The sequence below is a fragment of the Rhizobium sp. 01L410 genome (genome assembly GCF_056400165.1).
In genome coordinates, this window is the sequence record NZ_JBFTST010000005.1 from 1 (window position 1) to 53,954 (window position 53,954).

Below are 53,954 nucleotides of genomic sequence, written 5' to 3' on the forward strand. Positions count from 1 at the left end.
AACGCCATCCGGCGGATGATGTTTAAAAGTCCCATGTGGATCACTCCGTTGCCCCCGCCGCTCGCCGCATTGGGGGAAGGTTCACATGGCTCAATTCTCAATGGAAATTATGCGCCTAACCGGCTCAGTTCTGCGTGGAAACCAACAGCTTCTTCGTAACGGCGGATGTCAGGGCGCCATTCAACTGCCTTTGACGATCGCGTAAATTATTTTACGGAAAACCAGCGACCCAACCGCTGGAGAAAAGCATGCGCTCGGGATCGCCATCGAGGCCCTCAGTGATATCGAAAGGAATTAAGCGCTCGACGACCCCATCGAAGTCATCTATCCGCAATGCGAAATGCAAGCTGTTGCGATCAATCGCCGGCCACTGGCGGGACGTTCCCTCGTGCTCTACCGGGTGCATCTGCAAATCGCGCACCCGAGACGTCCCTCACCGGGAAGTCAGGACGTGGAATATCCGCCGGCCCAAACAAGTCTCAGTAGGATGGTAGCGAAGTTTTGAGATCCGCCGTGATGATCGATGCGTGATGCAGAGCAAGAACGGGATTCTGTCTTCGAACCGCCAGCGCGCAATGCAAGGTCAGGGACCAGAACCATCTAGTGACCAGCACTTGCAGACTGTCGTTTCGGTTGTCCGATACGTTCGAAAACCCATCCGCTCGTAGTACGCCTGTGCAATGTCGTTGCCTATTCCAATAAAGGCCTCGATTTTCTCAAGCCCCCGCTTCGATGGCCGCCTGTCGGGTCGTCTCGAACAGCTCGCGCCCGACACCAGTCCTGGCTGCGTCTGGAGAGACATGCGTGCCGACGATGCCCCATCCAACTGGCGTGTCATAGGGATTATCATCAGTCGCTCGGATCAGCGATTGAAAGCCGAGTAGGTTTCCGTTGTCGTACTCAGCCAGCGAACAGCGGATGCCAGCTGGATTGTCGATATAGTGCTCGCGAACGAATTCGACGTCTGCTCTTGCCGTTCGCTTTCCGGCAGCAACCAGCCGCTTGAGCATTTCACTTACAGGAAGAGCGTCTTCAGGCCCTGCTGTCCGAATCTTCACTGTAACCTCGCTACAAAGCTGTGGTGACCGACCGCCGGCCGTCTCAATTTGGCGGCCGCACCGGGATTGTCGGTCGAGACAGCACGACTACGCTAGAGCTGACGGCCCTGCTCTTGAGCCTGTTGCAGCGCCAGAGCGTGCCGTTCTTGCTTCGCCTCGCGTCTACGCTGTTCCGCTGTCAGGAAAATTTGTGCCGTTTTCGCGAAGCCTTGACGCGGCTCGTGTTTCCGTAAGTTGGAGAAGTCGCTGGGCTGTGATGCCGAATTCTCGGTCATGGGTGTTTCCTCATTGCCGGGAGAGAACGCGCCAAGCAGTGAAAGGATACGGCGTCCGCCTGTTTTTTTCATGCGGATCGTCTTGTCGTCACGATCGGCCTTCCATCGCCTGGATCATCATCATCGTATAGTCATCCATTGCAGGCGGCGGCACGTTGTTTTTGACCGCCTGCTCCGGCAGGATTTTATGCGCGGGATGGCCACCATGCGCGAATTGACGCGCCGACTTCTTTGCTCGGCTTGCCTTCAGGTCGATGCCGTTGTCTTTGTTGCGTGACATCTTTGTCCTCCGTCTGCGACTTGATTCCGTCATGAACGGCAAGGAAGGAAATTCGTTCCGTGCGGAGTGGGCCGCGGAAAGGAAGAGAAATGCGTCTGTCACTCGGCCAAGCTGAATTTCAGGCATTGACCCTACATCCTGTCGATCTTCCCAAAATGAGCGGCTGAATCACTTTCGCCAAATGTCGTCGTAATACATCACAAGTGGCGGGGATCAAGCGGTAGAACCCGATCTTGAAGAAGGTCCGTTACAGACACGGCTTAGCGACGCTGGGCACTGCTACCCAGCTGTTCTGGCGCCGTACATCTGATTGTTGATCTGAATCAAAGCCGGCGAACTGATATCCCACTCGAGCCTACGTGTCACGCGGCTCAGATCTGGCGCGCTGGTAACGAAGCGCTCATCGTAACGGAGATAGAGTGTTTCGAAGAAACCGGTCGTCGCAAGCGGGCTGCTTTCAGGGGGGAAAGGTTCGAAAAGCTTGTTCTTGGTGGGGCCTTCCATTTCGACCAGGCCGAAACCGATTGCTTCATAGCGGCTGACATCGTCACGGATCCCACGGCGCCCGACGAGCTCGCGCAGCGCATTGTGGAAGCGGACGATCCCGGCGACCGGCTCGCCGCCGATTGCAATCGCAATGTCGTTGGCCGCCAGGGCCTTCGCGGGGGCAGTCTCATTGCTGACGTCGTCAACAGCTTCGGCAGCGATATCGAGCGCGCGTTCCGTCTGTCGGTTTGCCCGCAGCAGAACGAGATAGCCGAGGACGAGAGCCGGATAGGTGATATGCAGGTTGGTGCATTCGCCGATCGTCTCTTCCATGCGATTGGTCAGGTTACGGAACGCGCCGGTTACGCCCTTGCATGACACAGCCAGCACCGGGCCGATCCCTTCTCTGGTCACGACGACATCGACGTTCTTGGTTTTCAGGCCGCCAAGCACCGTCCGTTCGCCGCCGCCGGCGACGGATGGATCGTAGTGGAGAATAGGCGCGCGGCCAGATTTGCGCTCTACCCGAAATGGCGGCCGCGGCGTGATGTCGACTGGATCGAAGCCTCCCTCGATCACCAGCCGGCAGGCAACATACCAATGCAGAGGCTTGATGTGGCTAGCACTTTGCGTCTTGCCTGAGAATTCCGCGAATTCCCTGAGCGCGTCTGCTTCGGTCGTCCAACGGCAGACATTACCTTCGATTTCAGTCGGCATAGTGTCTCCAGCGCTGAAGCGTCTGGATGGAGTCCAAAATTGCCTCGGCGGACTTCTTGCCTATCAGGCGACCAGCCGCAAAGAGAATGTTGCCGGCTTCACGCGGCTCCAGCTTAAGCATTCCACCCCCAAGCGCGTGGCCTTCGATTTCGCAGCTCAACCGGACAAAGGGCGTCTCCCACGAGGGGAGGAGTTTCGCTGCGAGCTTACGGTCGCGCAGCCTGACAGCGTGGACACTGTTTGTGCAGGTAACACCTGCGTCGTTCTTGACAAGGCTCGCTGCGCGGCCCGACATGTACTGAAGGATGTAATCGGGCTCCTGGACATCGGGAACCGAATACCAGGGGTCCCTCACCCGGCATTTGTAGGCTTGCCGGGCTTCGCGACCAGGATTGCTATTGAGATAGCGCCTGACTGTGGCCGGCACTTCCTGTCCGCGGCTGATCTTAAGCAGCAGCATTGCCTGGTCATTGGCCTGCCAGTCCGTCACCGTAGACTGGGTGATAGCGTCTTTCGGGAGCGAGCGCGCGTTTCGCACCGAGGGCTTCAGAAACTGTGATGGGATCCCGAGTTTCTCAGCCAGGGACGGTTTCAGGTGGAAGAAATCGTTGTCGCCGCTGACATAGCCAATCCCAACGGCTGCGAATTCCGAAAACCGACGGCTGTCCGGGTCCGCCGCGGCTGCCTGATAAATCCCTCTTACCTCTTCCGAAATCAGGTACGGCCGCAATCTGCTATTCCAGATAGAACGCCACTCTCCGACGTCGACAAAGGTTGTCGCCGCGGGCGGTTGTGCGGCCGGTCTGTATTGATCTACGACTGACAGCTCGATGCGATCGGTCTTTTCGCCGAAGCCATCGGCATAGAGAAGCCAGCAATCTTCGGACAGTTGCGGGAACAGCTTCTGGCGAACGGCGACGATTTTCACCTGCCGGAACGAGGCGACGAGATACTCGATCAGCGGCGCAGCATAAGGAGCGTGGCCGATCTCGGCCGGCACGACAAAAGCCAGGCGGCCGCCGGCCTTCAAAAGCGTAGCTGTCGACACCAAGAACGGCGCCCATGATGATGTCAGGCCGCTGAAGCGTGCACCATGGGATGAGCAATGGGCGAGAGCGCGTTTGCGCATGTCGCCCTTGAAGGTCTGGTAGCGGATGAATGGCGGATTGCCGGCTGCACACTCGAAGCGTTCCGACGTCTCCGCCGCCCAGGTGAAGAAATCGCCCTCGTGCACGAGCGACCAGGGAGCGCGGTCCATGGCAGAGCGCGCTGATACGAAGTCCTGCTCGATGCCGACGGAATTGCGGTGGTGGACAAGGAAGTTGCCATCGCCGCAGGATGGATCAAGCAGCCGATCGTCGTCATGACGCAGCGCCCAACGCACGAGGGCGGCCGCAATATCATCCGGCGTGAAATACGCGCCCGATTGCTTCTGCGACGGTCGAATCGATTGTCCTGTGTCCATGGCGCCACCTTAGGGAAATGGGAGTGCTTTTCAAACATAGCCTGGCGGGAGTTTCAAGAACATAAATAGAACGAGCGTGGCTTAGCCTCGAAGCTTTTTTCGCTTGAAGGTGGCCGGTATGGAATGGGGACGAACTCGCGAATCGTCCTTTCGACAGATTTCATCGAGACTAAAGCGTCAGCCGTCAAAGACATATAGGAGCAATCCGGCACCCTTGGACAGGAAAGGTCGATCTATACTCAGGCAAATCGAAGAACGAGATTAACGGTGAGGCCGCCTTGCTCGAACCGATAAAGGTCAGGAAAGACCACCGATTGATCCAACCCAGCGCCACCGTCAAACAAGCAAACCGCGAGAGCTCTGTTCAATGATGCGTAGCCCCAGATCGGGTGATTGGACCGTCCATAGGCGTAGTTTCAGCGCCAGACCCTGGAGCTAACAAGACCCGATAACGAGGACTGGCTGCACCCGCGCGCAAGCGGCCCGCAAAGCCTCGACCAGCAATCCTGGATACGTTGCCGTCGCTGCTATGGCAATGCTTGTGCGGACAATTGAACAAGCTCTCATCTCGTCGAGGCATGTGCCATGATCACGCGTCACAGTAGCTCTGTCTCAACCTATCGAACGAACCTCGCGTGATAGCTGGCGTCCTCTATCATGAGCACGTCAAAATCGTTTCCTAACTCGGGCCACAGGCCATGGAAATCAATTCTCAGAGTTGGCGCTGTTTTGCGGCCAACTGAAGAGGATTCGCCGGCAGATGAACACTTGCAGCCTGCCAAGATGGCGCCTTGCAACGTTACACAGGAATGTCGTTTCTCTAGCCGCCGACACCCGGCGTCCAGCCCTCTCCGCCTGTCTTGGGGAAGAGCTCCGTCACATTGGAACCGTTGGCCGGAAGGGGGCCGGAAATTGGTTTAGCTCGCGATCGCCGTTCGCCGGCCGCCTGCACGACCGATGCCAACCCCTCGCGCTGCTGATAATAGTCAGGCTTCTCCGGAAGATGGAGTTCAAATTCGGCGCACATCCGCTCGATAAGGTCCATCGCCTTTGCGGCTAAAACCGCATATCCTTCCTGGCGACGTTCAAAGAAGCTGTCGAAACCGGGGCTCGAGAGATCGAGACTGTCCAGCGCATTCCCAAGGTTGGCGACGCGGTTAGAAAGCCACAGGGTCTCGTTGAAAAACTCTTCTCCGAGCAACATGATATCTTGAGCCGACGGCAGAACAAGAATGGGGTCGGGAGTGTGAAAGACGAATTCACCCTCGTTGACCGGGTTAAACTCCGGCTCGTCGTTGGCTGCGGCGTAAGCGGCGCCAACGAAATCGTCCAAAGCAAGGACGGTTAGCATCGCGGACCTGCGGGCGGCCGCCTTCTCGACGCGTCTGCGCCCTCCACTCGCCCATCGTAACGCGCTCGGCACGATCGAACCGGCCGCAAAACCGACCGCTCCGATGATTGCGCCGATCACCATGATGCCCTGCGTTGTCTCGAAAAACTGCGTCAACACCCACCTCGTAAAGTTCGAGAAGTGACTTGCATCGGTCGCACGCAGCACGGAATCACGACCGGCTTCTGCAGTGTGCCTCGCTTGGGAGCGATTGGAAATGCTTCTCTTAAAATGCGACCCGACCGGACAGCTTTCAAGGGCCGGGCCGCCATCAAATATGACAGAATGAGCGGGCCGCGAGGCCATTCATCCCACAGCGGTGCCGACCTGTCAGCGCGCAATTGCCGGCTGAGACGACAGAGAAGGCCGCTTTTCACGCACATCCGCCAATCGACCTTAGAATATCAAGCGAATTTCAGGTGTTGAACCGCGCAAGCCTTCCCCGAAGCTCTGCGTTTTCCGTAATCAGCCGCGCATGCAGCATCTGCCGCAGGCGATAGTTCTCTGCTTCGAGTTCGGAAAGTTCGTCCGCACGCAGGACGGCAACCTGTTTTGCTCGTCGCTGCCGGACCGGCGATCGCGAAACATGTTCTGGCTTGCCGGGCTGTCTAGCGGCAGCAACGGTATGGACAACCTCATCCAGGCCGGCACTATCGGTTTGAGCGGTGCCATGCACTAAAGCCTCACGCTGTGTCTCTCGTGCCTCTGCTTCAGCTGGTAAACTCAATGCTTGCTCTGCATTGCCTTCCGAAGACACGGACCTGTCGCGATGATCGGATGGAACCGCTTGGGGCAAGGTCTTGGCTGAAATAGCAGGCGCCTGCTCCTCGCCCCTGTCCGCTTCAGTTTCGCGCGTCAGCGCCTCAAGAGCAGTGCCGCTCCAGATGGAGGCTTTTGTGCCACGGGTTCGGCGGCGCGATTGCCTAACTTCGACAACGAAGGCTCGCTGTTGTCTTCTCATGTCATTCCTATGTCACGTGTTCGGGTCCATCAGCCGCGTGTAAAACGCGCATGCATCGCCTTAAGCTGTTCGTTCTGCGCGCGCAACTTGCCAGCCAACTGGCGCCTCAATTGCCTGATCTCGTCATCCAGCTCGGCAGCTTCGGAACTCAAAGCCGGTTCAGCTTTTAACGGTTCAACGCCAGACCGTAATTTGGACCGCTTCGCTGGCGGGGAAACCGGCGGCATGGTCGATTTGTCTGCAGGCGGCGCGCCCGTTTCGGCGGTATTGGCTTGCGGCTGTTGAGCCCTTCCGCCTGCCGCACGAGCCTTTTGCTTTGGCTGCCTGACCGGGGGCGGCGGCGTTGTCTCGCCAGCGATTACTGCCAATGGCGTCTTGCCAGTCTCTGTCCCATCACTAACAGCTGGCGCATTACCCGCAGAACGATCCTCGTCCATGCTGCTGTTGGTCGAGAGGGGCTGAAGGTCGACCAGGGTCTGTGGCGACGCAGGAACCTGCACCGTCTTGTCGGCAGGATCCTCATGCAGGACGGGATCCTCTTCGCCGCTCTCCCTGTTCGCATCGCGGCGCGATATGAATTGGCCCAGAAGTTTCCATGGTGATTTCATGTAATATACCCCGAACACATTGCAGCCGGGGCCGCGGCGCGAACCCGGTTGCCAGACCTGAGGGATCTAGGATCGGCGGCAGCCTGAGCAACCGCCGTCGCTGGTAATTACTTAACGCCGAGCTTCTTGCGAAGGTCGACATTTTCGGCGCGGAGCTTGTCACCGAGCTGCTTGCGCAGGCGCTTGTTCTCGTCTTCGAGCTTCAGGAGTTCGGTCATCTCATCGGCGGCGGAAGAAATCGCGACCGTCGCAGCAGTCTGGGCCGCAGCGCGCTTGCGCCCATCAACCTTTGGACCCTCCACCTTGGCCTTGCTTCTACGACGTACCACAGGCTGGGCATCTGGCTTGGTCTCGTCAGCCTTTACGGCGGCGCTCTTGCGCCCTCTTCCGGTCGTGGCAGCTGCGACAGGAGCAGTAGTGGGCGCAACCTTAGGCGTACGGGGAGCACGTTTCTTCTTTTCAGGAGCAGATGCAATCGGAGCAACAGCCGCCGTGTCGGCAGCAGGGTTCTGGGTAATTTCGTCGGCCATCGGTTTTCTCCCTTTAAAGGCGAAGATGTTGTCGGATGTCCAACGCGCAGAGTCAATCGAGCCGCTTGGACGGCATAATGACTAGCAAGCGAATCTTGTCCGGAGGCGACCTCGTTCCTTCCGGTCTCTTTCACAGCGGACGCATCGATCGGCCGGTTGCGCACGGTCAGGTGAAAATGTCGATGGCGCACGATTATGTCTGGCAAGGAGGCGCACCTGAACCTAGCGTCTGAAAAGAGGAGCTGACAAACTACTCAGGCCGGCATTGCGCTTTGAGACACGCATCAAATGCGGAGCCCGCCGCGCGTCAAGCGGGGGTCAGCGGGCTCCTGCCGCGGGGCGGCGACGCAACTTGGAACGCGCAGCTGAGTCGATCCAGGCGCGGCATTCTCCGCTCCACAAGCATTCCGCAATAGGTTTAAATTCGGGTGAAAGCCGTGCCGTTTTGAGACACCTCTCTTGTACGGGCGTAAGGACACAATACGCCATGTCATCTTGGTGTGAATGCGGGCCGGTATGGTTTCGCGCGATAATCCGGCCTTTTACCCCAATATGAGGCAATAGATCGGGAGAAAACTATTGTATCGAAACGGGTCATGCGCGCCGGGCTCTACCAAGTCGTCCATTCGATCTTCGCCGTTACCGTCACGGCGGTATTCCTGGCATCGATATCGCGCCATTCGTCTCGGCAGGGTTCGTGGTGGTTGCTGTCGTATACGGGGGATGGTCGATCTGGCATCTGGTGCCACTTTGCCATCTTTCCCTGATTGCAGGAGCGATCTACTTGGTCGGACCCGCATTCCGCAAACCGCGCTTCTCCCTGACGTGATATCAGACACCTCGCCATACTGGCTGCGTCCTAGCGTTTACCTTGAAGCTTAATATCAACAGCGGGTTATCGTCCGGGTTGGCTACCGGACCGAGGACGTCTTGCGCAAACGCCGCATGACGATGCTGGATTGCGTTTCACGCGTGCGGCTCGAACGGATTTCAAGATCGATCCCCTCACCGACAAGATCACTATTGTGCTCAGTTCCGACCACCTGAACGGAAACATCCGTATAGCGCTTGAGAAAATTTTAAACCGTCCGGGTGACGACGAGCTCGAAGAATGGCGTCGGACATCCAGCCGGGCAAGCCCCTGCGGCCGCTCCTGCGCGCTGATGACTGCATTTCTCGCGTCCTCGGCGGCCTGCAGGATCGCGACGCAGCGTTCATAGAAAGCTCTTCCGATCTCCGTTACGCGAAAATTGCGCGTTGAGCGCTCTATCAGCCGCGCGCTCAACTCATCCTCAAGTTTCTGGATGCGAATACTGAGTTTCGATCTTGCAATGCCAAGGCTGCGGCTGGCTGCCGAATAACCGCCATGGGCGACGACAGCGGTGAAGTATCGACGGTCATTCAGTTCGGTGACCGACATTGCTGTCTCCATTTCGACGCACCGGTGCGGGTTCTCGTCCACGCCAGCGTTGCGCCAAGCTTCAAGATGTTCAGCTCATCAACGTCAAGCCCAAATGCTTGGCATCATTAAGCGAATACCTCTCAGCACGAACCGCGGACCAAAACAATGATCTTTGGGTTGCTTCCGTTTTTGCGGCCGGCAGATTAACGCTAGCCGTAATTGCGGTACATCACCTTACGGAAGGCGTACAGTTTGAGCGACGAACACGAGAGATTGGCTGAAAAGAAAGCCGCCCTTCTTTCAGCTATGGCCAATCCCAACCGGCTAAAGATCTTGCGGGCGTTGTCGAGGGGCGAAACATCCGTGGGCAATCTTGAGCAGTATGTTGAGCTTTCGCAATCAGCGCTCTCCCAGCACCTCTCCAAGCTTCGGCACGACAAATTGGTCTCCACGAGACGGAGCGCCCAGACCATTTACTACGCAACACGCGATCCTCGCGTTCTCAAGATGCTGTCGGTTCTGGAAGAGATTTTCGTCCAGAACCAACGGGGCGGCAGACACGCGCAATCGTCCGGCAAATGACCAACACTTGCAATCTCGCAGATTGTATTTCTCGTTCGCAACACGTTCTTGAGTTGTTCACATTTGTCACTCCCTATATTCTTGCTTGCTAATTTTCGTTGCGGCAGCCGATGACAGGGATGTCCGTGAGAGGCCTTGGCGAATTCGCTTGAGACTGATGCGGGGGGCTGCCATCCGGGGCAAGATGCTGTGCCAAGACCGTCGCGCTTGATATGAAACCATCCTGGGTCAAAATCTCGCATCGCCGATTGAAACGTTGCTGGGAGCGTTCAGCACTTCAACCAGAGATTGGCGAAGGCGAATTCTCTGGTTGTTCGGCAGATCCGCGAATGTTGAAAGACTATTCGATATGCAGGAAGCGGCGGCTCCGGGGACCTTCACCCCGCCCAACGCGAAAGCGGCGGCGGGCATCGGGCGGGGTGAGCAACGTCAACGCAACATGCCGTAACGAGGACCGTTCAACGAGCCTATCGTCACCGCATCCTGTTAAATCGGGTTAAGCCTTCATCGATGATCAAGGTAGCGGGATCAGGACGTGCAGATTAAAAGCACAGCGGCGGGAAACGAATCGTCCATCGATCGCATGCCGATGACCGCTTTGAAATTGCTATACCGGGTATTGCTGACGCTATCGATCGGCATCGACCGTGACCCTCTTGGCAGTAGATCGAGCTAAACAACAACCAAAGGCGCCATTTAGGGATCGGCTTTGCCGGAGCCACCGTTCGGTCCCGCAACCGCATGTTCGAGCAACTTCAGCAACCCTGCAATAATCAGGACGACAGCAAATGCAATTGGTAATCCGACAGTCAGCATGAACATGGACGCTCCCCCACCGCTTATCTTGTCAGTTTTGCCGTGCCTGACGAGAACACAACCGGGCCATACGACTTAAGCCGAATTGGCTGCCTGTAACCGCTTCTCGCTATGATCGCCGTTATCCCCCTGATAGCCAAGATGTGCTGCACCGAATTTTGCGCGATTGTGACGTCGTAGCATGCAGGAGGAAACATGACGATTTTGCGTTTGGCATTCTGTTTGATCGGTGCGTCTTTTGTGGTTGCCGCTGGCCTGATCCACTATGCGCTTTCTCACCCCGCTACCGTTGGCATAGCCGAGATCGATACGGTTTGTTGCACACATGTCCAGCAGCAACTGTTCATATTGTTCACCTTGCTTTGCACAGCAACGCCAGGAGCGGGCTGTCATTGTCTGGGCAAGCCACCTGTGGGAATGGCACGAGGTGTAGGGCCGGGTAATCCCACCGTAGAATTGCCGTGAGTTCGATAGCATGCTTACTTAATTTCTGGCAGCACCGCAGCCGCCGGTCTCGCCCCAGGGCAGGCCTAGGACCCGCCGCGAAACCCTCACGGTGGGTCTTTTGCATGGGAATGCACTCCCGCCGGGCCTACCTCGTAGCTAAGTGCACCGATCTATCCCCAACAACTGCCGTATTCATTGGGCGACAGCGGAGGCCGCAGGGCGCTCCTTGTACGCGCCGCAGCGACATTACCTGCACATTCGCCATGGGCACCAGCTGGAGGCGCTCCATTTCGTAGCGGACTGGAACTTCGCCGCACCGCGTTCGCGCAAAGGAAGCGGACGCTCGCGTCAGCCCGGCCTGCACCGCAACGTCGTAATCGTGGCGATGGCAAACAAGCTCGCCCGCATTGCCTGGGCCGTCTTGCGAAAGGAACGTCCATTCGATCGCGCGTGCGGCGCCATCACAGCGTAAGAAGATTGGCTGCGTTTATCTGCAGCCCATGATGTTTGCGAGAAGGACCATAGATGGCCTGACAGTTGACCGGCGTACGGAAAGCCCAGCAGTGCAAATGGCTTGAAGCCGTGTTGATTATTGAGGCTCCGGACGTGCGGATATCCATCTTGGCCACTGCATGACCGTGAGACCGAATACGTTGAAGCAGACTGTTCAGGGTTCTAAAAATTCTACTTGCAAAAAGGGCGGGCCATGCGTTTGCGCTGAAAGCTGACCCGGGATTTGCACTGAGAAGTCTGCCGCAGTCCGGCGTCAGCTTTCAGCGCAAATCATCTCCTCGTCTGATCAGCGAGGTTTTAGCTACGCTGAAACAACTTCTCGCACGAGGGAGAGGGTGGACAAGCGAGAAAGAAGTTTGCCCTTCATTTCAGAGGGTAAGGGCGCTTCGTCGATTATCGGTGGCCAAGAGTGAACCGCTTTTCGAACGGTATCGATGACTTGATCAATTATCACCTTTGGTGCGACCTTGAGCGCACCCGCCGCCCGCTCGAACCTGCGTAATCCGACTAGATTTGGATCTTTCGTCCCTCCAAATTCCAGGGCCATCTTCGCATCACCATAAAGGAATGTCGGCACTATATCATAGGCGGGCGTCAGAGTTATTTCTCCGCTCCGGGGATACAAGAATGACCAGTTTTTCAAGTGAGCGTCGCCGTTTCCAAGCAGCAAATTGACCACGATACGCCGTACGCTCTCTAGAAGCTCACCCCTGCCGTCGTAGCAAAACCGCTGAACGATGTTCATGACGGTTGCCTCATTGGCCTTGGTGTATTTCTGATCCCCCATCGCGCCGACAATCTGGGCAAAGTCTTCGGACTGTATTCGTTGGCCCTCTGGTCCCCGGTCAAATCTCTCGAGGGAAAGGGAGTGCTGGCCTTTTAACAGATACTCGGCAGGGATTCCGTCTATCTTCTCCTGTGCAATCAAATCCGCGTTCGCGACGCGCACGCCGACGGCTGCAGCAAGTTTAAGCGCGGTCCACTCCGCTTCTGGAAGAAATGCGTGCTGGGGAGATGGGGTCTTGAGTATGAGATGGCCGTCTCCGGATTTCGCAGGGATTGTCAACGCAGCCCGATTTGTCGCTGAGAATTTCAGCTGCACACCTGCAAGAGAGAATCTGATCTCTTCAGAAGGAGCAGGTTTGGTCGCCGGTTGCTTGTCTACTCGCGCCGCAAGCGCTGGACTGCCTGCCTCCAGGCGAGCAATCAGCGCGCCGGGCAAGTCCTCGCCTAGTTTTGCCAACACATCGAAATTGTCAAACGCTCCAGCACCGAATTCCTTCTCGACGAGCTCCCGGAGCGCACCTTCTGGCAGAAGGTTTTGAAAGAAGGAAGGTAACGAGCCACCAAACATTACCTTATCTCCCGTCGCCCTCAAGCGAGCGACGGTTTCTTCCTCATTTGCACCTCGCCATGAGACACTGACAAGCGGACGCTCCTTGCCAAGAGCGATGTAACCATCGTCAACGAAGAATCTAACCGTCCCTGATGGCTCACGCATCAATGATCCAACCCGCAGCTCCTTCCCTGGGGCTACCGCGAACGTGATCCCTATCAACCCGGCCCGGTTAACGATCAGCATCGAGGCCTTCCTCGCCGGTTTCGCTGTCGTCGATGAATACTTCATCGAAAACAGTCGGCAGGTCGTAGGCCGGTGCTATTTGACGGTCACGAATACCAATTATTGCTTGCACATCGGCAAGTCTGTCATTTGGCACGAACATCAGCGTTAGCCCCAATGCTGCTCCAATCTCGTTGAGGAAGTCTACCGTGCTATTGGACTTACCATTTTCGAGCTCGCTGATACGAGCGGGGTTCTTTCCTGTTCTCTGTGCAAGATCGTGGATACGCAGCCCTCGCTTCCTGCGAAAACTCGATACCTGTCTTCCGATTTCAGTCTTGATACTCATTCCATAAGCCGAAAATATCATATAATATTTCTTTTTATCGAAAACTCATGTTTCTGTCAATTTCGATATAGAGAATCTTACGTGATATTTTTCTATAAAACGAAAAAATCTCCGGCTCATCTACCTGCTGCATCTTCGCGCGCCCCGCCCTACCCCTGCGGAGCATCTCTCTGTCAGATCGCCATCTTTAATCGAGCGAGGTCGTCGGACAACACGTTCATACCGGCCGCTTGAGCCGCTTCGACAAACGCCACCTGGATCACGAAGTTCGCATCGAGATCCGAGGCCGCCCATCAGTTCGCCTCCTCCGCGAGCGGCGCGGTCAGTTTCGGAGGCTCGCGGTGAACGACGTCTACTCGAAAGCGTCGCGAGTTCTCGACGGCGAAGAGCTGACGAAGGTCGAGCCAAACCACAGGAAGCGGACGGAGGTGAAGGCGATGATCGCGCTCGTCCAAGAGCAGCGATCACGCCTTGAGAAGTTGAGGCAGGAACAGGAGGACTACTCTGCCGCCTTGGACGAGGCGTGGGAGGCGGATCATTTTCCGGACGGCGTCTCGGCCTAGAGGCTGGGCCCCGAAGACGGCTCGATCCTCGACAGGTCAACCTGGCTTTGCATTGTTGATACCGCGCCGTGGCAGCTCATTTATTACAGCAAACTGCCTTGGCTCGGCTCGCTATCGACGTCAGCTACCGATGCTGCTCCTCGCCTAACCATCTCGGTTTCGGCGGTAAACCGGACCTCTCGATCACGATCCATCAAGAACTGCTCGACGACCTTAGAGTCTATCAAATCCCAAGACTTACCGCGGTCAGGTCCGGATGGCACCCGGGGCAGAAGTCCCGGCTCAGCACTCCACGCGAGCAGCCGTTCAATTGACGACACGTTGAGCATGTCGCGAAGATGGTGCGCGGTGACGTAGGCGTCCGGCATAGCCCGATGAGCTGGAAGTCCTAGCTGGTGGATAAGGCCTCAGGCATTCGCTGGTAGCGAAGCATCTGGTTCGAAAATCGTTGCAGATGCGGCCATAACCTCATCGCGCATTTCCACGTGCATATCCATTGCGCGCCGCCCGTCAGGCGTGGGGTGCAGTAACGCTGCTCGAAACTGGCGCGGTGGGCAGCCAACGCGACAACCGGTCGGGTGGGCTGAAGCACCGAAGTTGCGACTTCCTTCCATAGAGGCGCTCCCGCCACATCGCTATCACGGATATGGTGGACGGCCATCGTTTCGGCGGAAATCGGACGGCCTGGATTGACCAGGAGCGAACCGCGCTCGAGATCGAGCTGCCAGCGACCGTCGTCGGTTTGTATCACATCCTGCCAGCCGATTTCGCACACGTCATGCGGACCGTTGCCACTAGTCTCGAGGTCGATCACGCGGACAATGGTCTGTTTTGATATCTGGGCCATCCGCCATCCGAAGCACCTGCCGATCACAGCTGTTCTCATCGCACTCGAACGCAATCTTCGAGCGCGGTCGCCGCGTTCCTGAATTGAATTAGGGCCAGGCACGGTTTCCTACAAGTTCGGCTGCTAACCAATGTGGCCGCGCCAGGCATTGATGGCATCGCCGTCCTGAATGACTCGCCAGAAGTTGACGATGACTGACAAATGGTTCGGGATATTACTTCAGAGACTGGATGAAGAAAGCATGTGGGACGACACGGCTTTTATTGTCACCACCGACCATGGGCACGACCTCCGCGAGCGTGGCGGTTATGGCAAGCAGTTTCCGCACTTCGATAGCCACGCCAACATCCCGTTGATGGTCTGGCATCCCCATTTGAAATGCCATGAGGGCAGGATAGAAGCTTTAACGTCGACAGTCGATATCTTCGCTTCGGTCCTGGAGATGGGCGGCGTTACAAGACCAGCCAGGTCACACTTGCGATCATTTGTGCCGCTTCTTGGAGGCGACACTTCAAGCGCACGGGACGCTGTCATCTATGGCACATTCGGACAAGGGGATTTGCTGCGGCGACGACCGCCGTCCCTGCCCTTGCCACGGCGACCGATCCGATGGCTGGCATGGAACGCAAGATCCGCGACGCTGCAAGCATCGGTCCGCGCAGCGTTTACGGGCGACCAGGCCAAGGCCGCGGAAGCTAGCAATCCAGCCGCCGTCGCGATCGCCAAGGCGCAGAACCACGAGCAGCAGATGGAGGTGCTGTTTCCCAAGCAAAGCAGCAGGCTACCGAAGCTGCCCAAACGGCCACGACCGCAGTTTCGGCCGGTGCGGTCCTGGGGTTCATCGCCCTCGCAGTGCCGCATGGATCGGCGGTTCGGTTGGCACCACCCACCTCACCCGCGACGACGACATATACGTCGCCCGTTGCTTGGTCGCAGCCCAATTCGCCGCTATTTCCAGGACAAATGTTTCGCTTTAACCAACTGCGCTTTCAATTTTGCTGTCTCAAGCCCGAGTTGGATGAAGGATCGTGCATGCTTCGAAAGTGCTACATTGTCGTCCCACAGATTTCTCCAGATTGCAGTCTTCAACGAGAGATCTCTATCCACGATGCTGGTTGAAAAGGACTCGAACGTTACGTAGTCGTCCCAACCGATTGCCACGAGCGCATCGAAAATTGCCGGAAAATCGATGTTGCCTGTCCCAAGATACCCGCGATGGCTTTCGCCAATGTGCATATAGCCGATCTTGTCGGCTGCATTACGAATCGCGAGCCCAACGTCGGCTTCCTCAATGTTCATATGGAATGTGTCGAGATGCAGCAGAACATTCGACGCGCCGGTGTCAGCGATGTACGCCAATCCTTGCGCTGCGGTGTTTAGCATATTGCTTTCGAAGCGATTGACGATTTCCAGGTTCAACGTCACCCCGGACCGGCTGGCACGCTCGGCTACACGAGATAACGTCGTCACGCTTGTGTCCCAGCCCCGCTGTGTTAGCGCCTGTTCCTGTTTTCCATGAGCTGCGCTCAGAATCCCGGCGAGCTTGGATCCACCAAGTTCACTTACGAGTGCGACGGCGCGGTCGAGGATTGCTTCGCCGTTTGCGACGACAGACGGCTCTTCGCTGGATATGTCGCCATCAAGTGGAAGCCCCATGCTAACGGCTACGTCAAGGTCTAGTTCTTTGATGCGAGAAGCCAGCCATTTGACATCAGCCTGCTCCGGGTCGAGATACGAGAACTCAACGAGCTTGAAACCCAATTCATGAGAGCGAACGAGCGTCTGCTCCAGCTCGTCTTTAGAGGACCCGGCACTCCAGACAAAAGAATGAACGCCTATTTTAGCCATCGAAACAATTCCTGTTCGTTCATGAATTCGCGACGATCCGCCGATGTCGAGCATCGGCGGATCGTCTGAAGGACGGGTTAGCGGGCTGCTGTCCAGCCCTTGTAGTCCTTGATGTTGTCAGCAGTGATGAGCTGCGGATCGAGAAGTACGGTGTCTTGGGCGGGCTTTTTGCCGTTCAGTACATCGACTGCCATCTTTAGCGAGTCACCGGCCATCGTATACGGATCCTGCGATGCAGATGCTTTGATCATCGAGTTACCGCTTGCGAGCGACTTCTCGATGTCAGGTGCGCCGTCCACGGCGGTGAAGAAGAATTCGTTGCGGTTCAGCTGCTTGGCTGCAAGCTCCGCACCGATAGCTGTCGGGTCGTTGATCGCAAAGACCGCGTCAATCTTGTCGAACCGGGTGAGGAGACCCTGCATGACCGCAAGACCGCCATCGCGTGAGCCCTGAGCGTTCTGATCGTCCGACAGAATTTTAATATCAGGGCTTTTTGCAAGCACGTTCTTGCAGCCCTGGACGCGATCGATGATCGACGAGGAGGCCGGACCATTAATGATTACAACGTCACCCTTGCCCTTGAGCTGATCGACAATATAACCACAAGCCTCTTCACCGGCCTTGATATTGTTGGTCATGACCGTGACATCAGCGCCCGGCGCGGACACGTCGAAGGCGGCGACAATAACGCCGGCTGCCTGGGCCTTCTTGACAGCCGGGGCAATCGCCTTGGCGTCAACAGCGTTCAGCATGATGATGTCAACGCCGGCCGCAACGAAGCTGTCCATCTGCGAAACCTGTTTGTTGAGGTCATAGTCAGCGGAAACCGAGGTGACCTGAACATTTGGATTGATCTCCTTTGCGCGGTCTTCGATCCCCTTGATCGTCGCCACGAAGAACGGATTGCCAAGCAGACCGACGGAGATGCCGATCTTTTGGAGATCCTTTGCCGATGCCGGCATCGTAATCGCGGCCGCGATGGCAGTGCCCATGAGCAGTTTAGAGAACAAACGCATACTTTCCTCCATAATGGCGCTCCCTGCGCCCGTGATCCGGTAACCCCGGTCCCTCAAGCCGCACGTCATGTGCGGCTAAGTCCTTTCAGCCTGTAGCGGTCAAGTGCCACGGCAACGATGATGACAAGTCCCTTGATGATGTACTGCCAAATGTCCGAGACACCGACGAGGATGAGGCCGTTGGAGAGCACAGCGATGATCAGTGCTCCGATCAGCGTCCCCCAGATCGACCCGACACCGCCGACAAAGCTGGTTCCGCCGAGGATGACCGCAGCGATGGCATCGAGCTCATAGGCTTGTCCGAGCTGCAGGCCATTTGCGGCATAGAGGCGTGCAGCCGACATAACGCCGCCTACGCCCGACAGCAGGCCCGACATCGAGTAGACAAAAAGCAGAACTAACGGAACTTTGATCCCGGTGAGCCGAGCAGCTTCGACATTGCCCCCCACGGCATAAATCCAGGTGCCAAGCACTGTCCGCTTAAGAATGAACCAGGAGATGACGATGGTTGCGAGGGCGATGATCGCCAGCCAGGGAATGCCGAGCAGCGAACCGTTACCGATGAAGTCGAACGGAAGATCGGCGTTGAACACGGTTGTGTCATTGCCGAGAAGGCGCGCAATGCCGCGCATGGCGGTCAGCGACCCGAGCGTCACGATGAACGGTGGAAGCTTGAGAAACGAGATAATGACACCGTTGACGACGCCGCAGGCAAGTCCCACACCGATGGCGGCGGGAATGCCCAGCATACCGATATCGGGCCAAAGGGAAACGATGACGCCGACCATCGCCGACGCCGCCAGGATCGATCCGACGGACAAGTCGATGCCGCCAGTGAGAATGACGAACGTCATACCGGCTGCAAGCACCGTATTGATCGAAGCTTGCTGCGTGACGATGGACAGGTTGTTGACGCTGAGAAACCGTCCGCTCAACAGATGAAAGCCGATCGCCAAGATCACGAGCACCGGCAGCATACCGAGCGCGGTCAATGTCGATCGAAACTTTGCCTTGTTGGCATTCGTGTGTTCAGTGGGTGTCGCGGTCATATTCTCATCCCGTCTTTTTGCTTTTGGTTTCAGGCAACTTTGGATACCGAACCGGTGGAGAGGGCCATGATAGCTTCCTGGCTGATTGGCTGGTCCCGCGTCGCCAAAACCTCTCCAGCGATGCGGCCCTCGCGCATGACGAGGACGCGGTCGGCAATGCCAAGGATTTCAGGCAAGTCGCTGGAGATAACGACGATGGCGATCCCGGTCTGTGCCAGTTCGTCGATGATCCGGTAGATTTCGGATTTGGCACCGACATCGACACCACGTGTAGGTTCGTCGAAAATAATGACCTTTGGTTTGGTTTCCAACAACCGCGCGATCAGCGCCTTTTGCTGGTTGCCGCCGGAAAGCGCTCCGACGTTCACGCTTGCGCTCAGTGTGCGGATCGAAAGCGATTTTATTGCACGAGCAGCACGTTCCTTCGCAGCGGCAAAATTCAAGATGCCTCCGCGTCCAGCATCCTTGCCAATGACACCGATATTGATGTTTTCGGTTATCGTCATGTCAAGGAAAAGGCCGAGACCTTTCCGGTCTTCCGTCAGATAGACAATACCCGCATCCATTGCGTCCCGCGGACCGCCGATTGCGAGTTCAACACCTTCGAGCGTGACAGTGCCTGTCGCCTTGCGATCGGCTCCAAAGATGAGACGTGCAAGCTCAGTGCGTCCCGAACCGACAAGGCCGGCGATGCCAAGCACTTCGCCTGCCTTCGCGTCGAATGAGCAATCATGCACGCGGCGGCCGTCACCCAAGCCGTTGACCGACAGAATGGTTTTGGTGGCTTGCTGTGGAGCGCCGTGCTCCTTCTTGTAAAACGAGGATAGGTCCCGGCCCACCATCATGGAAACGAGCTTTTCAGCCGAGAGATTCTCGCGCTCTAGCGTTCCGACATACGCGCTGTCCCGCAGGACGCTGACGCGATCGGCGAGTGCGTAGATTTCTTCCATTCGATGGCTGATATAAATGATGGCGATGCCGCGTGCCTTCAGCCCGCCGATGACTTCGAATAGCCGCTCCGTTTCCCTCGAGGTTAGGGAAGTCGTCGGCTCGTCCATGACGATGATTTTGGCGTTCGTCGTCAAAGCGCGGGCAATTTCCACCATCTGCCGCTCGCCAAGAGATAGCGTCGCGACGAGTTGAGACGGACCAAAGGAAATACCCAACTGCTTGAGGATCGGCGCAACCTTTGCGCGGGCGGCGGCCTTGTCGACAACGCCGTAGCGAGAGGGCTCGGCCCCAAGAAACATATTTTGGGCAACCGTAAGATTGGGTGCGAGCGAAAGCTCCTGGTAAATGACAGAGATACCGTTGGCCTTGGCCTTGATCGGATCTCCAGCAACGATGGGCTTACCGTCCACCAGAACCGCGCCGCCAGGGTCGGCCGTATACGCGCCGGAAAGCACTTTCATCAACGTCGACTTGCCGGCGCCGTTTTCCCCCATGAGAGCGTGAACCTCACCTGGATATACGGTGAGCGAAACATTCGTCAGCGCCTTCGTGCTTGCGAAGGTCTTGCTGATGTTCCGCATCTCCAGCACAGGCCCAAGAGTTTTGGTGTCGGTTGCGCTCATGCGTGAAGCTCCTTCTTGGGCGTCGCCATATCGGGTCCTTCGATTTCCACCAAAGCGCGCCACGTGTCGGCATAAGCCTCAAGCCCGAAAAGTTGCAGCGGTTCAGCCATCTTCGTCTTGTTTGCGAACGGCTTTTTACTCATCGTTTCGAAGACCAGTGCAGCCGCACCGAACGCGCTGCCTTCGGCAGTCGCGCTGGTGAAAATGGCTTGGGAAGGCCGCAGTTGCGCGAGAAGCTCGGCATACAGACCTGTTTTTACAAGGCCGCCGTCGATAACGATCGGGTTAGTCGACCGGATCAGATCGAGTGAGAAATTGGTCATCAGTGCGACGTAGAGTAGCGCGGCGGCTGCACGTTCTTCACCGTCGACCTCAGGGCCGACAAATCGTCCCTCGCAACCTTGCATCGGGCCGCCAGGTGCAAACGATGGCAGTGCAAATACTCCCTTGGCGACAACCCGGGAGACCGCATCGATACTCACGCTCCTGTTCCAACCTCCGCTGGCAAGATCATACTCCCTTCCGCCCATGAACCTGATCGTTGGGGTAGGCTTGCCGTCTACAGTGACGTTGGCGAGCATGTCTCGATGTTCATCAAGCGCTTCTAGAGGACAAGCGGAATTGAATATGACCACCCAGGTGCCGGTCGATACCAGCGTGAAATCATCGAAGCCGATAGAGCGGTAGTAATAAAGGGCGGAGTTGCTGTCGTGGACGCCATTGTGGACCACTATCGAGCCGGCAGAGTCGCCTCTTTCAAGAGCGTCCCATTCGCCGAGCGCCGTCCCTGCCCGCTCGAAAACCGGCATTTTTTTTCGCCAGCCTCGACTATCGACCAGACTGCTGAAGTCGTCCTTCAGCGGTGCCCACAGGTGGGAATGGCATCCGACGTAGGAAACTTCGGAGACCGTCTTGCCGGAAAACTTCCAGGACCAGAATTGCGGATAAGGCAGGATGGCTTCTACGCGCCGGAAGCCGTCCGGGTTCCTGGCCTCCAACCAAAGCATATGTCGTCCGTAATTGAACCCAAGGGGTAACCGAGGAGAGTAGGTTTCGTTAAATGTTGGGACTAGCATGTCAATGCGACCTGCAAGCGGCTGTGGAGGTTCTTGCTCATAGTCGAGGATCGGGTGCACGAGACGACCCTGTTCCACGAGTGCAAATGTGCACCCGTGGCCAGAGAACATGACGTGCCCGACGCCATGGTCTTCAATCGCCTTCGATAGCGCTATCTTCATCCAGCTGAAAAGAGCATCGTCATCGAGCACGCGAAGGCCTGCATGCTCGATCCAAAGGGGTTTTGTGCGATCTTCCGACAGCACTGACCCATCCTCCCCGAAAATAAAGAGCTTGGAGTTCGTTTTGCCAAGATCGAATACCGCAACTGATCTCGAAGCCGTCATCACTGTCCTCCGAGAGTGGCGATCATGATCGTGACGCCGGCATCTTCAAGCATCTTCGCTCCGGCGTCGGAAAGTCCATCATCGATAACGATCGTACCAATCCTTGAAAGAGGGAGGACGATGTTGCGTGGCTGGATCGAAAGCTTCCTACTGTCGGCCAAAAGCACGATCTCGTCGGCGCAGCTGCTGAGCTCGCCGATGGCCTTGGTCAGGAGGGGATGCGATTCCAGAAGACCTTCGCTGCCAATGCCTTGCGTACCGAGAAAGAATCGGGAAGCAAAGAAGTCAGGCGCTCCGGCCGACGCGTCATGGACGATGCCAGGTTCGCGGTACAGCACTCCGCCCGCCAGTGTCAGATTGCAGGTGCCGTGCTCGCCAAGGTAGGCCGCGAGCGGCATTGAATTGGTATAGAGCCGGACATTTCGGCGCGCCAACTGCAAGCCGAGTTGATAGCAAGTCGATCCCGCATGGACGATGATCGAGTCGCCGTCACGAACGAGGCTCGCGGCCTTCTCCGCAATCGCCCGCTTGGCATCGACTGCGATGTCCCGGTTCTCATCGTAGGGCCGCGCCGACAACCGTGCCGAAGCTGACGATTCATTCGCCGATATCCCACCATAAACTTTTCGAGCGACGCCGGTCTCGTCCAGCTTGTCGATGTCACGGCGGATCGTCGCCGGAGAAACGCCAAGGCGCTCCTGCAAATCTCGGACAGACGCAAACGGCCTCTCGCGAAGTAGCTCCGTGATCAGACGATGTCGATCGGAATCGTTCAATTCAATCCTCCGTGACGCTTCTCCCTCAGCGTCAATGAGGAACAATAATCACAGCGTAGCTTACATCGCAATACCGAAGCTTAAATTTCTTCACGGTTGACGACATTCAATCATATAAATAAGATCACGAAAAAGTTTGCTCAAAAAAACAGATGCCGGAGCGAGCATGTTTCAACTTGGGAGGAAAGAGACGTGTCAAAAACCGACTTGAGGGGTACAGCGCCTTTCAAAGCCTTCCTTCGCTTGTCGCGCGAGATTGGAAATGACATCCTCAAAACCCAAGGCGCGGGCGGGAACACGTCCATCAAGCAGGACGGCGTTATGTGGGTGAAGGCCTCCGGCACGTGGCTCTCCAAAGCCGAAGATCAAGACATAATGGTTCCCGTCGTCGTCGATCCGCTGGTGAGAGCCTTGCGCGATAGCGATCCGCGCGCGGAGAAATCCACCGATTTCATCGTTTCCGAGCTGAACTCCACCGGTTTACGACCATCGATTGAAACGAGTTTCCACGCTGCACTCGGCAGTCGGGTGGTCGCGCACTATCACTGCGTGAACGCGATAGCACTTTCTGTTCTAGAGGATCGCGAAGAAGAACTGAGTGCACGAATGAGCCTTCTCACGGACCTCAAATGGGGCATGATACCCTACCGGCGTCCGGGGACGCCGCTCGCACGCGAAATCGAGAAAGCCGCAGCGTCGAAGCCCGATGTTCTCATCCTTTTCAATCATGGCATAATCGTCTGCGGCGACTCGGTCGAAGAAGTGGCGGCGAGAATCAAAAGGGTGACGGATGCTCTGACATCTGAGCCACGTCAATCTGGTGGGTTGGATATCGAAGCGCTGACGACGATGGCGCAAGGATCGAACTTTCACCCTGCTCAAGACATTAGAAGTCACTCGATCGCTCTGTCGGAGACCAACCGATCGGCCGCGCTTGGCGGCTCCCTCTATCCTGATCACGTGATATTTCTCGGCACCGAAATTGGTGTGCTCGAAGACGGGAAAAGCGCGACGGACTATGAAGCCGCGTTGACACGAGAAGGACGCGATATTCCCAAAATGCTCCTGGTTCCCGGTAAGGGCGTCCTGCTCTCCAGCACCCTTACCGCCGGTGGTGAAGTCATGGCCCGGTGCCTCGCCGAAGTCGTCAGCCGAATTCCGGAGGGCAAAGCCGTGGCCTATCTTTCCAAGAGCGACGAGCATGAGCTGACTCATTGGGAGGCCGAGCAGTATCGCCAAGCACTCGACCGCGGCTCCGTGAGGCAGCCTGCGTGACCAAAAAATCGAGCCAGGCCGTTGCACTCGGCATCGACATCGGCACTTCGGGCGCTCGCGCCTCTGCCATCGACGGAGACGGCAATCAAGTCGCGTTCGCTTCATCACCCTTCAGATCGCCAGACGAACTTCGCCAACCAGAGGCATGGTGGATCCGGGTGCAGGAGGCGTTACAAGCCGTAGCCCAGAAAGTGGATTTCACCTCTCTAAAAGGTGTGGCCGTCGATGGCACCTCCGGGACCGTGCTGGCCCTCGACGCTTCGAACGAGCCCAGCGGATCAGTGCTCATGTACAATGAGCCCTGCCCCGACATTGCGGTGGTTGAGCGGATCGCTGCAAACGCACCATCAGGCGCAACCGCGACCGGTGCGAATTCCGGTCTTGCACGCGCCGTCCACCTTTCGAAAGCTCCGAGTGTCGCAACCGTGGTGCACCAAGCCGACTGGATTTTGATGAAGCTCGGGTGCCCCGGGAGGATCAGCGACGAAAACAACGCTCTCAAGACGGGTTACGATCTGAACCGAGGCTTGTGGCCGGCTTGGCTTGAGGCCGCTGACATGGATATATCTAAACTTCCAACAGTTTATCGCGCAGGCGAGCCAATCGCATCGGTCGGAGGCTATCTTCACCAGCTTGGACTTCCGCAGTCCGCCACATTCCACGCAGGAACGACGGACGGGTGCGCGTCATTTCTAGCCACAGGTGCGTCTAGTGTTGGCGATGCCGTGACCGCACTTGGATCTACGATCGTACTCAAACTCGCGTCTGACAAACCGATCAATGCCCCACAATACGGCATCTATTCCCATCGTGTTGGCGACTTCTGGCTGGTTGGCGGCGCTTCGAATAGCGGTGGCAATGTCTTGCGCGCTCTGATCGGAGACGAACGCCTGGACGAGCTGACACGCACGATCGATCCTGAACGACGGTTGGGTCTGGATTTCTATCCGCTTCTGCGGCCCGGTGAGCGATTTCCTGTCAACGACCCGCACTACTTGCCGCGCCTCAGTCCTCGACCAGCCGACGAAGGTATGTTTTTTCAGGCTCTCCTCGAGGGGATGACGGAGATCGAACGTCTCGGTTACGAACGGCTGCGCGAACTCGGTTCTCCTATTTTGGCAAGCCTCAGAACTGTTGGCGGCGGGGCGAAAAATCCGGCTTGGACAAGAATGAGGGCAAAAGCGCTGGGCATCGATATATTGCCAGCCAAGTCAGTCGAAGCCGCAACAGGTACCGCCGCGATGGTTCTATCCCACCTGGACGACGAAAATGCGTGAACCGCTACCGATCACCCTGGAACAGCTATCGGACCGATACGATGTCTTTTTTGTCGACCAGTTCGGAGTACTAAGAGACGACACCGGTCCCTACGAAGGAGCTATCGAGTCGTTGTCTCGATTGGCTACCGCAGGCAAGATGATAGTCATCCTTTCTAATTCGGGAAGAAACGGCGAATACAACTCCGAACGCCTGGTCAAGCTAGGTTTTGCTGCGGACAGCTTCGACTTTTTTGTAACCTCGGGCGATGTCGCTTACGAGGTGCTTTCCTCCCCCGGATCGACGATTGTTCGCGGTTCGACCTGCCTCACGATTTCAAGCGGTGGAGATCGAAATCTTGCCGACCGTCTTGGCCTCGTCTCCACCGAACACGCATTGGATGCTCAGCTCATCATAATTTCGGGCAGCGAGTCTGAGCGCATCGCGATGGATGATTACCGCGAAATGATACGTCCGGCGGCCGAGAGACACATTCCCTGCATTTGTACCAATCCCGACATCCACAAACTCCACAATGGAGCTACCCTCGCAGGAGCAGGGAGCATAGCCCGGCTTTACGAGGCATTGGGCGGAACGGTGACGTGGTTTGGCAAGCCACATCCCGAGATCTACGAGCATGCTGTACGCATCGCCGGCATTAACGATCGACGCCGCGTTGTCTGCGTTGGTGACAGCATCGAGCACGACATCCTCGGCGCGAAAACGTCCGGCTTTGATTCCGCGCTTGTCCGTACCGGAATACTCGCGGAGAACACTGACGAGCAACTGGCGCATTTGTTCAATTCGGTTCGCGCGGAAGCAACCTATATAATGCCGGCTTTTAGGAGCCTTGGGACATAGTCGGCAGCTAAGCGCTAATCAGGAGGTGCGAGCGCCTGTCCTGAGCAAAATGTCAGGCGGTTGATGGATCGGCAATTCCATACACCCTTACCGGCGACGCGAGGCCCCTAAGGGAATGCGACCCAAGCTCTACAAATGTTTCGTTCAGGCTAGCTGAATGCACGAAATCGGAAGATAGAAGGACGGGCCGCTCGAGCAATTTCGTAAGCTCCTCCAACCGGGAGGCGACATTGACTGCAGGACCAATCGCTGTGAAATCCAGCCGCTTTCGAGAACCGATGTTCCCATACATGACATCGCCAACGTGAACGCCGATTCCATACCTTAGTGGCGTTTTCCCCCTACCTGCTAGCTTGAGGTTTAAGTCGTCCATGCGCCTGCGACCGTCTTCGATGGATTGCAGGAGGTCTGCGCAGGCGTTCGGATTATCCAGTGGAAAGATAGCAAGGAGTCCGTCGCCCATGAATTTCAAGATTTCGCCGCCTCTGGCTTCTATGGGTTCGCATAAGGCATCGAAATAGCCATTGAGAATTTCGATAACGTCATCGCGCGGCCAAAGATCGGATAGCGCCGTGAAATCGCGGAGGTCGCAAATCATGATCGCGGCGCTCACGGTCTTGCCGCTGCCGCGCGTCGTGGCACCCGCAAGAATTTCGGCGCTCGCATGTGGGCCCACGTAAGTCTCCAACAAGGTGCGAGCCATAGCGTTTTTCATCCGGATTTCGCTGACCAAGGCGAGCGCGGGTAACAGATCCCGCAGGTAGTTCACCTCGTGTTCAGAGAACCCGCCAACTTGCCTGGTCGCGAAAGTTATGACATGGCGTTTGCCCAATGTGTGATCGATCGGCCAAGCGACATAGTCGGTGAACCCTTCTCTACGAAGCTCATCGAAGAGTTGAAACTGGCCCATGCCATCGTCATGCGGGTCGAGGCGTTGCCGAACTTCGGATGCTCCATTGTAAATTTCCGTGGCCGGTCTACGAAGGAACATCTCGGTAGTATCAACGTCGTAGTCGAACGTGTCGATATGGGCGTTTTGTACACCCGGCAGCCACAGGATCCTCGCACCTTGCCACTGCGGGTGCTGGATCCTGAGGTGAAGCGAAGACCTAGCCACCGGAACACCGCCAGCAACCAGACGCTCGCACAAATCGACGAGAAGATTGTCAAGAAATCGCTGGGAATAGGTCTCGTTTACGAGCCAGTCGAGAACCGCACGACGCTCTAAGGGCCATTTTCCGTCGGTCGTGCCTGGAGGGAAATGCGAAATATTGTACACCGAAATTCTCCTAAGACCACATTCTAGGCGCGTCACTTGATCGGGGAAAGAAAATTATGCCGGGCGTTTTGCTTCCGATCCTTTGCATACCAGCGTTGGCGCACGACTTTCGATCGGCAGCGCGCAGCTGCTAAGTTCGATACCGGATCGAGGATGGGGGCGCCGCATTGTTCGTTTGTCGGCGACACGAGCGAAGAAGCGCCGATTTCAACTGACGCGTGGATCTCATGCTGCCGCGCGTCAATAAATCCAGGAAAATAGCGCCGGTGGAGGAGGCGCTAAAAGTGATGCTCGGAATTGAGCATAGGAGTGGACAGGAGAACGAAGACGGACCTGCGTCAAAAACCAATAGGTTGGTCTCGGCTCCTGGGCGCCGGCGGCGGTACCGGCTCCCTCGCTTGCCGGTGGAGCGGCCGTACCTTGCGTACGGGCCAGCAGCTGCTCTTGCCGTCGTTACACGAGACCGACGCCCCAGCATTTCGGCGTGAATCAATTTCCTAAGAAGATTCCATAAGCCATTGAAAAATGATTCGTTTTGAGTCGGAACGAATCACGCTCGCACGTCTTTGAGTCACGTATTAGTGATTCGGAGTATGGCGTATGGCATCGGGACATAGAGCGCAGTGGAAGGGATTTCTCAAGTTCGGCGAAGTAAGCTGTGGCGTCGCCCTCTATACCGCGGCCAGCACGTCAGAGCGCATCACCTTCAATTCCATCAACAAGGTTACGGGCAACCGGGTCAACCGCGTCTTCATCGACAGCGAGACCGAAGAACGTGTCGAGCGCGAAGACCAGACTAAGGGGTTCGAGATTGAAAACGGCCAGTTCATCATCATAGACCCGGAGGAAGTGGCCGCAACAATCCCCGAGAGCAATAAGACGCTGGATGTTCAAGCCTTCATCCCGAGCTCGGAAGTCGACGATATTTATTTCGACAAGCCCTATTATCTGACGCCGGACAAGATGGGCGCTGAGGCCTTCGCGGCCCTCAGAGACGGGATGAGGAAGTCGAAGGTCGCCGCTATCGCGAGGGCCGTGCTGTTTCGGCGGATGCGAACCGTCCTCATCCGGCCGCAAGGCAACGGTCTAGTGGCAACCACGCTGAACTACGACTACGAGGTCCGATCTTCCAGGAAGGCATTCGAGGAAATGCCAAAGCTGAACATCGAGGGCGAGATGCTAGCGCTCGCCAAGCACATTATTGGCACAAAGCGGGGCGAGTTCGATCCGGCGTCATTCGAAGACCGCTACGAGGCGGCGCTTGCCGAGCTGGTGAAGGCAAAGATCGAAGGTAAGGCGCTGCCGAAGCGCAAGAGCGTCGAGGTTTCCAAGCCGAGCGACCTGCTTGCCGCCCTACGCGAGAGTGCGGGGCTAATGAAGACCGCCTCTCATAAACCGAAACGCACTGCGGCCAATGCCAATGCTGGCACTGGCAGGCAGCGCGCTGCGCGCGGAGCAGCCGAAAAGGCCGCCTCCTCCAAGGCTGTTCCGCAGCGCAAAGCAAGTTAGGAGCTAGAAAATGGCACTTCGCCCCTACTGGAAAGGGTATTTGAAGCTCTCGCTGGTCACCTGCCCGGTGAACATGACCCCGGCGACCTCGGAGTCGGAGAAGGTGCGATTCCACACGCTAAACAGGCTCACCGGAAACAGGGTAGTCTCGCAATATATCGACTCCGTCACTGGCAAGCTGGTCGAGGACGGGAACGATGCCAAAGGATACGCTCGGGGTGAAAATGATTACGTCATACTCACCGACGAAGACCTTGACGCGGTGGCACTCGAGACCGTCAAGACGATCGACATAGAAAAGTTCGTTCCCGCGGACAGCATTGCTTCCGTCTATCTCGAGAAGCCGCACTACCTTATGCCGGACAATTCGGTGGGCAACGAGGCTTTTGCCGTCATCCGCGACGCAATGAAAGCCGACAAGGTCGTCGGAATGTCGAAGCTTGTTATCGGGCGGCGTGAGCGGGCCGTGATCCTCGAGCCCCGGGAAGAAGGCATCGTCCTTTGGTCGTTGCGGTTCGGCGATGAAGTTCGCCCGGAAGAATCCTACTTCGAGGACATCGACAACGAGGCCGATCCCGATTTGATCCCACTCGTGCAGCAACTCATCAGGAAGAAATCCGCGCATTGGTCACCTGACATGGCCAGCGACCCCATACAGGATAGCCTTCTCAAGCTTATCGCCAAGAAGAAGAAAGCGATGAAGCCCTCCAACAAGACGGCAAGGGGCGAGCCGGATGCTTCGGCCAAGTCCAACGTCGTCAACATCATGGATGCACTTCGCAAATCAGTTGCGGCAGAATTGAAGTCAGGAAAGGCAAGGTGAGCGATGGACGGCATCCTTGTGACGTCGATCAAGGAGATCGCCGTTGCCCTGCCCGGCAACCAGCATTTTGCGACCGCATCCACGATTTCAGGACTTTTGGGCATTCTGACTTCTGAGAAATGGCCGCGTCGAGTCAACGACATGTCATGGCGGCACGCATTCGCCGCCGGCTTGCGATCGCTACAGGGCGAGCTTGAGCCGGCGCAGGCCCGAAAGGCCTTCGTCGCTGCCGCTCGCGATGCACACCTCAAAGTCCTGCCTGACGACGAACAGCTAATCAGAAATCGGAGGGGTGCGAAGAGGAGACGTTCGCCGGTTAGCTGGAGGCATCCTGAGGTAGGATAGGCAAGGCGGACAATTCTCGCCGTGATGAAAGGCGAACGAAAGGTATCTGACGGCCTTTCAGGCGGCAGACACCGAGGAGCGCGATCGCGAGCTGGCCAAGGAACCGCAACGCCGTTTCCGCCTCTTCCACCAAAATCATGTGTCCGACGCCCTTCACCACCTTCAAGGTCACATCAAACCCGGCCGCTTCCAGCTGGCGCGCGGCCGATGTCGAGGCGGTGGGTGGAATTGTTCGGTCCGCTGAGCCAGTAAGAGCACTGAGGTTCGGTGTTCGGAACGACCCAGATGGCGCGAGTGGCAAGAGTCCGGCGAAGCTCACCAAAGCGCCGATCTTCCACTGGCCAGACGCTACCGCATCGAGCGAAGGCGCCAGCGTTGAAGAGAACTCTTTGCCGCTGCGCTGGCCGAACTAGCACCCCACCCGGCTCAACGATCTTGACCCCGATGCGGAGAGCCGCGAGTTCGTAGAAATAGCGAATTGAGAATCCCTCCAAGGCAAACTTTGAAGCGTTTTATAAGAAATCATAGGAAGGCCGACGACGCCAGCGCCCGAGCTTACGTTGATGTAGAGGCTTGAACGGTTTTCGCGAAAATGTGGAAGGGTTTCGCGAACAACGTCCATGACCCCGAACAAGTTGACGTCGAACTGCTCCTGCGCCCATCAATGCACGATCGTGATTACTCCCACGCCGACCTCTTCCGCGGCTTTGATGAGCGCCCGCCTCGCGAGTTCAGGGGCAACCTCACCGAGCTTAGCGTCTAGACACGCCTTGATCGCGATGACGTAGTCTTCACCGTCCTCGTCAGGCCATAGGTTAAGCAGCACTGTGGCCATGTCGTCGAGCGTCCTGATCTTGTACGCCTCGCGATCCTCCAGCACCAACATCAGCGTCGAAAACTCTTGCGAGCTGTACCGATTCATGACACTTGCGCTCCATCACCTTTACCGAATGGAAACCGTGCAAGAACCGTTCCCGTTTAGATCGACGCTGGACGAGATCGGTTTTGTGCCGGCGGCGAAACGGTGTCATTCGCTCCCGCCGCAGTTCGAGCCATCGCAACCGGCCCCCGAAATCCTCCCCATTTGACAGCGAGTGTTGCCACTGCGCTATAGTCGATACGGTGACGGAAAGCTGGGGGAATGACATGGCGACGACCGATTGGCCGAGAGAGCCGTTGACTGCAGAAGCGATGCTGGTACTGGATCGCATCCTGTCCGATTGGTGCGCGGAGCGTTCTTGTGACAAGGGCAGCGACGAAGGTCAGGTCACAGCGAAGATGCTGGTCGACTGGTTCGAATTCGGCATCCACGATGAGCGGGAGTTGGCGCGGCTTGTTCGTGATACCGCGATGCTGGACCTCAAGACGCCTGAGCGGCCTTGACGATGAGGGGCTTTTCCCTTTCCTTCAATGCAGATCGCGATCACAACGCTGGCGGGACTTCCCGCACAAGTGCAATCGTCTCAACTCCATACCATGCTGGATAGGATCGCGGGCACTCTGGACGTGTCGAGCATGCTATACATGAAGGAAGGCAAGCTGTCGGGTTGCCAGCTCGTGTTCGATGCATGATCCGCGACTACTCCTATCGACGGGGCCGCTTTACCAAAGTTTCCGGAGGTGTCGGCTTCATGCACAACGGCAGCCCCGAACCGCCGCTGAGATAGATCGTGAAGGTGGTCTTCACCGAGGTAGCGCAGGTGAATGGGGAAACTGGCAGCCGACCGCTTCGGCGGCGCGGCCGCCAAGGAGGCGTTTCGGAGCGGCAACCCGCTTCCTACGGCCCTTAGGAAATATCCTGAGGCCCATATCCGGATGAGAGACGAGTTCAGCAAGCTGATGGCCTCAGGCATGTCAACATTCGACGTGCGAAAACGGGTAGATGCCACTTTGGGCGTCGAGTTTCGAAGGAAGGAACCAATTTGAGCAATCGCGCAAACGCCTCTGCGGACCTTTTTAAGCGGCGCGCTACCTTAGAGGCTCTAGCCCCTATTTTTTGCCATTCTAAAGGCTGCCTGTCCTGATCTACGTCGCCGACTGAGTAGATGGCAGCATCGAGGACACTGGCATGTCTCCGATGTGAGCGCTTGCGATGCGCGGCTTTTACGGTACCGATGCCCGTTTTCGGGCTGAGAAGGATTAAGCTTCGGGCTCTACGCCATTTCTGGGTCGATCCCTCATATCAGGATCGGGGGAACACAAATAGTTAGAGGTTTTCCCCGATTTTGCCACCCTCACCTTCACGCACCCTGGAGACTGAATGACCCTCGCACGCATTTTAACAGTTGACGACTCTGCTAGCATTCGCCTTACGATCAATGTCACACTTTCCAACGCAGGCTACTCCGTCGTCGAGGCCAGCGACGGCGCTGAAGGTCTAGCCGCAGCGCAACAGGACGTCTTCGACCTGATCATCACCGATCTAAACATGCCCGGCATGGACGGCTTGCAGATGATCGAAGCAATCCGGAAACAGCCAATCGGAGCGGGCGTCCCGATAATCTTCCTGTCGACGGAATCCGATGGCGATGTGAAGGCACAGGCCAAGGCGGCCGGAGCGACGGGGTGGTTGACAAAGCCTTTTGATCCCGAAACCCTGATCAAGATCGTGCGCAAGGTTATCGGTCGTTAGCGGCTAGCCGATTTCATCAAGTATGGAGTTAGCGTGCGACGCGTTCAGGTTTCAGGCCGGGCCACCGAATTGCGTATCCCGAAAATCGCCCTGACGGCCGTTGACGACTGAATCTCGCGTGCCTAAAAGGCCGGCGTTGCGCTTCGCTGAGAAGGCGACCACGGGGAGGTTCGGTTTTACGAGGAGACCGAACCTCTGCCGACCTTAGGCCGCCGGGCCACGGTTGCCGACCATCTCGGAACAGTGTCCAAGATAGCAGCGAAGGCCCTATCCAGAATGCTGGGCTAGCGGACACCCCCGCATGCTGGGCGAAGCGGTGGCGATGAAGGCACGCCGTTTACCAGCGCGCCTTCACCATTGTCAGAAATCGCCAAACTTCAGTGCGCGGTCGAGACTGAACGCTTGGCAGTCAAAAGGTTCAGAACGACGGCGATCAGGATATTGGCGGCAAGAGCGAGCAGGCCCGTGTACATCGTAAAGCTGACGTCGCCGATGGCGACCAAGTGGAGAGGCTTCCACCCCGCGTCCCAAACCAGATACGTCCCCCCGAAGAACCCGACAAACCAACCGGCAAGCAAGGCCGGGGCACGGAACCAGTTTGTGTACAGGCCGAATACCAGCGCCGGTAGGGTCTGCAATATCCAGATGCCGCCGAGAAGCTGCAGGTCGAGAGCGAACTGCGTCGGGAGGAAGAGGATGACAAGCAGAGCGCCGATCTTGACGACCAGCGAGGTGCTCTTGGCGACCTTCGCCTCGCCCGCATCGCTGACATGGGGGTTGATGTAGGCCTTCCAGAAATTGCGGGTGAAGAGGTTGGCCGCCCCAATACTCATGACAGCCGCCGGTACAAGCGCGCCGATGGCGATTGCCGCGAAGGCGAAACCGGAGAACCATCCCGAAAAGAGGGTTTTGAACAGAGCCGGGACGACGTCGTTGGCGCTATCGAGCTTGAGGCCGGCTGCGTGTCCCATATAGCCGAGCAGGGCCAACAGTCCGAGCAGCAGGGTATAGGCGGGCAGCAGCACGGCGTTCTTTCGGATCGTATTGCCACTGTTGGAAGCGAAGATGCCGGTCAGCGTGTGGGGATACATGAAGGCCGCGAGCGCCGAACCGAGCGCCAGCGTCGCGTAGGCGACATACTGGTTGCCACCGAGCAGCAGGTTGCCGGAGCCCTTCGCCTGGAAGGCAGCGTCAGCCGAAGCGAAAACATTGGCATAGCCTCCGAGCTTCGAGGGGATGAGCGCCACGGCCGCGATCACCACGATGTAGATCATGATGTCTTTGACGAAAGCGATCAACGCCGGAGCGCGCAGGCCTGCAGAGTATGTGTAGAGCGCCAGCACAATGAAGGCGATAGCCAGCGGAAGCTCGCCGTGAAGGCCAAGCCCCTTGAGGACAGCGGTCATGCCGACCAGCTGCAGAGCGATGTAAGGCATCGTCGCGATAACGCCAGTGGCTGCGACCGCAAGCTCAAGGCCTCGCGAGCCATACTGGCCGTGCACGACGTCACCTGCGGTCACATAGCCGAAGTCCTTGGCACGCTTCCAGAGAACCGGCATGACCATGAAGACGAAGGGGTAGACGATGATCGTGTAAGGCAGTGCGAAGAAGCCATAAGCACCGACCGTGTAAACGAGCGCCGGCACAGCGATCACGGTGTAGGCCGTGTAGAAGTCGCCGCCGACCAGGAACCAGGTGATCCAGGTGCCGAACGAGCGGCCGCCAAGGCCCCATTCGTCGATATGGGCAAGCGTTTCGGGCTTGCGCCAACGGGCTGCGACGAAGCCCATGACAGTGACCAGGATGAAGAAGAAGATGAAGACGGCCAGCGCCGTGGTGTCGATCTCAGTCGTCATGGCGCACGCTCCGATAGGCGATCCAGATCAGGAAAGCAGTGATCGGCACCCACGCGAGCTGGTACCAGTAGAAGAACGGAAAGCCGAAGAGCGACGGCTCACTGAAATTGTAGAAGGGCACCCATAGAAGCCCAATATACGGAATTACCAGCAGCCAGAGCGCTGCTTTACTGGTGGGTTTCGTGTCCACGTCATCGATCCTCTCGAAAACCGGCCCAAAATCAGCTTTGGCCGGAGAGGCACCGATCGTCAGCGTATCGGCCTATGGCCGCACGCAACGCGAGTTCCTCCCCAGGCACAGGTCCTCCCCCATGCGCATGTCATGGGCTAGCCCTTGGAGCGGTCAGATCGCAAGAGGCCGATCTGCCATTCTGGTCGGCGTCTACCCACTACTGGGTAGCGTAACCAGGCGCTCGGGATGTTCTAGGACGAAGCGAACCAATTCTGCCGTGGACGAAACCCCGAGTTTACGCTTGAGGTTTTTTCGGTGGGTCTCGACGGTGGCCTCTGAAATCCCGAGCACCCCTGAAATGTCCCGGTTGCTTTTGCCGCTTGCGATAAGAGTGGCAACCTCGTGTTCTCGCTGGGTGATCTTTTCCGGCTGCGCCTCTCTCCCCTGACTAAGCAAGGTTTCGCGAATAGCAGGCGAGAAGTAAGTCTCGCCACGGGCAACGGCTTCTATCGCCTCTACGATCTCTGCCGTTGCGACGTCCTTGAGGACGTAACCGGAGGCTCCGCGGAGGATCGACGACGAGATGTACTCGCGGGTGTCGTGCATCGACAGCATCACGACATGGGTAGCCTGATGGAGCGCCTTCACCATTGAGATGGCGTCGATTCCATTGATCCCGGGCATGTTGATGTCCAGCAGAACAACAGCCGGCCGTTTCTCTGCAACCAGGGGCAAGGCCGTCTCAACGTCGAACGCCACGCCAACCACCTCGATCCCGGAGTAAGTGTTCAGAACTCCGCGAAGGCCCTCAGCGACAACGGGGTGGTTGTCAATCAGGATAACCGATATCGGCCCGGTCACGCAGCTGCCCCGCTGTCAGCGGCCTGGTGGCTGGCGGATCTAGGCAACATGAGAAGCAGGCGCGTCCCATTTGCGTCTCCGTCGATCAACAGAACGCCGCCGAAATGCCCTATCCGCACGCGCATGTTTTCCATTCCAAGCCCTCTCGCCTGTGGGGTTCGGCTGAAATCGACGCCCCGCCCATCGTCGGATATCTGCATGCGGGTTCTTCCACGCTCATTCCACATGCGTAGAGACACACGGCTCGCGCCGGCGTGTCGCTCGACGTTGCTCAACGCTTCCTGGGTCACCCTGAACAGTGCCGTGCGCGCATCGGGAACAAGATCATCGACAAAGCCGTCCGCATCCAGCGAGATCGCGACTCCCGAACGAGCAGAAAACTTCTCGGAAAGGTTTTTGATCGCGGCAACGAGGCCGATGTCGTCCAGGGCTCGAGGCCGAAGGTCGTGGGATATGTTTCTGATCTCACGGATGGTGGTATTAAGCGTCGAGATCGTTTCCTCGATCGCGCGGTTCAGCTCGGGCGAAACGTCGCCAGCACGCCTGCCTGCGAGTTCCATCGCGTAACGGACGCCCAGCAATTCCTGAGAAATGCCATCATGCAGCTCGCGGGCGAGCCTCGACCTCTCCCTTTCCTGGGTCTCGATCACCCGTTGCGTCAGCTGCTTTTGCACGGCGTTTGCGAGCTTTCGCTGGTCGAAAGTCACGAAAATGCAGGTGGCGAAGACGATGAACACAGCAGGCAACGCGAACAATGCAACAAGGACGAAACTTTGCCGGGTTCGATCCTGGATCGCCAAGTTGGCAGCTCTGGCCTGTGCTGCCACGTCGTCCAGGTAAGCTCCCGTTCCGAGTATCCAATTCCATTTGGGCAACGCGACCACATACGAAATCTTGTCGGACAGCGCGCCCGTCGATGGTTGTTGCCACTTGTATCGATGATAACCGCCACCGCTCCGCGCTGTCTTAATCAGTTCGCTGATGACCCGATCGCCATCGGGATCGACAAGGCTCATCCAGTTCTTGCCGTTTCTAAAGAGCTGCCGGGGATGGACGACGCTGTTGCCATCGAAGTCATAAACGAAGAAATATCCGTCCTTGCCGTAGTCGAGAGACATGAGTATTTCCGATACGCGTGCCTTGGCTTCAACGTCGTCCGGTGCCGCACTCGAGTAGATCGAGCTGATTGACGACAGGGCCACGTTTGTCAGGTTTTCGATCTCGGCTTGCTTTGAACTCAGCATGCTTTCTTGAAACGCTTCGATGTTCGATTTTGCAAGGCGTGTCGACTGCCAAGTCAGGAACATCGTGACGGCTATCGTCACAACGACGAGCGGGGCCACTGCCAAGGTCATCAGCTTTTGTGTAAAAGTCATCTCGCCTCCCGAAGGTCTACTGATGTTACCTCAGGGGCAGAAATCTGGCGAGTAGGATGCCAACCCGTTCTTGCGTCAAGTTGCCCACTGAACCGTCCTCCGAACTTATCGGCTCTTTTTACGAATGATTGACACTTGGAACCTATAGTCGTCCGAGCGCGATAGGTAGTGCGTTCGCGTTTCTCTATCCAAGGTTCAGCATGGCATCCCGTCTGGTTTCTTTTTCCGCTGCGATCGTTGTCCTGACCCTTCAAGTGGCTGCAAACCCTTTTGGCCACGATCTTGCCGACCCACAGACGACAGCGAGCATTGGGTCACGCTGAAATTACCATCTTTGTTGTCCGATATGTCGCGCGGCGGCGAAAAACTGTTCGGCTGCCCGAACAAGCAATCATTCGAACTTCTAAGGAATTTGCGCCCGATTTTTTAGGAAGTATCGTCTCAAACTTAGTAACGTTGACGGCTCTGCACTTTGGTTTTTCCCGCAGAATCAGGAGCTTACCAGATGTTCGAAATTCTGGAATCTGGGAGTACAAACCGACCGAGACCGCGCACGTATTTCCTAGACACCGTGCACAGGTGACCATATCCCTCCAGCTCAGATCTGGGGATTGGACCGACTCAAAGAAAGGCGTAGCTTCCCCGGACGAACCTGGAGCGAGCGCGATTACATGAACTCGATAACTAGGACCGGCTGCACCCGTGCTCAGGCTGCGCGGAGCGCCATAACTAGCAAACTTGGCTATCTCGGGGTCGCCGCGCTGGCGATGTTGGTGTGGGCAAGCGAAGAAGCCCCGCTGGCTACAAAACACGTAGCCATGAGAGACCCCGCGGTCCATCAGACCTTGCAGTGACGGCATCCAATGGATGTGGCCTCCGGGGCTTGCCTACATCCGTCCGCGCGCTACCATCAACATATGCCCCATCTCCGATACCAGGTCTCCAAGAACGCTGACGACCAGTACTGGTCAATCATCGACATCTTCACGGGATGGCCGGTCGATTTTCACGGGGTCCTACTGGATACGCTGGAAGCCGAAGAGGCCGACAGGATGGTGGACGTCGTCAATTTGGGCGACTGCGCCCGCCGAGGCCAACTTCGACCTCTCCGGTAATAGATCAATCCCTCAGCCAGTCAGTCATCATTTTCTCCTTCGTCGCCTCCAGTGGCTTGAAGCAACTTGAAGACCGCGGTCTGGACCTTGTCCGGCGACGCCGCGAAATATCTCAGTAGCCGTTGGCCCCGTTTGGTCATGGCCAAGTCTGTCGACTTTGGCCGCAGCGGCACCTCCGCGGACGCAACTTCCCCCGATCCTTCTTCCAAGAAATAAAGGATCGAAACCCCGAAGAGGGCAGCGACTTTGTTGAGCGTCGTGGCCGCAATGCGGTTTGCACCACGTTCATATTTCTGGACCTGTTGGAATGTAATCCCCAGATGGTCGGCGACGACCGTTTGACTCAATCCAGCGGAAACTCGTGCGACACGAAGACGCATTCCGATGAGTACATCCATGTCGGTCACGCGGCGTGGGTTATGATCTGCATTGTTGACGCTGGTAATGTCGCTATCCTCCCTGATTGACAAGCGCCATCTGTATCAATGGGCGTTGACGAAGCGAATGGTTTTAGTCGGCGACAGTCGTTTTTTTGTTTTTCAGACTGCCATCGGCTGGTCCCAGTCACCTCAGCCATCGCTCGGCCGCGTCGGCGCTGTTTTCAGGCGACGTATTGAATGCGATGGCGGTGCCCGGCGCAACCCGGATGACTGTGTTGACGACGAGTTCAAATAACTCGAGATTGCTCGGTGGAATGCGGATACCCCCGCCAATCACCACGCAATCCCAGTGCTCGGCGAGTGAGGCTTCGACATCTGCCTGAGCCGTCGCTGGCCGTAGAGCGCAGAAGCCGGCGTCCCAGCCCCTACTCTGCAAGTCGGAGAGGGTCAGCCTGATGCCCACGGCAATTTTCTCACTGGTAAGCCCGGCCGGAAGGGATGGATCGGAGGTATCGACCGCGTCAGGATGGATGCCGATCAAAAGAACCCGTTTCATTATTAAGCCCTCATGTTGGCCGGCTCTATTCGTGATGTTCGGCCCAATGCGGATAGGTCACATACGCCGTGAGAGCCCCCTCGCCTTCCGTCGTAATCGTAACGGCCTCCCCCTTGGGCATGTAGACAATCTCACCTGGACCGGCCGTGACTGTGCCGGCCCCCGTCGAAACGGCGAGCCGCCCTTCGATGACGATCATAACGTCGTCAACCGCCATCGCTTCGGTCAATGTTTGGTTGGGCGCGTAGCGGCCGTATCCGACGGTGATAGGTCCGCCGTGGCGCTCATCGACGAGTTTGCCCACAAAAATATCCGCATCTTGTCCGGGTGACTTGGTAAGGTCTGCATCTGCGAGGCTGAATTTCTGGACCTTCATAATTCTCTCCATTTCTCTGCGAAGCAGGTAGAGCGGGCCAACCGATCGCCAAGACTCAACGCTCCCCCTTCCCACGATGGCTTTTTCCGAATAGAAGCGCTCCGCTAACCGGTCGCAGCCCACCCGGTTCATCAAAACAAGGGATCACAACATGAAAGTACTCGTCGTCTGCTCCGGCGGACTGGACTCCGTTTCGCTTGCGCATAGGGTCGCAACGGAAAACCAACTTATCGGCCTCATCTCATTCGATTATGGCCAGCGCCACAACAAGGAGATCGGGTACGCGGCTCGCTGCGCGGAGCGGCTCGGCGTCCCACACCACGTCCTGGACATCCGTTCGATCGGCGCGCACCTGACAGGGTCGGCACTGACTGATGACGTCGAGGTGCCGGATGGCCACTACGCCGAAGAGACCATGAAGTCGACGGTCGTCCCGAACCGGAATGCCATCATGCTTTCGATCGCATTCGGTCTCGCGGCCGCGCAAAAGGCTGACGCTGTCGCAGTGGCCGTCCACGGCGGAGACCATTTCATCTATCCCGACTGCCGGCCCGATTTCATCGACGCATTTCAAACTATGCAGGCGCGCGCGCTGGATGGATACGCAGACGTCAGTCTACTCGCCCCATACGTCAACCTCTCGAAGGCTGCTATCGTCGTTGATGGGGCAAATCACAGCACTCCCTTTGCCGAGACCTGGTCCTGCTACAAAGGGGGCGAACGCCACTGTGGCCGCTGCGGCACCTGTGTCGAGCGGCGCGAGGCGTTCCACCTCGCCGGGCACACCGATCCCACGCATTACGAGGACCCGAACTTCTGGTCCGAAGCCGTGTCGCGCTATTCGGCGGAAGAGGTGCGTTGATGTACCGGATCACCAAGGAATTTTATTTCTCGGCGTCGCATCAGCTGAGCCACCTGCCCGCCGATCACCAGTGTGCCAGGCTCCATGGGCACAATTACATCGTGGTTGTAGAGCTTGCGGCTGCCGAGCTCGACGCCGACGGCTTTGTCCGGGACTACAGCGACCTCTCGATCCTGAAGCGTTACATCGACGACACTTTGGATCACAGGCATCTCAACGATGTCTTCGGGCATGAAAAGGTGACGTCTGAATTTCTGGCCAGACACTTCTTCGAGTGGTGCAGGGAGCGCTTCCCGGAGACTTCCTCGGTCAGGGTGAGCGAGACGCCCAAGACCTGGGCGGAGTATCGCCCGTGACCGCCGATATCCGGGTAAGCGAAATCTTCGGGCCAACCATCCAGGGCGAAGGGGCTCTGATCGGACTGCCCACCGTGTTCGTTCGGACTGGCGGCTGCGACTACCGATGTAGTTGGTGCGACAGCCTTCATGCCGTGGACAGCGAGTTCCGGCACGATTGGCGTCCGATGTCCGCAGCTGACGTTCTGGCAGAGGTCGACGATCTCGCGGGCGGAATACCTCTGACGATTTCGCTCTCCGGCGGCAATCCCGCCATCCAGCCTCTTGGACCGCTCATCGACCTCGGACATGAGCGAGGCTACCGGTTCGCCTTGGAAACGCAGGGCAGTATCGCAAAGGACTGGTTCGGACGGCTTGATGCACTCGTTCTGAGCCCCAAGCCGCCCTCCAGCGGAATGGACCCCGACTGGGAGGTTTTCTCGTCTTGCCTCAGCTTGGCGGCGGACCGTCCGCAGACCGTGATCAAGATGGTGGTGTTCGACGATGCCGACTACGCGTTTGCTCGAGGCGTCGCCAATCGGTTTCCCGCCTACCCCATCTTTCTCCAACCAGGAAACCACACCCCACCGCCCCCGACAGAAGAAGAGGCTGTCGTCGACATCGATGGCGTGATGGACCGAATGCACTGGCTGGTCGGCAAGGTCACCGAGGATCGTTGGTTCGAAGCGAGGGTACTGCCTCAGCTGCATGTCCTCCTGTGGGGGAACAAGCGCGGCGTCTGACCACCTTCCCACCGAGCCGTTGGATATGACGACTAACGTTCAGGGTTGGGCTGCCAGCCCCGGGTCATCCTCTACTCATCCATCTCGTCGCCGTGTCCAGCTGATCGCGCAGGTGCTGACGATCCGCAATCAACGTTTCGATCATGGCGCGGAGGTCTCGCCCGTGCCACGCGATGGCTCGCTCAACAGATTCTGGAGGGGTTTCGGAAATCTTTTCTTCGGCTGCCATGGCTTTACCCTTAAAGGATTTACGTAGACAGGTACGACGGCATGCTGACGGCCGAGATCGACAGGCTTGAACATCGAAAGGAAATGCTCGACCTTTCGGACGACGATTGAGGGGGCAATCCATGTGCAACGCCTACAACATCACGACCAACCAGCAAGCCATTCGATCCTTTGTGGCAATAACGCACGACATCATTGGCAACATGGAGCCGTCCATCGATGTATTTCCGGACCGCTTTGCCCCAATCGTCAGGAACAACGAAGATCGGCGTGAGCTGGCGATGGTGCGCTGGGGCATGCCCTCCTCCAGCAAGGCTCTCCTTGATGCAGCCGGCAAGCGGGCCGACAAGCTCCGGGCCAAGGGCAAGATCTTCGACTTCAACGAACTGCTCAAGATGGAGCCTGACGGCGGCACGACCAACATTCGAAATACATCCAGCCAGCACTGGAAGCGATGGCTCGGCGTGCAGAACCGTTGTGTGGTCCCATTCACCCGGTTCGCCGAGCCTGACCCGGCAAGCAAGATCGAGGGAGGCCGGACACCGAATGCGTGGTTCGCGAGTACGGGTGACGATCCACTGATGTTCTTTGCCGGTCTATGGGTCAAGGACTGGACCAGCGTTCGCAAGGTCAAGGATGGTCTGGTGACCATCGATCTATTCGCCTTCTTGACCACCGAGCCGAATGGGGTCGTCGCTCCAATCCACCAGAAGGCAATGCCGGTCATCCTGACAGCCAAGGAGGAGGTTGAAACCTGGCTGACAGCTCCCTGGGAGAAGGCAAAGGCGCTGCAACGGCCCCTGCCGGACGAGCTCCTGAAGATCGAGCCGGTTATGGATGCAGCATGATTGGACGTCGTAAGCCGGCAGCGAGTGTCCGGGCATGGAACGATCTGGTACGACCGCCGTTGATATCTCACTGAAACAATTCAGTTTCTAAAAGGAGAAATTCGATGGGCAGCACAGCTGACAAGGTTTCCGGTAAGGCAAACGAATTCGCGGGCAAAGCCCGTCAGGCCGTAGGCAAAGCCACCGACGACCGTGAGATGCAGGCCAAGGGCATTGCGCAGGAAGCCAAGGGCGATGCGCAACAGGCCAAGGGCGAAGCCAAAGAAGCAGTCAAGAAGGTTGTCGACAAAGCGTAAGCTTCTGTTGACGTCGGAGGGCCCACCGCAATGCTACCCGGTGGGCCTTTTGCGTTGCCATCGTCGCAATTCGTAGTCTCTATGTTCCGATCGTCTTCAGCTGGCCCTTTTTTCTGGCACTGACTGCATGGACATCACCCATTTCATCGCGCATCCGGTTCAGGTCGGCAATCGGCTTCGCGCCCCGCGTTATCTCCGCAAAAAAACCGCCAACATTGATGACCGCAGTGAAGCTCCTCAAATATGGTCTAGGAGCCGGCGACAGTGAAGGCTTGGTCATCATGGCCTTTCACCTCGCGACCGCAAGCTAGACCCTTTCAGCCACATGTCAGCATTCACGCCCCGCCCTCGCTCTCGCGGGTCGAACCATTCCCCGCCGAACTTCGAAATGAACGCTTCGACTCCCGCTCGCGTCGCGAAGCAATTCACCTTGTAGGTTTGTCCCTCGAAGGTGATTGAGTTGATCATAATGCAGCGGAGTAACCGATTGCAGTAAAGAGCCTGCTCATCCGCAAGGCTCCCTTCAGAATGGACGGCTAGGATGGCAACCTGATATGGCCATCCACGATCTATGGTCGTTTGCGTCAAGCGTTTGCCCATGAACGTTGGTCCCTGTGATCCTTATCAAAAAGAGTTGACATTCTAAAGTGATCGGAACAAAAAGGGAACAGATAATCTCGCCCTCTCCTCCAGACAGAGCTTGCCAAATGAGTGACATAGACCGCCCAACGCTCCAGCGTTCACCTGTTCTCGCCGCCCACAAGTGCGAATGCGGGGATTGGGCAGGGTTCGGTTTTGGCAAAGTGCGCAGCAAGACTACTGGTGCTGGAAACACTACCCTTACAAGACCTCTGCCAGGTTGGAAGCTGCTGAAATTGCAGAGGCGTTCGCCAGCAAGGTTGCTTGAGAGTCCCGATCGCTAGTCGGCCCTGCAATGTCGTTCCGGTGGTCACGTCGGGAACTGCGGCGAGGACATAGATCGCGCCCGAGGCCTGGATCGTCCAGGTCACAGACGTCAGAAAACAATGCCGAGCGTTTCAAACCCGCATCCGCCCGAAACGGGATTTTGCAATTCGTCTCACGCTAGATAAGCTTGAGAGGCGGCCTTCCAGTTCGATAAACGCAGAAAAACCCTCACAGCCACTGTGAGGGTTTTCCTTTGCTGATCTAAGGGAGGTCAGCGGTGAACGTTGCGTGCTTGGGTCAAAGCTGGATACGTTCCTGTAAGCAAGTAGCGGGGCTTGGCGGCTCGTCAAGAAAACCAGGCAAAAAAATAGCGCCGTGGAGGTGGCGCTAAAGGTGATGCTAAGGAATGAGCATAGGAGCGGACAGGATTACGAAGAGGATCAGTCATCAAGCCCATTCCCAATTTAACGCACCCCGTCCCATAAGCCAATACGTCAGTCATGACTTTACTTAGACGCCGAATTCCCGAATAGGAACGAATCGATTGCGAAACGATTGAGTCCAGAATTGAAGAGGCAATCCCGACCTTTCGATAAGGGCCCGATCTTATGCGTAGTCGATCCAAACCATTGTTGCGAGACGACCAAATTGCAAAGTCGGCTCCCCGGAAAACGCGAGACCCTGCTCAACCAAATTTGCCATTCGATGCGATCCCCGATCGAATCGAGCCCGCCCTCGCCTTGCTTAGGTCGAAGGCACCCAGCGGCTCTGACTGGACGTTCGAGGTCAAATTCGATGGCTACAGGGTAGCGGTCCATATCGAGCCTAACGGCATTCGCATTCTGACGCGCGGTGGCCATGACTGGACGTCTCGATTTCCCACGATCGCCGAGGCGGCAAGAGACTTGGGTGTCGGGTCGGCGATACTGGATGGCGAGGCTGTCGTGCTCGACAACCGGGGTCGCTCGGACTTCAGCGCATTGCAGCGGTCCTTTGGCGGTCGGAGCGGTAAACGGGTCTCGACGGAAGCGGTTTTCTTCGCCTTCGACCTTCTATACTTTGACGGTCACCTGCTGACAAACACCGAGCTGTCGGTTCGTCGTCACTTGCTCACGGATTTCCTCGACGGCGCGACGGGTGCAATACAGCTCTCTGAAGAGGTCGATGGTGATGGCGACAAGCTTCTCGAAACGGCCCGCTCACATGGCCTGGAAGGCATAATTGCCAAGAACCGGGAGAGCAAATACCGATCTGGGCGAACTGGCGATTGGCTCAAGATCAAATGTGTCCAGAGCGAAAGCTTCATCGTCGTCGGGTATGAGCAAAGCAGCGTCGCCCGTGGTGGTATTGGCAGCCTCCTCTTAGCGGCGCGCCAAAGGAACGACTGGAAGTACGTTGGCTCCGTCGGGACAGGGTTCAAAGAGCGTGATGCCATCGATCTGAAGCGGATGCTCGACAAGCTGGCAACAAAGAGCCCGGCGGTCCCAATGCAAGGAAAACGACTGGTTTTCTCTCAGCCGACACTGATTGCAGAAGTTGACTTCAGGGGGTGGACCACAGACGGACATCTTCGACATGCGTCGTACAAAGGCCTGCGTGAGAAACAGGACAATGCTTCGGTCTATGAATTTCTGAACGAGGAATGAGAAAGCCGGCCACTCGGTCAATCCGCTACGCACTTGTTCTTTACTTCACGTCGTCCCCCAACTAGTCAGCTCGCTCGACTCAAATGTGGACTGAACATGATGGTGCAGAGATACCTCTGGACGTTGGACCGAAATGACCGGCAAACCCGTGGCGGTCTTTCCACGGAAGCCGAACTTATAGATGTCTTGGTCGCCGAAGACCTGCCGTGCATCATGCCGCCCGACTGGCTCGTTGCGACGATGCAGATGGATATTGAAGGAAGCGGTATCGCAATCCACGAGTACACTGCGGCCGGACGCAACATGTGGAAGCTTGAACTAAGGGTGGTAGCGTGATGGTCGGTGCGGCCCACTTGAGCCCCACCCCTTTGATGACAACTCGGCGTGCATATCGGCCTTCGCCAAACTCTTAAGAATTCGCCCGTCGGACAATGGCTTCCCCGATGACGTCGACTGCGCGGTCCATGCCATGACGGACCTCCAGGAGGGACGTTTACAAAGGGCTTTTTGTTCCATAGCGTCAATTAGCCGTCGGGCCAAGGCGGCCCACTCAACCCATCTGCTAGTTTATCGCGTGCATCCTGGAACAAATGTTCACGATGGACATTCTTCCCGCGCGATTAGCGAGGGCCGTCATATGAGCAACCATTTCAAAACAAAATCAATGATAAAGAGCGGAACCCGACAGGTTTTTCGGGTCGACGATTTTGCTGACCGGTACAATCTGGACGAAAAGCAAAGACGCGATCTTGAGGCCCTTTTCGGGCAATTCGCCACGCTTCACGAGCTGCTGATAAACAGCCGCCTCCCCCGAGACAGCCGATAGTCGGCCTGGTGTCGCAACATCTATTTTCAGGAACCTGATGAGCAAACGTACCCTCTTCCAATTCTTTCATTGGTACTCTCCAGGAGATGGGCACCTCTGGAAAGAGGTAGCTGAAAAGGCTCCTTACCTCTCACAGATCGGAATCACCGACGTGTGGTTGCCGCCCGCCTATAAAGGCGCGTCTGGCGCTTCATCGGTCGGATATGACACCTACGATCTTTTCGACCTCGGGGAATTTGATCAGAAGGGCAGCGTGACCACAAAATATGGTGTCAAGGCAGCCTTTGATAACGCTTGCAGGGCTCTTGTCGACCATGGCTTGCGGCCGATCCATGATGTCGTGCTGAACCACAAAATGGGAGCGGACGAAAAGGAAAGCGTGGTCGTGCGACGCGTGAACTCCGAAGATCGAACGCAGATCGAGGACGACGACGTGAAAGCCCTCGCCCACACCCGGTTCACTTTCCCCGGAAGAGCTGGAAAGTACTCCGAATTCATCTGGGACAAGCAGTGCTTCAGCGGCGTCGACGTGATTGAGCAGCCAGATGGGGCCGGCGTCTTCCGGCTTATGAACGAATATGGCGAAGGCCAATGGAACGATGAGGTCGATGACGAGCTTGGCAATTTCGACTACCTGATGGGAGCCGATGTCGAGTTCCGTAATAACGCAGTCTACGAAGAATTGAAATATTGGGGGCGCTGGTTTTCCGAGCAGGTGCCTGTTGCAGGATTTCGCCTGGATGCGGCGAAACACATCCCGGCGTGGTTCTTCAAGGATTGGGTTGGCCATATGCGCGACGCGGTCGGGACCGATCTATTCGTCGTCGCCGAATACTGGCACCCCGATATGACGACGCTTACAAACTATCTGGAACTCGTCGACAAGCAACTGATGGTTTTCGACGTTGCGCTCCACCACCGATTCCATGATGCCTCAAAGGCCGGTGGAGAATTCGACATGCGGACTATCTTCGATGGATCGCTCGTGTCTTCAATTCCAGACCACGCCGTCACTCTGGTCGATAATCACGACACACAGCCCCTGCAATCGCTGGAAGCGACAGTCGAGCCCTGGTTCAAGCCCCTTGCCTACGCCTTGATCCTCTTGCGCGAACACGGCACGCCCTGCGTTTTCTATCCGGATCTGTATGGCGCGGAATACAGTGACAAGGCCGTAGACGGCAGCCAGCAGACGGTGAACATGCCGGCAATCACCTGCATGTCCAAGCTGATAGAAGCGCGCGAGCGGTTCGGCAATGGCCCGCAGAGTGAACATTTCGACGACGCGCGTGTGATCGGTTTCGTCCGTCACGGAACCGAGCGCGAGCCGGGTTGCGTGGTTGTTATGTCCAATGGCGGGGAAGGACAAATATCCGTTGATCTTGGCCTAGGCCATTCGAGTACCTCCTTTGTAGACTTTCTGGGTCATCGTGAAGGCGAGATAACAACTGATGACAGAGGTCGCGCCGATTTTCCAACCAACGGAGGAAGTGTCAGCGTTTGGGTCCGACGGGATGCTTTATAACGCTCTTGACGACTTTACCCAGCCGATGTCGTCGGTCACCGAATTCAGCGTACGTCTGTGATCAGATCTTTGATCAGTAAAACGCCCTCACCAATCGGATACGAAAATTCATCAAGTCCTGATCTGGCTGTAAACTTCTCGTCTCGACCCTTGGATGTCCAGTGGGTCGCATTGCTTCGGCGAGATGGATGCACAAAGCATGCGGATATTCCGCGACGCTCCAAACCCGGGGTCCGGGAGACTACTGCCAATTTTCACGAGACAGGCTCACCACGCAGGCCCCAAAAGCGGTTTAGGTCAACCGAGCTGCACCTAGACCACCTCAGTCCGGTCATCGAGCTCGCCTGCTAGCGTGTCGTCGATACTGACCCCTTCGCCTGGTACACTAGGCGAAGAATTGTCCCCACCGAATGATGCGATCTGTACCATCATCTCTTTCGCGCGCAATATCGCCGCGCTCTCACCTCCAGCCGCGTCGGAAGCCATACGGACAGAGATCATCTCATTTCCCTCACCGTGAAATTCGACAGTCAGGGTTCCCTCGGTGGTCTTGGCAACATTCGTATTGAGCAACTGCATGTGAATTTCTCCTGTTGAATAGCCGCATCGGTGGACCCGTGCAGCTAGCGTCTTGTGCGGGGCTGCGACAGCTGCGCCTTTAATCAGACAGATCGTCGGGAGCGGTCTCGCGTTCGACCAACGCCTCCCTCGCCTGCCTCAGTCTTTTGGTCTTGATGGCGCGGAGCTGCCGCTCCTCTTCCAGCGTCTGCATTGCAATGCGATCCGTTTGTTCTCGGGCGTCGATACGCGCCTGCTGTGAACTCGCCTGTCGCCGTTTCGATACGTGTTCGTCCATGGAAATCACACTTTCATATGCGCCAGAGGCGCATGTCCAAGTTCTGTTCGGACGCGCTTGGCTAGGATGAAATCGCGCCGGACGGGTGGGGCGCTCCACTGCCGTTTCGTTGGCCATAGGAAGAAATCGGAAAAAATTCCCATGTTCACCATCCCCGTCACGTCCGATTGACACGGTCGCGATCTCGGGAAAGTAATGACAATCTGACGATGTTGTTCCGATAATCGATTGCTCCGTCCGTTGCCGTACGCAGTGCATTTGCGACAAAGACGCTGTCGTTCAGTGGTATGCCGACGATGACGGAGCGGTTGCCTTCGTCGCCATCGGTCCATTGTAGTTCTGGATCAAATGATCGGTGATCTGCCTCTCGTCAAAACCAAGGGAGTACAGCGCGATAGCGGCTGTACAGAGAACGTCGGCCACCTTGTGGTCGAACGCAACTTGGTGGACGCGAAACCAGGTCACGACCGCGTTCAACAGGATCGGACCGCTTCTGCCAGCTTCGCCATTGTCTTCTTGATGCCGCGACATTTCTTCCCCTCGATCATGGCTAGGAACGAAAGCATGAACAGGGAGTTGAGCAAAAGGTTCCAGACGGAGTTACGACATGGCCGCTCATCGCGCTCAGTGGAAGGGTCACATCAAGATCGGCGAGCTCAGCTGTGGTGTCGGTCTCTATACGGCGGCTTCCACGTCGGATCGCATCACCTTCCATACCGTGAACGCGGCCACGGGTAATCGGGTCCGCCGGGAGTTTATCGACAGCGAAACCGAAGAAACTGTCGAGCGTGACGAACAGGTCAAGGGTTTCGACGTCGGAGACAACCAGTACATCATGATCGACCCGGAAGAGGTGACGGCTGTCATTCCGGATTCTGACAAGATGCTGGAAATTGAAGCCTTCCTGCCCTGCTCCGACATTGACGATGTCTATTTTGACAAGCCCTATTATCTCGTACCGACGGATGATGTCTCTGAAGATGTGTTCGCCGGACTTCGTGAAGCGCTAAAGGAAGCGAGCGTCACGGCAATCGCCAGGACTGTTCTGTTCCGTCGGATGCGGACTGTTTTGATCCGAGCCCACGGACGGGGCCTGATCGCCACCACCCTCAATTTCGATTACGAGGTCCGTTCCTCTGAAGAGGCATTCAAAGAGATGCCGTCGATCAAGGTCGACGGTGAAATGCTTGATCTCGCCAAACACATTATCGGCACCAAGAAGGGCGATTTCGACCCCGCCCAGTTCGAGGACCGATATGAAAAAGCGCTCGCAGACCTGGTGAAGGCAAAGGCCGAGGGCAAGAGGCTTCCCAAGCCGAAGCCCGTCAAGGTTTCCAAGCCAAACGATCTTCTCAAGGCATTGCGCGAAAGCGCCGGCATGGGAAAAGCCAAGCCTAAGAAGGCTGCCAACGCCAACGCCCGGAAGTCCAAAAAGGCGGTCGCGGACAAATCGAACGGCAAAACCCCACAGAAGAAAGCCAGCTAGGAGGATCACCCATGGCCCCGCGTCGCCCCTACTGGAGAGGCTATCTGAAACTTTCGCTGGTCACCTGCCCTGTCGCCATGAGCCCCGCGACTTCCGATAGCGAGAAGGTCCGTTTCCATACGCTCAACAAACAGACCGGAAACCGTGTCGTGTCACAATACGTGGATTCGGTGACCGGAAAGCCCGTCAAGGAGGAGAACGAGGCGAAGGGCTACGAACGCGGCGAGAACGAATATGTTTTGCTCACCGATGACGAGCTGGAATCAGTCGAGCTGGAGACGGTTCGCACAATCGATATCGAGAAGTTCGTTCCCCGTGAAAGCATCGAGTGGGTGTATCTGGAGACGCCGCACTATCTCATGCCGAACGACAAGATCGGGAATGAGGCGTTTGCGGTGATCCGGGATGCCATGGAAGCCGACGACGTCCTCGGTATCTCCAGGGTTGTCATCGGCAGGCGAGAACGCGCCGTCGTGCTGGAGCCTCGCGGCAAGGGCATTGTCGTCTGGACCCTCCGTTTTGGCGACGAGGTCCGTCCTGAGGGAGAGTACTTCCAGGAAATTGAGAAGAAAGCCGATCCTAAGACCGTCGAGGTCATCAAAAAGATGATCAAGCCGCGGATGGAGAAATGGTCGCCCTCGATGGTGACTGATCCAATACAGGAAAGTCTGCTGAAGCTTATCGCCTCGAAGAAGAAAGGGTTGAAACCCACTCGGAAGACCGACAGCAAAAAGGACAAGTCGGAGAAGCCGTCCAATGTCATCAACATCATGGATGCGTTGAAGAAGAGCGTTGAAGCCGACCTGAAAGGTCGCAGGAAAAGTGGATGACGGTCCCGCTGCAGTAGCTGCGCGATAGCCGCTTGAGTATCGGCATGTGAATGCGACGTCACGCAACCCCACACCCGCTCCTTAGTAGACTGTCCCTGCCCGAAGTGCCGCGGCTACTAGCGCCGTATCCTTGTAGACGGAAAAGGTCTCCTTCAACCTGTCGATATGCGTTCGCACGGTGTGGACCGAAATCCCGAGAATGTCGGCGATTTCTTGTGCGCTCTTCCCGTCGCACATCAAGACGAGGACTTCACGTTCACGCGCGGACACAAGGTACTCCATCCAATTGATATGGGAATGGATCCCCGGATTTCATGGTCCTGCCACCAAAAACGACAGCTTGGATCGCCTTCGCGCTATATTTGAAACGTCTAATTAAATGAATGCGCGCATTCTCATGACACTCGCAACGCACGGCCCTGGTCATGGATGGACAGCCCGAAATACCTAGCGCGGCCAGCCTTGTGGTTGGCGCGGTCGCCGGCACGATCGCCGTGAAAATCGCCATCCTCTACAGCCTGACGGGAATTCCGTACGTTTTGGGCGTCCTCGCTCTAATCATCGCCCTGACGCAGTTTGGGTTGCGCTTCGTTAGCCAATTCTGGCGCGATTCGATCTAGAAACTTTTGAGGAACCCATACAGGCGCAGCCGCGTTCATGGTGCGCTGGCTTGTTCCTCTCCCAGCTATGTCACTCTCGCGACTAGCCCCGCCCTCAAGCGGGGCTTTCTTTTGGTTGGTCATACAGGCAAATCATTGGAGGCTGACTTTAGAAGACGCCCATGGTCACGCTGCCAGCAGTCTTTACAGTTTTCGCGCTGGCCAGCCCGGGTGCTATCTCGTAATTTTGCCCGTCGACAGCAGTGAACGTTAAAGGCCTGCCTCGGCTTGAGAAACGAGCCTTCCACCTTTCGGCGGCTGCGCAACTGGCTGAGCATTGCAGCCTACCCTAACTTCTATGATCATCGATGGTTCCCGTCGACAGAACGCCACAGCTTCGTCGACGGGGATCGACAAGCCCACGAGCGCCCGGGAATTGATCGATTCACTGAGCCTGTCGTCGCGATCAACTCCTTCAACGCATTGACGATGGAGTTGCTAAACGAAGTTCCGAGATAAGAATGGTGTAACGTGAACTTTAGTTTCGTAGGTACTGGAACGAGTTGCGGGTCGCACCGTTGTCTTTCGAACCTACGGGTTCCACGCGCCTCGCATGGACTTTCCCGGCGTCTGACCGGATAGCAACTGTGAGGCGCGGCCAGAATTCACGAAAGCTCGGGCAAGTCTGCCATATCGATTTCTAAATCAGTGTTTCTTCCCCGATCCTCGACACGATCGATTCGTGACAGGAGTTCGGCGAAGGGATCGTGACCGGAACTTTCAGGTCCATACAACGATTGAAGCCGTCGACGGAGATTTGCGTCGCCGGCATGGAGGTCGAAACTCGGGCGTGCGCTGATGTAATTGCGCTGAATCATGTGTCTCGCTTCAGTTGATGCGAATTTATAACGCATCAACCAGAGATCGGTTCCAGTCGCCGCGCGTTTTCCCTCGGCACCATCAACCTCCACAAAAATTCCCGAGCCTTGCCAATAGAGTTGCTGCCAATTGAGTTGGATCTTCACGGTTAGCCCGGGAGCTCGCCGCTCCGCTGGACTTCCTGTTCCGATTCGACGCTTGGCAGCGAGCTATCGACGGCCTAGCCATCATCGGTCACGCTTTGGTTCAAGCTGTCGAGCCGAACCGTGCCGAGCCAGGCCGTGGAAGCTATCCAGTCCGCCGAGAAGCAGATGGGCGGCCGGCAAGGATAGATCGGAGGTATGGGCCGCGTCAGGATGGATGCCGATCAAAGGATCTAGCTCCATTGTCGAGCCCTCATGTGGGTCGGCTCTATTCGTGATGCTCGGCCCAATGCGGATAGGTCACCTACGCAGTGAGAGCACCCTGCCATACGTCAACCTCTCGAAGGCCGAGATCGTCGTCGATGGTGCAAATCACAGTACGCCGTTCACCGAGACTTGGTCCTGCTACAAAGGCGGCGAACGCCTCTGTGGGCGCTGTGGCACCTGTGTCGAGCGGCGCGAGGCGTTTCACCTCGCCGGGCACATCCATCCTATTGAACAGGAAGGACCCAAACTTCTGGTCCGAAGCGGTCAGGCGTTACTCCGTGGAAGAGGTGCGTTGGCGCACCGGATCACCAAGAAATTCCATATCTCGGCGTCGCATCAGCTGTGCCACCTGCCCGCTGATCACCAGTGTGCCAGGCTCCATGGTCACAATTACATCGTGGGTGCCGAGCTTGCGGCTGCCTAGCTCGACGCCGACGGCTTTGTCCCGGACTTCAGCGACCTTTCGGTCTTGAAGCACCTGACACAGCCTATCCAGGAAAAGTGGCCCTCACTCGGGGCATTTAGCCGGCCGGCCGCAGCCTCGATTTGATCTGTGCGTTCGAGGACTGGATCGAAAGCGCGCGCCAGTCCCCAGGAGCGCCCTCGCGCTCGCGAATATGCGCAATATACTGAGCCCGCGCCTCCCGCATCGTGATGTGACCGGCGGTCCACTCCTCAAAGAGTTCGGCAAATTTCGGATCGCCGTCAACCGCTATGCCCATGCTGGCAGCCCTCGCCAATGCTTTGGCGGCTGCGGCGCGCCGATGTTCGATCATGTTCGGATCCAAGATTCGCTGGAGCCGGAAGATGCCAGAGGTGATCGCCTCTTGCAGTAGCAGGATGGCAACACCCGCGATGGTGCTCGACCGCATTGGAAACGGCCAGACAGTGGCGATACTAGACCAAACCACTGCCCTGGCGTTTATGAAAGCGCGCCGTCAGATCTGGCGGACAAGCCATCTGACCATGTTCGCCATTAGCACGTCATACCCGTCCCATTCCATAAACTCTGTCGATAGCCAATGAGGACCGATATCGCTCATCCACGCCAGTGATCGGCCTTTGCCAAGGTCCCGGACAGCTAGAAGTGGCAGTGCTTCTCCGCGCCGGTCACAATGAACAAGGGTCGTTGAAACATCTTGCGGGCGCTCTGCCACCCTGTTCATGCCCAACAGGTAGGGTATCGGCGTTGTGATGCCACGCAGGATTGGGTGGTCTGGCTCCGTGATGCGGGGATCTAAACCCTCAGGCGCCTCGAGGCCATCGGGTCCGGCATAGATCTTGACGGGAAGCGCATCGTCCACGGCCGTATCGTGAAACAGGGCCAGTCCGTCGATCCCCTGAAAGCTGCAATAGCCTCCCGCCATCATCAACGAACCGCCCTCCAGCACCCACTGGCGCAGCAGCTCGAGGCGGTTGACCGAGCGGCGGCCTTTCCTGGTCTCCGGCGTATAAAGCAACGAGAGCGCTCCGACGTCCGAAAGTACGAC

General features: G+C 57.0%; 63 protein-coding genes and 4 pseudogenes (1 of these 67 running past the window's edge). 25 read left to right on the forward strand and 42 right to left on the reverse strand.

Annotated elements, in window-relative coordinates:
- Positions 1-211 precede the first annotated feature (211 nt).
- From AC1DV9_RS12015 to AC1DV9_RS12065, 11 genes are all read right to left on the reverse strand, one after another.
- Entirely contained in the window at positions 212-421 is a 210-nt protein-coding gene (locus tag AC1DV9_RS12015; RefSeq protein WP_477947996.1) for a hypothetical protein, read from the reverse strand.
- 295 nt (positions 422-716) lie between these two features.
- Positions 717-1,058, reverse strand: coding sequence for an N-acetyltransferase family protein (locus AC1DV9_RS12020; RefSeq protein WP_477947998.1), 342 nt, complete (start codon positions 1,056-1,058; stop codon positions 717-719).
- A gap of 92 nt (positions 1,059-1,150) precedes the next feature.
- Complete coding sequence (locus tag AC1DV9_RS12025; RefSeq protein ID WP_477948000.1) at positions 1,151-1,333, reverse strand: hypothetical protein; 183 nt, start codon at positions 1,331-1,333, stop codon at positions 1,151-1,153.
- 88 nt (positions 1,334-1,421) lie between these two features.
- A complete protein-coding gene (locus AC1DV9_RS12030) occupies positions 1,422-1,739 on the reverse strand; it encodes a hypothetical protein (protein WP_477948002.1) in 318 nt (105 codons plus the stop codon).
- Positions 1,740-1,892: 153 nt separating this feature from the next.
- Positions 1,893-2,816: a hypothetical protein gene (locus AC1DV9_RS12035; RefSeq protein WP_477948004.1), complete on the reverse strand. Its 924-nt coding sequence runs from the start codon at positions 2,814-2,816 to the stop codon at positions 1,893-1,895.
- Positions 2,806-4,281 (reverse strand): N-6 DNA methylase, encoded by a 1,476-nt coding sequence (locus AC1DV9_RS12040; RefSeq protein ID WP_477948006.1) that lies wholly within the window; start codon positions 4,279-4,281, stop codon positions 2,806-2,808. Before AC1DV9_RS12040 ends, AC1DV9_RS12035 begins: the two co-directional genes overlap by 11 nt.
- Before the next feature lie 820 nt (positions 4,282-5,101).
- The gene (locus tag AC1DV9_RS12045; protein ID WP_477948008.1) at positions 5,102-5,788 is read right to left on the reverse strand and encodes a hypothetical protein; all 687 of its coding nucleotides are present in this window, start codon (positions 5,786-5,788) and stop codon (positions 5,102-5,104) included.
- 298 nt (positions 5,789-6,086) lie between these two features.
- A complete protein-coding gene (locus AC1DV9_RS12050; protein ID WP_477948010.1) occupies positions 6,087-6,632 on the reverse strand; it encodes a hypothetical protein in 546 nt (181 codons plus the stop codon).
- Between the two features lie 29 nt (positions 6,633-6,661).
- Positions 6,662-7,240 carry a hypothetical protein gene (locus AC1DV9_RS12055; RefSeq protein WP_477948012.1) on the reverse strand — a complete coding sequence of 193 codons (579 nt, stop codon included), beginning with the start codon at positions 7,238-7,240 and terminating at the stop codon, positions 6,662-6,664.
- Between the two features lie 107 nt (positions 7,241-7,347).
- Positions 7,348-7,770 (reverse strand): hypothetical protein, encoded by a 423-nt coding sequence (locus AC1DV9_RS12060; RefSeq protein ID WP_477948014.1) that lies wholly within the window; start codon positions 7,768-7,770, stop codon positions 7,348-7,350.
- 895 nt (positions 7,771-8,665) lie between these two features.
- Positions 8,666-9,190: a LysR family transcriptional regulator gene (locus AC1DV9_RS12065; RefSeq protein ID WP_477948016.1), complete on the reverse strand. Its 525-nt coding sequence runs from the start codon at positions 9,188-9,190 to the stop codon at positions 8,666-8,668.
- Positions 9,191-9,478: 288 nt separating this feature from the next.
- Between AC1DV9_RS12065 and AC1DV9_RS12070 the strand changes: the two genes are divergently transcribed.
- The gene (locus AC1DV9_RS12070; RefSeq protein ID WP_477948564.1) at positions 9,479-9,754 is read left to right on the forward strand and encodes an ArsR/SmtB family transcription factor; all 276 of its coding nucleotides are present in this window, start codon (positions 9,479-9,481) and stop codon (positions 9,752-9,754) included.
- 696 nt (positions 9,755-10,450) lie between these two features.
- Here AC1DV9_RS12070 and AC1DV9_RS12075 read toward each other — a convergent pair.
- A complete protein-coding gene (locus tag AC1DV9_RS12075; protein WP_477948018.1) occupies positions 10,451-10,576 on the reverse strand; it encodes a hypothetical protein in 126 nt (41 codons plus the stop codon).
- Between the two features lie 69 nt (positions 10,577-10,645).
- A complete protein-coding gene (locus tag AC1DV9_RS12080) occupies positions 10,646-10,963 on the reverse strand; it encodes a hypothetical protein (RefSeq protein WP_477948020.1) in 318 nt (105 codons plus the stop codon).
- Positions 10,964-11,375: 412 nt separating this feature from the next.
- Here AC1DV9_RS12080 and AC1DV9_RS12085 point away from each other — a divergent pair.
- Positions 11,376-11,489 (forward strand): annotated as a pseudogene (locus AC1DV9_RS12085) (IS110 family transposase); the annotation flags it as partial.
- 342 nt (positions 11,490-11,831) lie between these two features.
- On the opposite strand, the gene AC1DV9_RS12090 reads toward AC1DV9_RS12085, so the two are convergent.
- Both AC1DV9_RS12090 and AC1DV9_RS12095 read right to left on the reverse strand, forming a co-directional pair.
- Positions 11,832-13,112 carry a type II toxin-antitoxin system HipA family toxin gene (locus tag AC1DV9_RS12090; protein ID WP_477948022.1) on the reverse strand — a complete coding sequence of 427 codons (1,281 nt, stop codon included), beginning with the start codon at positions 13,110-13,112 and terminating at the stop codon, positions 11,832-11,834.
- On the reverse strand, positions 13,099-13,440 hold the full coding sequence (locus AC1DV9_RS12095; protein ID WP_162698711.1) for a helix-turn-helix domain-containing protein: 342 nt from the start codon (positions 13,438-13,440) through the stop codon (positions 13,099-13,101). Before AC1DV9_RS12095 ends, AC1DV9_RS12090 begins: the two co-directional genes overlap by 14 nt.
- A gap of 341 nt (positions 13,441-13,781) precedes the next feature.
- On the opposite strand from AC1DV9_RS12095, the gene AC1DV9_RS12100 reads away from it, so the two are divergent.
- Positions 13,782-14,003 carry a hypothetical protein gene (locus tag AC1DV9_RS12100; protein WP_477948023.1) on the forward strand — a complete coding sequence of 74 codons (222 nt, stop codon included), beginning with the start codon at positions 13,782-13,784 and terminating at the stop codon, positions 14,001-14,003.
- Positions 14,004-14,391: 388 nt separating this feature from the next.
- On the opposite strand, the gene AC1DV9_RS12105 is transcribed toward AC1DV9_RS12100, so the two are convergent.
- Positions 14,392-14,850 carry a 3'-5' exonuclease gene (locus tag AC1DV9_RS12105; protein WP_477948025.1) on the reverse strand — a complete coding sequence of 153 codons (459 nt, stop codon included), beginning with the start codon at positions 14,848-14,850 and terminating at the stop codon, positions 14,392-14,394.
- A gap of 241 nt (positions 14,851-15,091) precedes the next feature.
- On the opposite strand from AC1DV9_RS12105, the pseudogene AC1DV9_RS12110 reads away from it, so the two are divergent.
- A pseudogene (locus tag AC1DV9_RS12110) lies at positions 15,092-15,241 on the forward strand (sulfatase-like hydrolase/transferase); the annotation flags it as partial.
- A 557-nt stretch (positions 15,242-15,798) separates the two neighbouring features.
- Here the strand turns inward: AC1DV9_RS12110 and AC1DV9_RS12115 are convergent.
- The 6 genes from AC1DV9_RS12115 to AC1DV9_RS12140 form a co-directional block, all read right to left on the reverse strand.
- The gene (locus AC1DV9_RS12115) at positions 15,799-16,698 is read right to left on the reverse strand and encodes a sugar phosphate isomerase/epimerase family protein (protein WP_477948566.1); all 900 of its coding nucleotides are present in this window, start codon (positions 16,696-16,698) and stop codon (positions 15,799-15,801) included.
- A gap of 77 nt (positions 16,699-16,775) precedes the next feature.
- Positions 16,776-17,714, reverse strand: coding sequence for an ABC transporter substrate-binding protein (locus AC1DV9_RS12120; RefSeq protein WP_112389159.1), 939 nt, complete (start codon positions 17,712-17,714; stop codon positions 16,776-16,778).
- 65 nt (positions 17,715-17,779) lie between these two features.
- Positions 17,780-18,763: an ABC transporter permease subunit gene (locus AC1DV9_RS12125; RefSeq protein WP_477948027.1), complete on the reverse strand. Its 984-nt coding sequence runs from the start codon at positions 18,761-18,763 to the stop codon at positions 17,780-17,782.
- A 29-nt stretch (positions 18,764-18,792) separates the two neighbouring features.
- Positions 18,793-20,337, reverse strand: a complete 1,545-nt coding sequence (locus AC1DV9_RS12130; protein WP_477948028.1) for a sugar ABC transporter ATP-binding protein — start codon at positions 20,335-20,337, stop codon at positions 18,793-18,795.
- On the reverse strand, positions 20,334-21,740 hold the full coding sequence (locus tag AC1DV9_RS12135) for an FGGY-family carbohydrate kinase (protein ID WP_477948030.1): 1,407 nt from the start codon (positions 21,738-21,740) through the stop codon (positions 20,334-20,336). The genes AC1DV9_RS12130 and AC1DV9_RS12135 overlap by 4 nt, the downstream gene beginning before the upstream one ends.
- Positions 21,740-22,516: a DeoR/GlpR family DNA-binding transcription regulator gene (locus AC1DV9_RS12140; RefSeq protein ID WP_112389163.1), complete on the reverse strand. Its 777-nt coding sequence runs from the start codon at positions 22,514-22,516 to the stop codon at positions 21,740-21,742. Before AC1DV9_RS12140 ends, AC1DV9_RS12135 begins: the two co-directional genes overlap by 1 nt.
- A 192-nt stretch (positions 22,517-22,708) precedes the next feature.
- Here AC1DV9_RS12140 and AC1DV9_RS12145 point away from each other — a divergent pair, with 192 nt between their 5' ends.
- From AC1DV9_RS12145 to AC1DV9_RS12155, 3 genes are read left to right on the forward strand one after another with little or no spacing between them, the layout of a single operon-like run.
- Positions 22,709-23,791 (forward strand): class II aldolase/adducin family protein, encoded by a 1,083-nt coding sequence (locus tag AC1DV9_RS12145; protein WP_477948032.1) that lies wholly within the window; start codon positions 22,709-22,711, stop codon positions 23,789-23,791.
- A complete protein-coding gene (locus AC1DV9_RS12150) occupies positions 23,788-25,068 on the forward strand; it encodes an FGGY-family carbohydrate kinase (RefSeq protein ID WP_477948034.1) in 1,281 nt (426 codons plus the stop codon). Before AC1DV9_RS12145 ends, AC1DV9_RS12150 begins: the two co-directional genes overlap by 4 nt.
- A complete protein-coding gene (locus AC1DV9_RS12155) occupies positions 25,061-25,909 on the forward strand; it encodes a TIGR01459 family HAD-type hydrolase (RefSeq protein ID WP_477948036.1) in 849 nt (282 codons plus the stop codon). Before AC1DV9_RS12150 ends, AC1DV9_RS12155 begins: the two co-directional genes overlap by 8 nt.
- A gap of 52 nt (positions 25,910-25,961) precedes the next feature.
- Here AC1DV9_RS12155 and AC1DV9_RS12160 read toward each other — a convergent pair whose 3' ends face one another.
- Positions 25,962-27,188, reverse strand: coding sequence for an adenylate/guanylate cyclase domain-containing protein (locus tag AC1DV9_RS12160; protein ID WP_477948037.1), 1,227 nt, complete (start codon positions 27,186-27,188; stop codon positions 25,962-25,964).
- A 600-nt stretch (positions 27,189-27,788) separates the two neighbouring features.
- Here AC1DV9_RS12160 and ku (AC1DV9_RS12165) point away from each other — a divergent pair.
- Genes ku (AC1DV9_RS12165) through AC1DV9_RS12175 form a run of 3 tightly spaced genes read left to right on the forward strand, consistent with a single transcriptional unit; the run spans position 27,789 to position 29,865 of the window.
- On the forward strand, positions 27,789-28,697 hold the full coding sequence (gene ku / locus AC1DV9_RS12165) for a non-homologous end joining protein Ku (RefSeq protein ID WP_477948039.1): 909 nt from the start codon (positions 27,789-27,791) through the stop codon (positions 28,695-28,697).
- Positions 28,698-28,707: 10 nt separating this feature from the next.
- Entirely contained in the window at positions 28,708-29,520 is an 813-nt protein-coding gene (gene ku, locus AC1DV9_RS12170; protein WP_477948041.1) for a non-homologous end joining protein Ku, read from the forward strand.
- A gap of 3 nt (positions 29,521-29,523) precedes the next feature.
- Positions 29,524-29,865, forward strand: coding sequence for a DUF982 domain-containing protein (locus tag AC1DV9_RS12175; protein ID WP_477948043.1), 342 nt, complete (start codon positions 29,524-29,526; stop codon positions 29,863-29,865).
- 409 nt (positions 29,866-30,274) lie between these two features.
- On the opposite strand, the gene AC1DV9_RS12180 is transcribed toward AC1DV9_RS12175, so the two are convergent.
- Complete coding sequence (locus AC1DV9_RS12180; protein WP_477948045.1) at positions 30,275-30,487, reverse strand: hypothetical protein; 213 nt, start codon at positions 30,485-30,487, stop codon at positions 30,275-30,277.
- Positions 30,488-30,526: 39 nt separating this feature from the next.
- A complete protein-coding gene (locus AC1DV9_RS12185; RefSeq protein ID WP_112389171.1) occupies positions 30,527-30,787 on the reverse strand; it encodes a DUF982 domain-containing protein in 261 nt (86 codons plus the stop codon).
- Between the two features lie 224 nt (positions 30,788-31,011).
- Here AC1DV9_RS12185 and AC1DV9_RS12190 point away from each other — a divergent pair, with 224 nt between their 5' ends.
- Positions 31,012-31,248 carry a hypothetical protein gene (locus AC1DV9_RS12190; protein WP_477948047.1) on the forward strand — a complete coding sequence of 79 codons (237 nt, stop codon included), beginning with the start codon at positions 31,012-31,014 and terminating at the stop codon, positions 31,246-31,248.
- An 877-nt stretch (positions 31,249-32,125) separates the two neighbouring features.
- On the forward strand, positions 32,126-32,497 hold the full coding sequence (locus AC1DV9_RS12195; protein WP_112389174.1) for a response regulator: 372 nt from the start codon (positions 32,126-32,128) through the stop codon (positions 32,495-32,497).
- 377 nt (positions 32,498-32,874) lie between these two features.
- Here the strand turns inward: AC1DV9_RS12195 and mctP are convergent, their stop codons facing one another.
- The 7 genes from mctP to AC1DV9_RS12230 all read right to left on the reverse strand — a co-directional run bounded on the left by mctP (position 32,875) and on the right by AC1DV9_RS12230 (position 39,189).
- Positions 32,875-34,353, reverse strand: coding sequence for a monocarboxylate uptake permease MctP (gene mctP, locus AC1DV9_RS12200; RefSeq protein WP_477948049.1), 1,479 nt, complete (start codon positions 34,351-34,353; stop codon positions 32,875-32,877).
- The gene (locus AC1DV9_RS12205) at positions 34,343-34,543 is read right to left on the reverse strand and encodes a DUF3311 domain-containing protein (RefSeq protein ID WP_112444283.1); all 201 of its coding nucleotides are present in this window, start codon (positions 34,541-34,543) and stop codon (positions 34,343-34,345) included. Before AC1DV9_RS12205 ends, mctP begins: the two co-directional genes overlap by 11 nt.
- A 192-nt stretch (positions 34,544-34,735) precedes the next feature.
- A complete protein-coding gene (gene mctR / locus AC1DV9_RS12210) occupies positions 34,736-35,386 on the reverse strand; it encodes a two-component system response regulator MctR (RefSeq protein ID WP_477948051.1) in 651 nt (216 codons plus the stop codon).
- Complete coding sequence (mctS, locus tag AC1DV9_RS12215) at positions 35,383-36,762, reverse strand: two-component system sensor histidine kinase MctS (protein WP_477948053.1); 1,380 nt, start codon at positions 36,760-36,762, stop codon at positions 35,383-35,385. The genes mctR and mctS overlap by 4 nt, the downstream gene beginning before the upstream one ends.
- Before the next feature lie 1,135 nt (positions 36,763-37,897).
- On the reverse strand, positions 37,898-38,275 hold the full coding sequence (locus AC1DV9_RS12220; protein WP_477948055.1) for a helix-turn-helix domain-containing protein: 378 nt from the start codon (positions 38,273-38,275) through the stop codon (positions 37,898-37,900).
- 166 nt (positions 38,276-38,441) lie between these two features.
- Entirely contained in the window at positions 38,442-38,813 is a 372-nt protein-coding gene (locus AC1DV9_RS12225) for a hypothetical protein (RefSeq protein WP_477948057.1), read from the reverse strand.
- A gap of 25 nt (positions 38,814-38,838) precedes the next feature.
- Positions 38,839-39,189 (reverse strand): ethanolamine utilization protein, encoded by a 351-nt coding sequence (locus tag AC1DV9_RS12230; RefSeq protein ID WP_477948059.1) that lies wholly within the window; start codon positions 39,187-39,189, stop codon positions 38,839-38,841.
- Positions 39,190-39,340: 151 nt separating this feature from the next.
- Between AC1DV9_RS12230 and queC the strand changes: the two genes are divergently transcribed.
- The 3 genes from queC to queE are packed head-to-tail and all read left to right on the forward strand — an operon-like array spanning position 39,341 to position 41,129.
- Positions 39,341-40,051, forward strand: coding sequence for a 7-cyano-7-deazaguanine synthase QueC (gene queC / locus AC1DV9_RS12235; RefSeq protein WP_477948061.1), 711 nt, complete (start codon positions 39,341-39,343; stop codon positions 40,049-40,051).
- A complete protein-coding gene (queD, locus tag AC1DV9_RS12240; protein WP_477948062.1) occupies positions 40,051-40,407 on the forward strand; it encodes a 6-carboxytetrahydropterin synthase QueD in 357 nt (118 codons plus the stop codon). Before queC ends, queD begins: the two co-directional genes overlap by 1 nt.
- Positions 40,404-41,129 (forward strand): 7-carboxy-7-deazaguanine synthase QueE, encoded by a 726-nt coding sequence (gene queE, locus AC1DV9_RS12245; RefSeq protein WP_477948064.1) that lies wholly within the window; start codon positions 40,404-40,406, stop codon positions 41,127-41,129. The genes queD and queE overlap by 4 nt, the downstream gene beginning before the upstream one ends.
- A 64-nt stretch (positions 41,130-41,193) precedes the next feature.
- On the opposite strand, the gene AC1DV9_RS12250 is transcribed toward queE, so the two are convergent.
- On the reverse strand, positions 41,194-41,358 hold the full coding sequence (locus tag AC1DV9_RS12250; protein WP_477948066.1) for a hypothetical protein: 165 nt from the start codon (positions 41,356-41,358) through the stop codon (positions 41,194-41,196).
- 121 nt (positions 41,359-41,479) lie between these two features.
- Here AC1DV9_RS12250 and AC1DV9_RS12255 point away from each other — a divergent pair, with 121 nt between their 5' ends.
- The gene (locus AC1DV9_RS12255) at positions 41,480-42,205 is read left to right on the forward strand and encodes an SOS response-associated peptidase (RefSeq protein ID WP_477948068.1); all 726 of its coding nucleotides are present in this window, start codon (positions 41,480-41,482) and stop codon (positions 42,203-42,205) included.
- A 104-nt stretch (positions 42,206-42,309) separates the two neighbouring features.
- Complete coding sequence (locus AC1DV9_RS12260) at positions 42,310-42,501, forward strand: CsbD family protein (protein ID WP_477328475.1); 192 nt, start codon at positions 42,310-42,312, stop codon at positions 42,499-42,501.
- 79 nt (positions 42,502-42,580) lie between these two features.
- Here AC1DV9_RS12260 and AC1DV9_RS12265 read toward each other — a convergent pair whose 3' ends face one another.
- Positions 42,581-42,784 (reverse strand): hypothetical protein, encoded by a 204-nt coding sequence (locus AC1DV9_RS12265; protein WP_477328473.1) that lies wholly within the window; start codon positions 42,782-42,784, stop codon positions 42,581-42,583.
- Positions 42,785-44,015: 1,231 nt separating this feature from the next.
- Between AC1DV9_RS12265 and ligD the strand changes: the two genes are divergently transcribed.
- Positions 44,016-45,053: a non-homologous end-joining DNA ligase gene (ligD, locus tag AC1DV9_RS12270; RefSeq protein WP_477948070.1), complete on the forward strand. Its 1,038-nt coding sequence runs from the start codon at positions 44,016-44,018 to the stop codon at positions 45,051-45,053.
- A gap of 96 nt (positions 45,054-45,149) precedes the next feature.
- On the forward strand, positions 45,150-45,389 hold the full coding sequence (locus AC1DV9_RS12275; RefSeq protein WP_477948071.1) for a hypothetical protein: 240 nt from the start codon (positions 45,150-45,152) through the stop codon (positions 45,387-45,389).
- 325 nt (positions 45,390-45,714) lie between these two features.
- On the opposite strand, the gene AC1DV9_RS12280 is transcribed toward AC1DV9_RS12275, so the two are convergent.
- Positions 45,715-45,924: a hypothetical protein gene (locus AC1DV9_RS12280; protein ID WP_477948073.1), complete on the reverse strand. Its 210-nt coding sequence runs from the start codon at positions 45,922-45,924 to the stop codon at positions 45,715-45,717.
- Between AC1DV9_RS12280 and amyA the strand changes: the two genes are divergently transcribed.
- Positions 45,917-47,404 carry an alpha-amylase gene (gene amyA / locus AC1DV9_RS12285; protein ID WP_477948074.1) on the forward strand — a complete coding sequence of 496 codons (1,488 nt, stop codon included), beginning with the start codon at positions 45,917-45,919 and terminating at the stop codon, positions 47,402-47,404. The genes AC1DV9_RS12280 and amyA overlap by 8 nt on opposite strands.
- Before the next feature lie 312 nt (positions 47,405-47,716).
- On the opposite strand, the gene AC1DV9_RS12290 is transcribed toward amyA, so the two are convergent.
- From AC1DV9_RS12290 to AC1DV9_RS12300, 3 genes are all read right to left on the reverse strand, one after another.
- Positions 47,717-47,983, reverse strand: a complete 267-nt coding sequence (locus tag AC1DV9_RS12290) for a hypothetical protein (RefSeq protein WP_477948075.1) — start codon at positions 47,981-47,983, stop codon at positions 47,717-47,719.
- A gap of 79 nt (positions 47,984-48,062) precedes the next feature.
- Positions 48,063-48,260 (reverse strand): hypothetical protein, encoded by a 198-nt coding sequence (locus AC1DV9_RS12295; protein ID WP_477948077.1) that lies wholly within the window; start codon positions 48,258-48,260, stop codon positions 48,063-48,065.
- A 279-nt stretch (positions 48,261-48,539) separates the two neighbouring features.
- Complete coding sequence (locus AC1DV9_RS12300) at positions 48,540-48,791, reverse strand: hypothetical protein (protein WP_477948079.1); 252 nt, start codon at positions 48,789-48,791, stop codon at positions 48,540-48,542.
- A 76-nt stretch (positions 48,792-48,867) separates the two neighbouring features.
- On the opposite strand from AC1DV9_RS12300, the gene ku (AC1DV9_RS12305) reads away from it, so the two are divergent.
- Both ku (AC1DV9_RS12305) and ku (AC1DV9_RS12310) read left to right on the forward strand, forming a co-directional pair.
- On the forward strand, positions 48,868-49,746 hold the full coding sequence (ku, locus tag AC1DV9_RS12305) for a non-homologous end joining protein Ku (protein ID WP_477948081.1): 879 nt from the start codon (positions 48,868-48,870) through the stop codon (positions 49,744-49,746).
- An 11-nt stretch (positions 49,747-49,757) separates the two neighbouring features.
- On the forward strand, positions 49,758-50,576 hold the full coding sequence (ku, locus tag AC1DV9_RS12310) for a non-homologous end joining protein Ku (protein WP_477948083.1): 819 nt from the start codon (positions 49,758-49,760) through the stop codon (positions 50,574-50,576).
- A gap of 81 nt (positions 50,577-50,657) precedes the next feature.
- Here the strand turns inward: ku (AC1DV9_RS12310) and AC1DV9_RS12315 are convergent, their stop codons facing one another.
- Positions 50,658-50,846, reverse strand: coding sequence for a response regulator transcription factor (locus AC1DV9_RS12315; RefSeq protein WP_477948084.1), 189 nt, complete (start codon positions 50,844-50,846; stop codon positions 50,658-50,660).
- A 155-nt stretch (positions 50,847-51,001) separates the two neighbouring features.
- Here AC1DV9_RS12315 and AC1DV9_RS12320 point away from each other — a divergent pair, with 155 nt between their 5' ends.
- Entirely contained in the window at positions 51,002-51,196 is a 195-nt protein-coding gene (locus AC1DV9_RS12320) for a hypothetical protein (RefSeq protein WP_477948086.1), read from the forward strand.
- 644 nt (positions 51,197-51,840) lie between these two features.
- On the opposite strand, the gene AC1DV9_RS12325 is transcribed toward AC1DV9_RS12320, so the two are convergent.
- The gene (locus AC1DV9_RS12325) at positions 51,841-52,200 is read right to left on the reverse strand and encodes a hypothetical protein (protein WP_477948088.1); all 360 of its coding nucleotides are present in this window, start codon (positions 52,198-52,200) and stop codon (positions 51,841-51,843) included.
- A 319-nt stretch (positions 52,201-52,519) separates the two neighbouring features.
- Here AC1DV9_RS12325 and AC1DV9_RS12330 point away from each other — a divergent pair.
- Positions 52,520-52,757: pseudogene (locus AC1DV9_RS12330) on the forward strand (7-cyano-7-deazaguanine synthase); the annotation flags it as partial.
- Positions 52,757-52,885: pseudogene (locus AC1DV9_RS12335) on the forward strand (6-carboxytetrahydropterin synthase); the annotation flags it as partial. The pseudogenes AC1DV9_RS12330 and AC1DV9_RS12335, both read left to right, overlap by 1 nt.
- A gap of 100 nt (positions 52,886-52,985) precedes the next feature.
- Here the strand turns inward: AC1DV9_RS12335 and AC1DV9_RS12340 are convergent.
- Entirely contained in the window at positions 52,986-53,240 is a 255-nt protein-coding gene (locus AC1DV9_RS12340; RefSeq protein ID WP_477948090.1) for a hypothetical protein, read from the reverse strand.
- A gap of 162 nt (positions 53,241-53,402) precedes the next feature.
- Positions 53,403-53,954: the 3' portion of a glutamine amidotransferase gene (locus AC1DV9_RS12345; protein ID WP_477948092.1), read on the reverse strand. 213 nt of this gene lie beyond the right edge of the window; 552 of the gene's 765 nt are visible here — the last part of the coding sequence; the start codon falls outside the window, past its right edge — the gene reads right to left on this strand; the stop codon is at positions 53,403-53,405.

Excerpts from the sequence above, each read along its gene's own strand:
- AC1DV9_RS12290 (WP_477948075.1), bottom strand. The coding sequence starts at position 47,983 with ATGCAGTTGCTCAATACGAATGTTGCCAAGACCACCGAGGGAACCCTG.
- AC1DV9_RS12190 (WP_477948047.1), top strand. The coding sequence starts at position 31,012 with ATGGCGACGACCGATTGGCCGAGAGAGCCGTTGACTGCAGAAGCGATG.
- AC1DV9_RS12105 (WP_477948025.1), bottom strand. The coding sequence starts at position 14,850 with ATGGCCCAGATATCAAAACAGACCATTGTCCGCGTGATCGACCTCGAG.
- AC1DV9_RS12120 (WP_112389159.1), bottom strand. The coding sequence starts at position 17,714 with ATGCGTTTGTTCTCTAAACTGCTCATGGGCACTGCCATCGCGGCCGCG.
- AC1DV9_RS12220 (WP_477948055.1), bottom strand. The coding sequence starts at position 38,275 with ATGGATGTACTCATCGGAATGCGTCTTCGTGTCGCACGAGTTTCCGCT.
- AC1DV9_RS12130 (WP_477948028.1), bottom strand. The coding sequence starts at position 20,337 with ATGAGCGCAACCGACACCAAAACTCTTGGGCCTGTGCTGGAGATGCGG.
- queC (WP_477948061.1), top strand. The coding sequence starts at position 39,341 with ATGAAAGTACTCGTCGTCTGCTCCGGCGGACTGGACTCCGTTTCGCTT.
- AC1DV9_RS12060 (WP_477948014.1), bottom strand. The coding sequence starts at position 7,770 with ATGGCCGACGAAATTACCCAGAACCCTGCTGCCGACACGGCGGCTGTT.
- AC1DV9_RS12175 (WP_477948043.1), top strand. The coding sequence starts at position 29,524 with ATGGACGGCATCCTTGTGACGTCGATCAAGGAGATCGCCGTTGCCCTG.
- AC1DV9_RS12320 (WP_477948086.1), top strand. The coding sequence starts at position 51,002 with ATGGATGGACAGCCCGAAATACCTAGCGCGGCCAGCCTTGTGGTTGGC.
- AC1DV9_RS12340 (WP_477948090.1), bottom strand. The coding sequence starts at position 53,240 with ATGATCGAACATCGGCGCGCCGCAGCCGCCAAAGCATTGGCGAGGGCT.
- mctS (WP_477948053.1), bottom strand. The coding sequence starts at position 36,762 with ATGACTTTTACACAAAAGCTGATGACCTTGGCAGTGGCCCCGCTCGTC.
- AC1DV9_RS12255 (WP_477948068.1), top strand. The coding sequence starts at position 41,480 with ATGTGCAACGCCTACAACATCACGACCAACCAGCAAGCCATTCGATCC.
- AC1DV9_RS12055 (WP_477948012.1), bottom strand. The coding sequence starts at position 7,240 with ATGAAATCACCATGGAAACTTCTGGGCCAATTCATATCGCGCCGCGAT.
- AC1DV9_RS12180 (WP_477948045.1), bottom strand. The coding sequence starts at position 30,487 with ATGGACGTTGTTCGCGAAACCCTTCCACATTTTCGCGAAAACCGTTCA.
- ku (WP_477948039.1), top strand. The coding sequence starts at position 27,789 with ATGGCATCGGGACATAGAGCGCAGTGGAAGGGATTTCTCAAGTTCGGC.
- AC1DV9_RS12080 (WP_477948020.1), bottom strand. The coding sequence starts at position 10,963 with ATGACAGCCCGCTCCTGGCGTTGCTGTGCAAAGCAAGGTGAACAATAT.
- AC1DV9_RS12040 (WP_477948006.1), bottom strand. The coding sequence starts at position 4,281 with ATGGACACAGGACAATCGATTCGACCGTCGCAGAAGCAATCGGGCGCG.
- amyA (WP_477948074.1), top strand. The coding sequence starts at position 45,917 with ATGAGCAAACGTACCCTCTTCCAATTCTTTCATTGGTACTCTCCAGGA.
- AC1DV9_RS12090 (WP_477948022.1), bottom strand. The coding sequence starts at position 13,112 with ATGCTGATCGTTAACCGGGCCGGGTTGATAGGGATCACGTTCGCGGTA.
- AC1DV9_RS12155 (WP_477948036.1), top strand. The coding sequence starts at position 25,061 with ATGCGTGAACCGCTACCGATCACCCTGGAACAGCTATCGGACCGATAC.
- AC1DV9_RS12035 (WP_477948004.1), bottom strand. The coding sequence starts at position 2,816 with ATGCCGACTGAAATCGAAGGTAATGTCTGCCGTTGGACGACCGAAGCA.
- AC1DV9_RS12050 (WP_477948010.1), bottom strand. The coding sequence starts at position 6,632 with ATGAGAAGACAACAGCGAGCCTTCGTTGTCGAAGTTAGGCAATCGCGC.
- AC1DV9_RS12225 (WP_477948057.1), bottom strand. The coding sequence starts at position 38,813 with ATGAAACGGGTTCTTTTGATCGGCATCCATCCTGACGCGGTCGATACC.
- AC1DV9_RS12260 (WP_477328475.1), top strand. The coding sequence starts at position 42,310 with ATGGGCAGCACAGCTGACAAGGTTTCCGGTAAGGCAAACGAATTCGCG.
- ku (WP_477948081.1), top strand. The coding sequence starts at position 48,868 with ATGGCCGCTCATCGCGCTCAGTGGAAGGGTCACATCAAGATCGGCGAG.
- AC1DV9_RS12125 (WP_477948027.1), bottom strand. The coding sequence starts at position 18,763 with ATGACCGCGACACCCACTGAACACACGAATGCCAACAAGGCAAAGTTT.
- AC1DV9_RS12070 (WP_477948564.1), top strand. The coding sequence starts at position 9,479 with ATGGCCAATCCCAACCGGCTAAAGATCTTGCGGGCGTTGTCGAGGGGC.
- AC1DV9_RS12300 (WP_477948079.1), bottom strand. The coding sequence starts at position 48,791 with ATGTCGCGGCATCAAGAAGACAATGGCGAAGCTGGCAGAAGCGGTCCG.
- AC1DV9_RS12295 (WP_477948077.1), bottom strand. The coding sequence starts at position 48,260 with ATGGACGAACACGTATCGAAACGGCGACAGGCGAGTTCACAGCAGGCG.
- AC1DV9_RS12115 (WP_477948566.1), bottom strand. The coding sequence starts at position 16,698 with ATGGCTAAAATAGGCGTTCATTCTTTTGTCTGGAGTGCCGGGTCCTCT.
- AC1DV9_RS12030 (WP_477948002.1), bottom strand. The coding sequence starts at position 1,739 with ATGCCTGAAATTCAGCTTGGCCGAGTGACAGACGCATTTCTCTTCCTT.
- queD (WP_477948062.1), top strand. The coding sequence starts at position 40,051 with ATGTACCGGATCACCAAGGAATTTTATTTCTCGGCGTCGCATCAGCTG.
- AC1DV9_RS12230 (WP_477948059.1), bottom strand. The coding sequence starts at position 39,189 with ATGAAGGTCCAGAAATTCAGCCTCGCAGATGCAGACCTTACCAAGTCA.
- AC1DV9_RS12025 (WP_477948000.1), bottom strand. The coding sequence starts at position 1,333 with ATGACCGAGAATTCGGCATCACAGCCCAGCGACTTCTCCAACTTACGG.
- AC1DV9_RS12250 (WP_477948066.1), bottom strand. The coding sequence starts at position 41,358 with ATGGCAGCCGAAGAAAAGATTTCCGAAACCCCTCCAGAATCTGTTGAG.
- AC1DV9_RS12265 (WP_477328473.1), bottom strand. The coding sequence starts at position 42,784 with ATGATGACCAAGCCTTCACTGTCGCCGGCTCCTAGACCATATTTGAGG.
- AC1DV9_RS12195 (WP_112389174.1), top strand. The coding sequence starts at position 32,126 with ATGACCCTCGCACGCATTTTAACAGTTGACGACTCTGCTAGCATTCGC.
- AC1DV9_RS12065 (WP_477948016.1), bottom strand. The coding sequence starts at position 9,190 with ATGTCGGTCACCGAACTGAATGACCGTCGATACTTCACCGCTGTCGTC.
- AC1DV9_RS12075 (WP_477948018.1), bottom strand. The coding sequence starts at position 10,576 with ATGTTCATGCTGACTGTCGGATTACCAATTGCATTTGCTGTCGTCCTG.
- AC1DV9_RS12135 (WP_477948030.1), bottom strand. The coding sequence starts at position 21,740 with ATGACGGCTTCGAGATCAGTTGCGGTATTCGATCTTGGCAAAACGAAC.
- AC1DV9_RS12275 (WP_477948071.1), top strand. The coding sequence starts at position 45,150 with ATGATGGTGCAGAGATACCTCTGGACGTTGGACCGAAATGACCGGCAA.
- mctP (WP_477948049.1), bottom strand. The coding sequence starts at position 34,353 with ATGACGACTGAGATCGACACCACGGCGCTGGCCGTCTTCATCTTCTTC.
- AC1DV9_RS12185 (WP_112389171.1), bottom strand. The coding sequence starts at position 30,787 with ATGAATCGGTACAGCTCGCAAGAGTTTTCGACGCTGATGTTGGTGCTG.
- AC1DV9_RS12095 (WP_162698711.1), bottom strand. The coding sequence starts at position 13,440 with ATGAGTATCAAGACTGAAATCGGAAGACAGGTATCGAGTTTTCGCAGG.
- ku (WP_477948083.1), top strand. The coding sequence starts at position 49,758 with ATGGCCCCGCGTCGCCCCTACTGGAGAGGCTATCTGAAACTTTCGCTG.
- ligD (WP_477948070.1), top strand. The coding sequence starts at position 44,016 with ATGCGTAGTCGATCCAAACCATTGTTGCGAGACGACCAAATTGCAAAG.
- ku (WP_477948041.1), top strand. The coding sequence starts at position 28,708 with ATGGCACTTCGCCCCTACTGGAAAGGGTATTTGAAGCTCTCGCTGGTC.